Genomic DNA, 48,894 nt, shown 5'->3' on the forward strand with positions numbered 1-48,894 from the left:
CTACCGCATTGCAGGCATATTCCACGATCTGCCGCCCGACACCGAAATGAATTATGCGATGCTTGCCAAAATGCCAAATCCGCATCCGGATCGAAATTGGTTTCACTGGGGGAGCGAACGCGCCTGGACGATACTTCATTTTAATACGCCGCACGATGCCGCACGCTTGCAGCAGGGAATGCGAGCCTTTGTCGATCGCCGCGCAAGTAAAGACCAGGGGCTTTCCGCCAAGACACTGAGTCTGGTCATTACGCCACTGGCGGACATCCATTTGCAGACAACGCCAGCGCGCAAGATGACAGTCGCGACCTTGGGTATCGTGGGCATGCTGACGTTGATTATTGCGATCGTCAATTACGTGAACCTGGCGACAGCAAGAGCGGGTCTGCGCGCCCGCGAGGTGGCGATGCGCAAAGTTCTGGGTGCAGACCGTTATGCCCTCATCCGACAATTTCTGGGTGAAGCCGTATTGGTCACGGTCTTGGCCGCTCTGATTGGACTCATGCTGGCCGAAGTGGGGCTGCCGCTCATCAACGCCGCGGGCGGACTGACCCTAGCCATTAATTATGCCGTCGTGGTGCCGGCATTGATCCTACTGTCCCTGGTGGTCGGGATCGCCGCAGGGCTCTATCCCGCAGTGCTGTTATCCCGCTTTCCGAGTGCGGCCGTACTGGCCTCTGCCCGTTCGCCCGGCGGCGGCCGGAGTGGCGCGCGCGTACGCGAACTGTTGGTCATCTTTCAGTTTGCCCTTGCCATTGCCTTCATGATCGGGACGATCATACTGGTTGCGCAGACCCGTCATGTGCGTGAGACCGATATCGGCTTTCGACGGGATGGCTTGGTCATTGTGGGTTCGACCAGCAACGACGCACTCGACGAGACACAACTGACTGCCTTTTTGACGCGGGCTGCCATACTGCCGGGGGTACGATCCGTTACCACATCGGATTCAACGCCGGGCGCGAGCAGCGGAAACAGCGACAGTTATTTCGTCCCTGGCAAACCCGAGCCGGGTCCAAGCCTGCAAGCCATCATCATCGGACCAAATTTCTTTCCGACCTTCGGAATAAAGATGATCGCGGGACGTCTTCCAGACAATGCCCATCGTGCCGACGATACGCGCTACACGGATCAAACGGGGTCGGACGGTCGGCCTATCCAAATCCCGAACGTCATCATCAATCGGCGTGGAGTCGAGGATCTCGGATTCCGTAGTCCGCAGGAAGCGATCGGCAAGATTGTCGGAAAGCCGAACGTCAATGCCCGGATGATTGTGGGCGTGGTGGAGAATGCGAGGTTCTTTTCTCCCCGCGAGGCCGTGAACGGGACCATGTATTATTACAGGTCGGAATATTCCAGAAACCCGCGAACGACTTTTCAGATCGACGGTGATCCACAAGCGATAATCGCGACCCTTCGCTCTCTTTGGGCCCAGATTGCGCCACAAGTACCATTCGAGGCCTACACCGTCGGCCAGAGTCTGGAAGACTATTACAAGGCCGACGACCGGGCGACCCGTCTGTTCGGTATCGGTGCAGGGCTGGCCGTGCTGATCGGGTGCGTCGGGCTGTGGGGTCTTGCGTCGTTCAACACCCAGCGGCGCGTGAAGGAGATCGGTATCCGCAAGACGCTGGGCGCGTCGGCCACGGATATCGTCAAACTGCTGGTCGGGCAGTTCCTGCGCCCGGTACTAATCGCCAATCTCGTCGCTTGGCCGCTGGCGTTTATTGCGATGCGGACCTGGCTGGCCGGGTTCGACGATCGGATCAGTCTGTCGCCGCTCTATTTCGCGGCGGCGACCGCGCTGGCGCTGACCATCGCGGTGCTGACCGTGCTGGGTCAGTCGCTCAAGGCCAGCCGGGCCGCCCCCGCTTGGGCGCTGCGCCATGACTAAGCGAATGCGGTGGTGGTTGATAGGGGTGGCGATGATCGCGGCCACCCCCGCCTCGGCGGAAACGCTGCGACAGGCGATCGCGGCGGCGTGGGACGGCAATCCCGAACTCGCCGCCGCGCGTGCCCGGCAGAATGCGCTGGCGGAGACCCCGAACCAGGCGCGGGCCGCCGGGCGGCTGACTGCCGCGGCGACCGGCAATGCGGGCTATGACCGGCTGGGCTATGACGCGACCGGGGTTCGCACCGGTTCGACCTCGGCGCTGGGGGGCGTGACGGCGACGCTGCCGATCTGGACGGGAGGACGGGTCACTTCGGCGGTGCGCGCGGCGCAAGGTGATGTCGCGGCTGGGGGCGAGACGTTGCGCGATGTCGAGGCGGATGTGCTGGAGCGTGTGGTCGCCGCCTATGCCGACCTGCTCTACACCCAGCAGGCGGTCGAGGTGGCGCGGGTCGGTATTCAGCGGCTCGACAGCCAGGTGGCGGAGGCGCGCTCGCGCTATGGCCTGGGACAGGCGACCCGAACCGACGTCGCGCAGCTGGAGGCGCAGCGGGCCAGCGTCGTCTCCAATCTGGTCGATGCGGAAGGTGCCGTGGCCAGCGCCGCGGCGGCCTATCGTGCGATTGTCGGCCGCGATGCGGGGACGCTGGAGGCGGTCATCGCGACGCCCGCCGCCTTGCCGCGAACCTTGGCCGATGCGCGTGACGCGGCGGAAGCGAGCAACCCGCTGCTCCTCGCCCAGAAGCGGCGCGTCGAGGCGGCGACGGCGCGGATCGGCCAAGCGCGGGCGGACGGTGCGCCCGCCGTCGATCTGGGCGGCGGCTATGGGCGCGGCGTGCAATGGGCGGGCGGCACCGCCACCGGCTTCGACAGTGCAGCCAATGCGGGACTGTCGCTGCGCGTGCCGCTGCTGACCGGCGGGCTCATCGCATCGCGGGTGCGCCAGGCCGAGGCCAATGCCCGCGCGGAACGGTTCGACGCGGATGCGGCGGCGCGCGGCGCGGTGCGGGCGGCGGACACGGCCTGGGCGTCACTCACCGCTGCCGAGGGACGGCTGAAGGCCAGTGCCGAGGGGTTGCAGGCGGCCGACCTGGCGTTGAAGGGCGTGCGCGCCGAATATGGCTTCGGCCTGCGCACGACGGTCGACATATTGGTGGCCGACCAGAGTTACCGCTCGGCGCAGCTGGCTGTGGCGCGGGCGCAGGTCGATGTGCTGACCGCCCAAGCTGCGTTGTTGCGTGCGACGGGGCGCATGGGGCGGGGGGCGTTTGGATGATGGAGTAGGATGGTCTCTGCGAGGCTCTTTTCCCTCCCCCGGCCCCTCCCGCTTGCGGGAGGGGTGAAGAAGGTTGGAGGGGTAGGGCTCTTCTAACACTCCCCTCCCGCAGGCGGGAGGGGCTGGGGGAGGGCAGGATGTCTCACCGAGCCCCGGCCGACATCATTCCGCCGCCCGGTCGGTTTCCGCTGGCCCCGACACCGCCATCGATAGGGTACGGCGGAGCAGCGACGGCGAGCAGGGCTTGCCGCATACTGCCGCACCCGGGTAGCGCGACTGCAGCGCCTGTTCGTCGGCATGGCCCGAATGGAAGATCAACGGCACGCCCGCTTCGCGCAGTCGCTCTGCCGCCGGGAACACTTCTCCGTCACGCAGCCGCACGTCGAGGATCGCGCAGGCCAGTTCGGGCTTGTCGCCGTCCAGATGCGCCAGCACATCCTCGACGCTGACATAGGGGCCATCGACCTGATAGCCGCCATCCTCGATGATGGACTGGAGATCCAGCGCCACGAAGAACTCGTCCTCGACCAGCAAAATCGTCTTAGTCATGCGACAAAATGCTCTCCGGCAAAGCTAGGCTGAGTAGGAAACGTCCGTCGACGCATTTCCGCTCCAGCTGCGCGCCCAATTGACGGGACGAGGTCTGGACGAGCAGCGTGCCGAAGCCTTTGCCCGTCTCTTCGTCGGGAAGCGTCCCGCCGGTTTCCGCCCATGTCAGGTGCAACTGCCCGTCGCTCAGCGTCCAGCTGACCGCCAGTTCGCCCGAGGGCTTCGCCAGCGCGCCATATTTGACCGAGTTCGTCGCCCATTCGTGCAGGATCAGCGCCAGCGGCGACAGGCACCGCCGGTCGACCAGCAGCTTCGGGCCGTCGATATGGATGGTCGACTGTCCCTGATAGGGGGCGATCGTCGCCTGCACCAAGGAGCCCAGGTCGATCGCCTGCTGTTCGCCCGCAGGCGAAGCGAGCGAATGGGCGCGGCCCAGCGTCGCGATCCGCTCGCGCACGTCGTCGGCCATCTCGGTCACGTCGTCATGCGAGCGCGCCGCGGCCGAGACGATGCCGGAGATGATCGCGAACAGGTTCTTCACCCGGTGGTTCATCTCGCGCAGCATCAGCTCGCGCGTCTCGGCGATGGCATATTCGGCGGTCACGTCGATCGACACACCGACCATCCGGTGCGGTGCCGACGCGGTGACGACCCGGCCAAAGCCTTTGATCCAGCGTTCCTTGCCATCCAGGTCCAGACGGAAGGTCATCTCGAAATCGCCGCGCCCGGCCATCGCTTCTGCGAGCGCCAGCTCGACGCCCGGCCGGTCCTCGGGCACGATCCGGTCGAACACCTGCGCGACGCGGTCGGCATCCTCCTGCTCGCCGAAGCCGAACAGGTGGCGGCCGGTTTCGTCCAGGATCATCTCGCCCGTGCCGCTGCGATACTCCCACACGCCGATGCCGCCCGCCTTGATGGCGAGATCCAGTCGCTCGCGCTCGGCGGCGAGTTCGCGCTCCATGCTCAGTGCATCGGTGATGTCGGTCAGGACCAGCGTCGCGCCGTCGATGCCGTCGCCCTGCGTACGATAGGGCAGGATGCGCAGCGATAGCGTCCGCTCGCCGTCACGCGTCGTCACCCGCTGCTGCGTCGTCGGGCCGCCCGCCGCGACATCGGCCGCACCGTCGAGATAATCGGTGTTGGACAGCCGGGTGGAGACATCCGCCAGCAATCGCCCCCGGTCGCTGAGCTGCAACGGGAAGATCGACCGCGCCGCCTCGGTATAGCTGCGGATGCGCAGGTTCCGGTCGAGCACCACCACCGCGAGGTCGGTCGACTCAAAGAAGTTGCGCAGGTCGGAATTGGCGATGGTCAGCTGATCGACCTTGGTCTTCAGCTCGTCGTTGACGGTCGACAATTCCTCGTTGGTCGATTGAAGCTCCTCGTTCATCGACATCATTTCTTCGTTGGAGCTCTTCAGCTCCTCATTCGCCGTCTCCAGCTCCTCGACGGTCGAGCGCAGCCGGTGGCGGGTCAGGCGCAACTCGTCCTCCAGCGCCTCGATATGGTCGTCGCCGGGCTCCAGATCGGCCAGGTCGCTCGCCTCGATCGGGCTGAACGGTGCGCTGTCACGGAACAGGAACAGCAGCGATCCGTCGGTCATGGGATCGCAGACGACCTCGACCTTCTGGACGCCGAACTCGGTCGTGACCGCCACGTCGCGCGCCGCGATCCGCTTGCGCGCGTCGCGGGCCTGGCGGAGCATCGGGCCGATCACCTCGCGCAGGCCGGGGCGCGCCAGCGTCACCGCACTCGATCCGCCCGCACGAGTCACGGGGAAATTGAAATAACGGCTGAGCTTGCCGAATGCCGCCAGGATGGCGCCATCCTGGTCTACCACCATGCTGGGCGGGGCATAACGATCGACGATGCGGCGCATCATCATGCTCTCGTCATTACTTCCCGCGGTGCCGTCGCGCTCGCCCCGTTCGCCGCGCCGACGCGGGCTGCGGTTCATGCCGCCGGGCAGGTCGATGGGATAGGAGGGCGAACCCGGCGACCGCTCGAACAGTCGCGCATGGCCGTCGATCGCGGGGAAGAGATGGTCGAACCGCCCGACGCTTTCCGACGGTCCGAGGAACAGATAGCCGCCGGGTCGCAGCGCATAATGGAGCAGCGGCAGCACCGATTGCTGCTACCGGTCGTCGAAATAGATCAGCAGGTTGCGGCACGACACCAGGTCGATCCGCGAAAAGGGCGGGTCCTTGACCAGGCTGTGGTTGGAAAAGCGGATCATGTCGCGGATCGACGCGGCGATGGTGAACCGCTCGGCATGCGGCATGGTGTAACGTTCGCGCAAAGGCGCGGGGATGTCGGCCAACGCCGAGGCCGGATAGCTGCCCTCGCGCGCGATCTGCAGCATCTGTTCGTCGATATCGGTCGCGAAGATCTGCACCGCCAGCGGCTGGCCGGTCTCGCGCGCGGCTTCGGCGAACAGCATCGCGATGCTATAGGCTTCTTCGCCGCTGGAGCAGCCGGGTACCCAGATGCGGATATCCTCGTCCGGGTCGCGATGGCGGGTCAGCGGCTCGATCGCCTTGGTGCGCAACGTCTCGAACAATTCGGCATCACGGAAGAAGCGCGTGACGTTGATCAGCAGGTCGCGGAACAGCGCCTCGCATTCGTCGGCGTCGCTCTTCACCCGCGCCAGATAGGCCGATCCGGTACCGATCCCGAGCACGTGCATCCGCCGCTCGACGCGGCGGACCAGCGTCGTGCGCTTATAGCCCGAAAAGTCGTGGCCGACCGCATTGCGCAGCACCCGGCACAGATCGTCGATATGGTCGGCGACGACCTCCGCCTCATGCTCCTTGGCTTCGCCCGAGCGGCGCGAGAAGAAAGCGTGGAGGCAGTCGAGGATCTCGCTGGGCGGCTTGACGAAATCGACCAGGCCGGTGCCGACCGCCGACAGGGGCATCCCGTCATAGCGAGCGGTCTCGGGCTTCTGGACGACGCCGACGCCGCCATGTTCCTTGATCGCGCGCAGACCCGTTGTGCCATCCGCGCCGGTGCCCGACAGGATAACGCAGGCGGCGTTGGCCTGCTGGTCGCTGGCCAGCGACAGGAAGAAATCATCGATCGGGCGGCGAAGCCCGCGCGGCTGGACGAAATCGGTCAGTTCCAGCACGCCGCCGCGAATGGCGAGGCCCCGGCCCGGCGGGATGATATAGACCCGGTCGGCCTCGATCCGCTCCAGCCCCTCGCACTGGCGCACTTCCAGATTGGTGTGGCGGTCGAGCAGCTGGGCGAGCATGGACTCGTGATTGGGGTCGAGATGCTGGACCACGACGAACGCCATGCCGGTCGGCGCGCGTGCGGGCGTCAGCATTTCGCGCAGCGCCTCCAGCCCGCCGGCCGATGCACCGATGCCGACGACCGGAACCGGCGCGCCGCCGCGATCCTGTGTCACCTCCGGTGGCGATGTGGATGCGTGGTCGCTCACGGAAAAGCCGCTCTGTCGAGGTCCGACAGGGTCAGCTTGGCCTGGGCGATGGTCGCGGCGGTGTTGGCGATGGCGGTCAGCGATCCTTCGAGCACCATGCCGCTTTCAGCCAGGATCGGCGTCAGCTTGCCCAGAGTGCGGCCGAGTTCGGCGTCATAGGCCGTCAGCCGCTCGGGCTGCGACCGGCTGACATCGAATTGCGAGGCGAAGATATAGGGCATGTCGCCGCCCAGCAGCCGCAGCTTGGACATGTAGAGCAGGTTGACGAAGGGCGAGCCGTCCTTGCGGAAGTTGATCAACATGGTCCGCACATTGAGCTGCCGGTCATTGGCCAGGAACTCCCGAATTCGCTCGCGCGCTTCGACATTGTCGGCGTCGCGTTGCAGCATTCGACAGTTGTGCCCGATCATGTCCTCACTGGTGTAACCGGTCAGCTGACGGAAACCATGATTGATGAAGATGAGGGGATTGTCTCCCCTTGCGTCGGCCAGAGCCAAGGCGATCGGAGACTGGTCCAGATAGGCGGCCAGATGGCCCGGGATCTCGATTTGGTTCACAAAATATCTGGCTCCTCGCCGCGCATTCGCATGGCGTCCGTCCCTCCGCAAGGGCCGAGATGACCGGCTGTCCCCGAAATGATCACGCGGCGCTCAACCCGCCAGCCCGCTTTCGCGTTCCCGGACGGGTGCCCTCAGCGCAGCCCCGTGACGATGGGCGAGGGGGCGGGCACCGGGCGCGAGCCCAGCCAGGCTTGGCGGAAGCGCGCCTGCTCGGGCGTCAGCGCCTGGCCGAGCCCCTCATTGCGTACGATCTCCATCATCGGATCGGCGGCCAGGGTCAGCGTCCCGCTCCGCTCGCCGCCGCGCTGGCGGTAGACGATCGCCAGTCTGTCCCCCGGGGCATGACGGTCGAGCAGCGCGGCCCAGTCCTCTGGCGTGGTCACGGGCGCGCCGTCGACGCTGACGATCTGGTCGCCCTTGTCGAGCCCGGCCTCGTAAAAGGGCGTGCCCGGCGCGGTCGGCGTGGCCAGCGACAGGCCCGCATCGCCCTTGATCGGGCTGGGTCCCGCCCAGGCCTTGGCCGGTCGCGCGGCGCGCAGGGTCAGCCCCGCCTGTGCGAGCAGCGGCGCGAAGTCGGGCAGGCCGCTGGCGGTCACGCTGCGCGCAAAGAAGCGGTCGGCAAAGGCCTGGTCCCCGGTCACCTGCGCCAGCGCGACACGCAGGTCGTCTGGGCGATAGCTGCGCTCCGGGTTGCCGTGGTTGCGCCACAGCTGGCGCATATAGTCGTCGAGCGACAGCTGCGGGAAATGCTGGCGCAACTCCAGGTCCAGCGCCAGCGCGATGACCGCGCCGTATGGATAATAGGAAACGAAGATATTGGGATTGGTCGGGTCGATCGACTGGGCCGCATCGACGAAGGGGGCGCGCAGGCTCATCTCCTGCGGCCCGCCATAGCGCCGGGCCGGCGTGTTGATCAGGCCGTTCAGCGTCCCCGACAATTGCTTGATGTAATCGTCCAGTGGCATCACGCCCGCACGCACCACCGCCAGCGGCCCGTAATATTGGGTGAAGCCCTCGGCCAGCCACAGCGACGGCGTGGCGTTCGCGCGGGTGAAGTCGAACGGCTCCAGCTCGGCGGGGCGGATGCGCTCGACATTCCAGGCGTGGAAGAATTCGTGGCTGAGCGTCTGGATCTGCGAAAAATCGGCGGCGGCCAGCGATCGCGCTTGGCTGATCACTGTGGAGTTGCGATGCTCCATGCCGTCGCCGCTGATCTGCGGCATGTAATCGGCCAGGAAGGTGTAGGTGCCATAATCGAAGGGCGGCGGCGCACTGAAGACGGCGATATGCTGCGCGACGACCTTTTGCGCCATGGCGGCGAACCGGTCGAGATCGGCGGGCGTCCCGTTATGATGCACGGTCAGGCGAATGCTGTAGCGTTTCGCGCCGTCCGCCACCGTCCAACTGCGCGCGTCCCAGGCGGACAGCTCGACGGGGCTGTCGATGAAATATTGCAGGTCGCGTGCGGTGAAGACATTGGCATCGTCGGTCGGCACCATCTGCGTCGCGATCTTCCAGCCCGGCGCGGGGTGGAAGCGGACGCGCACCGGCCGCGCGTCCTGACCCACCGCCCACAGGAAGGTGGCGGGGATATTCAGCCGCGCATGGGTCGGATCGATCTGCGCATAGGTGCCGTCGCCCCGGTCGCCGAACAGCGTGTAGCGGACGGTCACCGTGCCATCATGCGCGAGCACGGTCCAGCCATAAGGATCGGTGCGCTGGACGGTCAGCGGACGGCCCGCCCCATCGACGGCGGAGACCGAATAGACGTTCTTGGCGAACTCGTGCAGCGCATAGCGTCCAGGCGAGGAGCGCGCCATCTGAAAGCGCACCGGACCGGCGGGAAGGTCGCGATAGGTGACGCTGACCTGCGCCTCGTGATGCTGCGCGCGCGGAAAGGCGATGTCGTAGTCAACCGCGGTCGGCGCGGTCTTGGTGGGAGCCTGGGTGGCGGGAGCGGAAGGGACGGTCTGGGCCAGAACAGGCTGCATCGCCGTGCTGGTCAGAGCCAAAGCCGCCATCATCGCCAGTCGCCGCATTCCCATATCCCTCAAGCCCGTCGAAGCGGCGACTTAGGCATGGAGCCTAGGCACGGTCCACCGCTTTTCGCGGACAGGCGGGACATGATTGCGAATCACGAGGATGCCCCGGCTCTCGCCAAGCCATTGGCCAACACGGCCATAGGGTCCGGTAATGTCAGGAAAAACCTGGAGGCGCGACCGGGAATCGAACCCGGGTGCAAGGATTTGCAGTCCTCTGCGTCACCACTCCGCCATCGCGCCGTGGCCGCGCAAATGCTGGGGTTTTCGCCTCCCGTCAACACCCGAGTTCGCACTTTTCTGTGGGTGGTTCGCACTTTTGCCATTTCAAGCACCTCGTGCGCCCTCCATTTTTTCGACGGCCGAACGCGCGGCAATGCGCTGGGAGGCGTATTTCATGGCCATCTTGAATGTCGAATGCCCCAGCACCGATTCTATTTCGGCAACCGTGCAGCCAGCTTCCTCCATGCGCGATCCAGCCGCGTAGCGGAGGCCATGGATCGATCGACCGTTGGGCATCTCCTTCATGCCGTAGAGCGCTTGCCTGATCGCCTGGGAGAGGCTGTTGGCGGTGAATGCCTTGCCGGTCACCGTCGTGCACACGACAACGCCTCGCGCACTCCGTCGCAGCTGCTCCAGATGATTGCGCAATGCCGTATGGCAGGCGATGTCGAGCATCGCGCCAGTCTTGCTTTGCCTGACCCGCACGACACCGCCCTGAAACTGCTGCCAGGTCATTCGCACGATATCTTCCCGACGCTGACCGGTATAAAGCGCGATCATCACAGGCGTGACCAAGTGGGGCGGGCAAAGCGATAGAAACAGCTCCACCTCCGCATCCGACCAGACGACGTATTGCTTCTTGCCACCCTTGGGCTTCAATTCCTTGATACCCTTGGCGGGGTTCAGGCCTTCCGGCACCAAGCTGTTTTCATCAGCCCAGCTGTAGAGGCGGCTGACCATTTGCTTGATCTTATGGGCCTTGCGGGTGTTCGCGGCGTGATCATCGCGGACGGCTTTAATCATAGCCCGCGTGGTGAAGCGATATTGTTGGTCGCCTAGCTCCTCGTCGATAAGTCGGAGGGTGCTGGAATAGTCCTTCTGCGTCGCGTCCGCGAGGCTCTTGAACTCGACACTTCGTTCGTACTTGCGGATCAGCCAGGCAAAGCTGCCCCGATCGACAGACCCTGCTGGCTTGCCGATCAGCTCGACCAGCTCCGCGTATTTGCGCAGGAACGGTCCCTCGCCAGGCGCGCCGGGCAGGGGGACCCGCCCGACGACGGGATGCCGAAAGTACCAGTATTTGCCCTTCTTGGGGCCATCCAGGTACTTCAGCTTCTTATCCCGGCCAGCCGCCGGCTTTTTAGCTCCGACCATTCCTGCGCCGCGCGAGGAACGCGCGCTCCTGGTCGACGGCTGCACGCTCTGCGTCGACGCCATCGATCGGCTGTCCGCCCATGCGATCAGCGAAGATGTCCAGCGACCGCCGGTCGTACAGAACCTTGCGACCGCGTTCGATCGGCACGATCCCCAGGAGGCGAAACGTGTTTTCGCTCATGCTGTAATATGCGGCTGCCATGGCGATGGGCATCAGCCTGGGCCAGTCGGGCAGGTTTTTGCGGTTGTCGTCCGTCATACCCCTTACCCCTCGTCCTTGGCGTCGCTCTCTTGCACTTCCACTTTGGAAGGATCGGTTGCGCGGTCTGTATCGAGACCGAGGCGTGCGCAGAGGCGGCGCTGAAGCGCTGTGACGTTATAGATATATGCGGAATCGGGCTTCAGCAGCTTGCCTGCGCTATCGACCCAATGCCCGTTGAAAATCCGGGCCAGGCGATCAGGGTCGACCACCTCCACCTTCTCTATGGTCAGGTCCATGAAGATGAGGTGGTCTTGCGGGTGCTCGCGGAGATCGAAATCGAGCAGCATTTCCATGTCGTCCGACCGGATCACGCGCAGCGCCTTCTCCCCGCCACCCAAGTGGCCAAGGGCCGCATCGAAGATGGCGAGACGCTGGACCCCGGCCCAGTTCCACCGACGTCGACCACCTTCCGGCTTGATCGATTCTCGATAATCGAAATAGCGCATGCCGATGAGGCGTTGTCGATCTTGGGATACGCCCGTCAGCATCGTGACCTCACGCGCCTCGAACCGGCGGAAAAGAAGGGATTCAGGCCACTCTGACACGGTCAGCACTCCTTGCGTTGCGACTGATACGTATCGCATGAAACGCAGATCGTCAAATGGTGCGTAGCGCTTGATACGATAGCAGGCGCTTGGCGTCCGCCAGCAGCTTTGCCGCCTGGTCCTCGGTCATGGCACAATCGCCATCCTCACAGGCGAATTCGAGCTTCTTCACGAACTCCGACCAGTTCGCAGGCTCCGCGTCGAAGACCGCCTCCCAGGTCGCGATGTAGCGATCCTGTTCGAGGTCATAGGCCTTCGGGCTGGCCAGTTCCATTTCACCGGGCAGGTTGTTGAACCGAGCCTCGGCTGCACGATTGATGGCGAGGGCGCGTTGGAAGGGACTGGAGGGCTGGATGGGCTGTCCCGCCAAGAGGACGGCCGGGATCGCGGACAGCCCGGCGAGCAGGCCGCGACGGGTGGCGGAAAAAGAGGACGAATTTTCCAGTGACGCGCACGCCACGGTGGCGCTATGGGCGCAAATAGCCTGTTGCATGGGTAGACTCCGTGCGATGTGGTCAGAGCCGAAGCGAGGTTGCCTCCTTGCTTCGGCTCGTATTTTTCAATATCGTCAATTTGTGGACGATGCAATAGACAATATTGAAAAACCCCGCCGGGGTAGGCCGCGCACCGATGCGACGCCGGTTATGGTTCGTCTGCAGCCGTCTCAACTCGCTGCGCTCGACGCGTGGCGGGCACGACAGGACCCTGAGCCGTCGCGGCCGGAGGCGATCCGGGCATTGTTGGCGGAACGCCTGGCGGATTGACCATCCGCTCAAAAGTGAGCGCATGGTCACTATCGACGAACTTTCTCGTTCATGGTCTTGCGCTCACTTTCGGGCGCAAGTTCCAGTCGATATGCCCCTATGTGTCGTCATGGGGCAAAAAGTGAGGGCAGCATGTTCGAGATCGGCAGGGACTATAAAATCACCACCGGCCTTGGGGATTACGAAGGATCGTCCGTATCGACGGTTGTCGCGTTCGAGGCGCCGCTGCTCAAGGTGGTGGCGCATGGAATGGAGACGATCTTCAACACGGCCTCCCCCAGCTTCGTCAGCGCGGAAAAGCAACTGACCAGCGAAGAAGAGATGGAACGGTGGAAGGACCTTCCCGATTACCTCCGGCCTGAGACGCCACCCGCTGGCTGACGCACTCCGGATCGGGATGCCATTGCGCTCAAAAGTGAGCGCAATGGTGGGGTGTCCGACCATGCGTCCAAAAGTGGACGCAAGATACTCGGCCGGAAGGCCCTTATGGCCATTGCATCCAAAAGTGGACGCAATGGCATGCCCTCAAAAGTGAGGGCATGAGCTTGCATCCACTTTTGGATGCAAGCTCATGCCGCTTCGCCCCGTGCCTTGGCCGCGCGTTTAGCCGCTCGCGCGGCCGTCTTGGCGATGTCCTCCCACATCTCATCCGCGAACGATTTTAGCACCTTTTCCCGCGTCTCGATCCAGGCGGGGCGGGCATGTGGCTGCGCTGACTGATATCGCGTGCCGAATTCCTGCAACTTGCCCGCCGGGTTTGACGTACCCGCGTAAGCAACCGCATCGACCTTGCCCATTTCGTTTCTGGCGCGCCCCTTCTCCCGGCCGGTGAGCTTGGATGGACCGCCGATGACATAGCTGTCGCGCAGCGCGCCGCCCTCGACCTCCGCAACGGGCGCCATACGTTTCACGGCGTCTAGGAAAGGCACCAGCGCCTTTTGCGCCGATCGCCGCATGACGGGCTTGCGGAGCGATGGCTTCAGTTCTTCCAGCGCTTCCATCAGCTCCTTGCCGCCCGAGAATCCGATCGTGAAGCTCATGATACCGTCTGCCTGCTACGGATGGCATTGGAACGCCCGGCCGATCGCACCGTCTGCACCGATACCGGCCCGGCGATCGATTGAACGCGCGGCACGAACATCTGGCCTTCCCCGACCACCAGTTGAACGACGGTGGGCTTGCCCGTCCCGCCACGCGAAAGGCCGCCGTTGGGAATGATCGTGCCACTCATACCAGGTGCGAAAAGCTCCGGCCCCTCTTCACCGACCATATACCATTCGGACGCGTTGATAGGGCCGCCACGAGCGCGGCCGCCGCCCTATTTCGACAGGATGCTGGACGCGGGGGTCAACCCATCGCTCGGGTTGAGGGCGGCCGTGCCTGCATCTCCCGTGCCGAATGCAGCCTCTACGGCTGCGTTGGGTTGCGTCGCGGTGGCGATACCCAGAATGCGCCCGATCGTGCCCACAAGCGCCCTGCGCAGGGCGATCCGTGCAAGGTCGGCAATGATGCCGTTCGTGACGTTGGTGAACGTCTTGCCGAGAAACTCGAAATCGTTGGTGGCGCTGGCGATGCCGTCGATCAACGAATCGAGACCGCGCACGGACACGTCTTCCATCGCCTCGTTCATCTCGTCGCGGGTGCGGGTGATCGAAGCGATATAGGCTCTCGACGGTCCGCGTCGCTACGCTTCGACCGCTCGATTACGAAGATCCTGCGCACTCGTTCGGTTTCGCGCGCCACCAGCTCCTGCGGGGTCTGTATGGCCAATTCCTGCTCCAAGGCGACCGGTGCGAGGCTCCTAAGCCTTGCACCGGTTCGCCGTTGTGGCATCAATAACCCATGCCGCGGTCAACAGCTGATATCAAAAACCTAGGCCGTCGTCCGCGAACCGGAATCGACACCCGCAAGATGGCTCGTTTCCCTTCTGAGCAGTTGACGGCGCTGAATGCGTGGATCGCATCACAGTTGCCCCCGCCCGGCCGCCCCGAGGCGATTTTCTCAATCGTCGAGGATAGGCTTGCTGCCGATGCTTGAGTGCCTGCGCCGGCGCTGGCTGCGATTTCGTCGCGGCCGGCGCAACGACATTCGAGTGATGATGTATGAACTTGAAACGACAAAGGTGATCGATCCTATCGATACCGACGTCGTGCGGCATCTGTCGAACGATGCGCTCCACCGCTGGATAGGCAAGGCAACAAACAGGCAGAGCCTCTCGCTGCTGGACAGGGAGTTGCGGCGCAGAGAAGCGTGGGCTGCGCCAGCAGGGCGTGCTTACTGGATCAGCGTCGCGTCCTTGGTGATCGCGATCGGCGCGCTGATCGTATCTATCGCGAAAATGTAACTTGCAGAACGCCAGCCTATCACAAACCGAGGAAATCTGCGGAATTTAGGAGAATCGCATTGGCTTCTGAACCTCCTCCTTCAGTCGGTGACGTGCAGGATGCGGATGCCATTTGGCGAATGCTCCCTAAGGCAATCAAGAACCTTCCTGGGCCAATTCGGTATCGCGCTGAGAACGCACTCGATGGGTTCGCTCGTGCAAAAGAATTGTTCCCACTGGATAGAGAAATATCCTCGTTTCGCGCCATTACAGCGGCAGAGGAAGCTGCCTCGGCACTTATACGCAGCCTACAAGTTCGCAAATACCCCGATGCCGAAAAGATAAATCTATGGATGCACCCGCATAAGGCTGCGGTATACTTTTTCTTAGGGGCGGTACGGCATGAGGTGTTTCACCATAAGCCAATAACCATGAACGTCACGCTTTCCGCTGATCCGCCAAAGTTGACTATTGCTTTGCCAATTCGTCAGTTTGTCGAACTGCCACCAAATATGCAGGATTATGAGATCGTACTGGCCGATCCGCTAGGGATGGTTGGGTCACGACCAGGCGTAGCGGAGGGTGATTACTTCGATGCAGCCGTACAAAAAGTCGCTGGATCTCGGAAGGTCGACAGGTTGATCGCAAGCGAGGCAAACGGCCGGAACCGGATCCTATATGCACATGATGGCGGCCTACCGCGAAGCCAAGCTACTATCGAAGGGATCGAAATTCGCGAGAGAGGAGCGAAGTTGTGCATCATGCTCGCTATCGCATTCATGCAGGTCGACCATCATCAGGGGATGGCCCTCCAGTGTCTAAGGGGGTTTTTAAAGGTAATCGGCCGCACTGATGAGCAGCGGTTGCGATCAGGACGCGGTGAGGCTGGAGGGGCCAATCAGCGTCAAGGCTAGGGTCAGCGCTGTATCCCGCTGCGTCGAAGGAAACGACATCGCCAGCAGCATGAAGCCCTCGCGATCAATCAGTGCATGCCGCACGTACCGCGTCCCACCCAAACCAGCGGTTACGGGGTGATACTCAAATCGGTAGTGCGGCACCGCTGCGGGACACTGGCGCAGTACCAAGTCGATCGCTGCCAGCACGTTGTGATGACGCCGGCCGAACGCTCGGGCGATCTCCCGGCTATCGACCGCGATACAGGCCGTCATGTCCATGAATGCCTTCCTCATGGCTGCTGGCGAGATCTCAGAGGTTGAGCCTCGCCAGCTTTCGGCTGCCTTTCAAGCCGCCGCGTCAGGATGTTGATCCGGTGTTCCCTTCCGGAGCGTGGTCCTGATTGATCGCGGCTATCCACGCTTCGCTTTCGTTAACCGGTCGCGCCGGTGTTCTTGAAACCGCCGCGCCAGTCGACCGCACCGGCACCGAAATCCATGTAGACCCGGAACTCCGTGCCGAGGACGTCCCAGCCGTCGCGCGTTTCGATATGCGGACCTGGCAAGTCGTCGAGATATGCGTATTCGAGGACCGGTGAGAGGGACGGGTCCGCGAATAGATACCAAGAAGGCCCATCGAAGCGGGGTTCGACTAGGGGTGTCAATTTGCCAGCAAAGGGGTTGGCATCATCGGCCCGGGCGGGGCTGATCGTTTCGCTGAGCAACTGCTCCACCCACGTTTCGAGATCGGGCCCCGTCACGATGAATTTCGGTGCTGTGGCCAGCGGCGTCACACCATCGAGGTCCTTTTGCCGACGCATCGCAATGCGGCCGTTGGAAATGTTGGTGCCAACCGGTTTTCCCGTATCAGCCGCCGGAGCGAGATTGCCGTGCACAGCGTCGAAAAGCGGACTGCCGTCAGCCATGGTCGGGTTGGACGTCACCAGCTTGGCGAACAGTGCCGCCTCCGTTTCCGCTGCCGACCGCGCCATGCTGCGTATCGGGTCGCCAAACGCCCCCAGGTCATCGTTGATAATGGCCTGGCGGCTCAATCCGAACTGCTTCGCATAGGTCTTCAGCGCATAGCTTTCCTTGCGCGATTTGAAGCTGCCATGCTTGATCTCTCCGGCTTCCTGCACCTCCTGCAAAGTCCCGAACCCCGACAGCTCGATGCCACTGATCGCCCGGAAATCGCGCGCCGATCGACGGCGCGCGACCTGTTTCAGGGGCGACCCTGCAGCTGCGAAGACGTCCATGAGAAAGCGCTGGCCCGCGCCGGTCAGCAATTCGGGGAAATCACTGGTGGTCATCATCCCTGCCGCGCGCGCCATGTACCCATGCGACCCGGCGCGGGTGCCATTGCCGTTCCACGCGGCCGCCGACAGAATGTCCGTGGGGCTGAGGTTACGCGCATGGCCTCGACCGGATCGCTCAAGCATGGCACCGGCGATCTGCACCATCGACATGCCCATGAATTCGCGCGCGGCGCTCGACGGCGCCGCGCCGCTCATACGGGCATACAACGCATCCTCGATCGCGCGGGCATGAAACTGCGGATTGTCGAAAGTCTGGTCGCCCCCGGAGTGAAAGGCCAGCGGACCTGTCTGTTGCCGCTGACGATCCCCCATCATGCGGACGGTCATGCTCCGGACCTCCGTCATGGATAGGCCGCGCTCCGCTGCCTCCAGAATGAGCGAGGCGCGTTGCGTCTCCCCCAACTCGCCCGTTTCCCCCAGCATGTCGAAATAGCGGCGGAGTTCGGTAATCGACGCGGCGGAGCCGGATGGGGTATTGGTATCACCACGCTGATGAGTGTTGACGTTGTCGTCGGTGGTGGTGGAGATGGTCGCGGGCGTCGTCATGGCTTTGCCTTTCTGGCGGATGATGCATGGATGAAGGTCGGTGGTCGCGCGGACCTGTGCAGCAGGGTCGAAGGGGACCGGGACGAAGCTGATCTCGGTGGGCTCCCAGTCGATCGCGCGCCAGACCGGCGTTGTGCCGTTGCGCTCCTCGACCTCCCACACGTGGACGACGTAACCGACCGAGATGTTTCGGATGATGCCAGCCGCGATATCGTCGACGATCGAGGCGATCTCCGGCCGGTTCGACAAGCGGAGGAGCGCCACACCCTGGCCACTGACCATCTTGGCGCTGCCGGGCACGACGACGCCGATCTGAGAGGAAAGGTCGCCCCGGCCGTGGGCGTTGAGAACGGGCGCTCCGCTATTCAGACGCTGGAGGCGAACGCTGGTCGCCTCAGTCGACAGCTCTTCTTCGATGACACGGAGATTGTCCCAGTCGAACCGCGCACCCCGCGCGCCGGTCGTCCATACGACCTCGATCGTCCTGTTGGTCGCGTCCCAGGTCGCCGGATTGAGCGATGCGGAGCGCGAGATCGCGGGTGCATCGGCGCGCCGTTCTACGGTGATTTCGCTCGCGTTCGTCATGCGAGCATCTGGCCGATCTTGGTTAGACCGGTCGATTACCGTTGAGCGGCGGAATGCGGCAACGTGCGGCCATTTGCGGCGGGAACGCACCCCGCGCGCTGTACATCGATCAGTTGCTCGACGCTATACCGCACCCGGCCCCCTGGGGTGCGGTAATAGCCGATCTTTCCACCCTTCCGCCACGCTCTCAACGTACGTGCGGACACGCCCAGAATTCGGGCCGCGCTCTTCTCGTCATGATCGTACATGCAGCCCTGGGACATAGTTCATGCTTCCTGTTCAAAAGTTCATACAGTTCAAAATTCAGGATTGGGTGTAGGTGGCGTAAGTTAGCGCTCAGCCACACCGCGACTAGGCCATGCGCCTAGGAAGGACCCGCGATGGTCAGTGCTTCGTGGCAACTATCCCGCTCCCACCGACGATCTGCGCCTCAGCGTCCAGTGCGATCTCTCGTATGAGGCGGGATGCCTCGACCGATCCAAAGCGACGATCGAGAATTGCCGCAGCAGCGTGCATCAACGCTGAGACGGCCTGCGGCTCGTCGCCACTTGCGACAATGGCAGCGTTGGCGAGGGTGACCCACAACGGGGTCGCGTTGCTGTCCTGCGCCATCAGTCGAACAGGCCCAGGGTACGCTGCGCAGCCGCAACCGGGTTGCCGCGATCCGCCGCACTGCTGACGATCTGCCGAAGTTCGAGCATCTCTTTCAGCATCCCGTCGATACGCGAGATGACCTCACGAGCGACAGCCGCGTCCATCGGCTCGCCCGCTGCCACCATTCCCCAGAATGGATTGGGCAGAGTGTCAGGCAGCGACGGATGATCACCCGCGAACCCAAGGTCGAGATACTGAACACCGTTCGAGGCCTTGCGACCATGGCCAATGAAAGCCATCAACCGCTTGATCTCTGCGAACTCAAGCCCCGGCGCGTTACGCTCGTTTGCCCAGGCGAGATATGCGTCCCGGAGATCGGAGGCGTTGATCCGCGATCCTGCCACACGACGCAGGCTGGCTCGATAGAACTCCTCGAATTTTGGTGGCAGGCCCACCGGAAGGAGTTGTGGTTCCAAGTGGAGGTTACGGTTCACCGGGGGTCCTTCCAACTTTCAATTTGAAAAACGGCTGATTTCTGCGGTTTTTGGTGGTGCAGAATTGATGGAAATAGGAAATGGAATAGGTGGAAGGACAAATTCACCCGTTCTCGTGTGCGCACATACGCGCGCACACGCACATGAGGGGGACCTGAAAAGTCCTTACAGCCCTTCCAAAGCCGCGAAAAACCGTGGGTTTGTGCTTCCAAACGCGTGCTTCCAGTGGAAGCAGTGCTCCTTCCGAGTAAGCCACTCGGGCAAACCGGCCGGGGTACGGGGCTTGTCACGGCGCAAAAATGCGCTGCGAATGACCAGGGGTACGGGGATCGCACTGACGGGCCCGGCGAAGCTGAAAAGGGATGACCCGATGCTCTGTCGGGCGCAAGCTCGAAAGCTCGGCTCAGTTGCGCATCGCGCCTTTTCTTGAGCGCAAAGCAGCAAATTGCGAGTTCGCAGTCACCGGCTAACTCGTTGATTTTCAGTGATGTGAAATACGGCGCTAAACTGCGAACTATCGGCAGTTTTGCGTGAGTCGCGGTGAATTTGCAGTCCTCTGCGTCACCACTCCGCCATCGCGCCTCGATGCGTGGGAGGCGGGCATGTGTGCGGTTTTTCGCGCGGCGTCAACAGGGGAGTGGACAGTCGATTTTAAAAAGTGTGCAGCGTTCCCGGTTTGAGCCGAGGCGGCGCGGGACGATTTAGCGGCGGCCCTGCTTGCTCAACAGTCGAGCGGGAACGACAGTTTTCTGGGGTGCTTTCCGACATTTTCTCGCTCTATCTACGGTAAAGTGTCTGCGGCCTTTGGCGCTTTGCTATAGTAACTTGGGCGAAGCGCATCGCCAGCTGATGACGCTTGCGGGCCCGGCCAGTCCAACCTGCGGGGTAATTCGCGATCTAATGGCCGTGATTTGATCGCATCACCAAAAACCAGATCTGGCTAGTCTTGCTCCTCCCAAGGGATTTGATAAATTACGAAAACCTGATTCGGATTAGGAGAGAAAAAATGGGCATATTAAGATCATTTTCATCTTGTACCGGCCTCGCTTTTGCGGTCGTTTTGGCGTATTTTCCTGCTACGGCGAATGCGCAGGAAGATAAATATTACACATGCGTTCAAGGGTGTGGTCAATCTTGGGGGGCTAATTCACCCTACGCAAATCCTCTCAAGGCGGCTCAATGTATATCAATCTGCGAGCAAAGGTACTTGGGTGGCCCAGGTAACCAGCCGCCGAAGCTACCTCCTCCCCCGTCTGGGCTGCCAATTACAGTCTGGCAATAAATTGGAGATGGGGTAACTGGCGTTACCCCATTTTCTCAGGTCAAATTGCCCTGTTGTATGAGCATTGCGTTCCGTTCAGTTGAGCCATTCCGGAAGCTTTGTGCCATCCGCCATCACTGCAATTGAGGCGGCATTGTTAAGATCAATTAGAATCGTCTGAAGGCGATACTGAAATATTTTTCGCGTTTCACGATGAAATAGTCGTGTCAACGCTCCGCGAAAAATATTTCAGGGTCTATTGTTGGACATTTGTCGAGCTGAATCCTCAATTTTTAACGGGTGCGCTCATGGCGTAATCATGCTGCGACGTGAGCTGATCCGCAAGTGATGGTGTCTGCGACCCTTTTGTTCTCGCCATACAGTAGCGCCGACCCGTCTTGCTGTGAAATCTCCTGCTTCTTCATCTTCTGAATTGCGATCGTCAGCCTGCCGAAGCGCTCCGCAAGCACGCTTGGCGGAAAAGCCCCCGCGCGATAGAAGCGGCGGGAACCAATTTAGTGTATTGCGCAGCTAAAACGGTTGTGCGACAGGGATGGGCCATGATGACGACCAGCAATGACTCCTCGAATTTCGACGCGATGCGCCACGCCATGGTGGTGAGCCAGTTGCGGACGACCGCGGTCAGCGACCAGCGTGTCGTCGCCGCGATGGCGCGGGTTCCGCGCGAAGTCTTCACGCCCGAGGGCTTGCGTCCCGTCGCCTATCGCGATGGCACGCTGGACCTGGGGCGGGGGCGTGCGATCAACCTGCCGATGGCAACCGGCCGTCTGCTGACCGAGGCGTATCTGGAGGCGGGCGACCGTGTCCTGCTGATCGGTGCCGCCACCGGCTACACCGCTGCGCTGCTAACCGAGATCGTTGCGGGCGTCGTCGCGGTCGAGGAACAGGCCGAGCTGGCCGCCGCCGCGCGCACCGCGCTGTCGGGCGACGCCAAGGTCGAGATCGTCGAAGCGCCGCTGAACGCGGGCCACCCCGCCGGTGCGCCCTATGACGTGCTGATCATCGACGGCGCGGTCGAGGAACTGCCCGCCGCGCTGGTCGAGCAGATCAAAATCAGCGGTCGCATCGTCACCGGCCTGGTCGAAAACGGCGTGACCCGCCTGGCCAGCGGCCGCCGGACCGAGGGCGGCCACGGCGTGCGCGCCTTTGCCGATGCCGAATGCACCATCCTGCCGGGCTTTGCCCGTCCTCGCGCCTTCCAATTCTGAGGGACCATGCGCCTGCACCTGACTTCTGCCCTGTCTTCCGGCGTCGCGATCGGCGCGGCCCTGCTGCTCACCGGCGCGGCTTCGGCGGAGACGTTGCGCGAGGCTATGGTGCGGGCGTACCAGACCAACCCGACGATCACCGGCCAGCGCGCCGCCCAGCGCGCGACCGATGAGAATGTGCCGATCGCGCGCGCCAGCGGCCTGCCGTCGCTGCAGGGCTCGGGGCAGTTTACCGATAATATCGTCGTTGCGAACAACAACTTCCTGAACCCTGAGCGGGTCGGCACCGGGTCGTTGCAGCTGTCGGTGCCCCTTTATCAGGGCGGGGCGGTCAAGAACGCGGTGCGCGCCGCCGAGACGCGGGTCGATGCGGGCCGGGCGCAGCTGCGCGGGGTGGAGGCGAACCTCTTCACCAATGTCGTGGCGGCGTACATGAACGTCATCCGCGACGAGGCGATCGTCAATCTCAACACCCGCAACGTCAATGTGCTGGACACGAACCTGCGCGCCTCGCGCGATCGGTTCCAGGTCGGCGATCTGACCCGGACCGACGTAGCTCAGTCCGAGGCGCGTCTGGCCCAGGCGCGTGCACAGCTTCAGTCGGCGCAGGCCAACCTGATTTCCAGCCGCGAAAATTATGTCGCGGTGGTCGGTGTCGCGCCGGTCGGGCTGGAACAGCCGCCCGCGCTTCCCACGCTGCCGGCCTCGCCCAACCAGGCGGTGGCCGTTGCGCTTGAGCAGAATCCGCAGCTGATCGCGGCTCGCCGGGCTGCGGATGCCACACGCTATGACATCAATGTCGCGCGGGCCAACCGGCTGCCGCGCGTCGCGGCTGTGTCGAGCGGCAATTACTTCAACTATCTCGGCTCGATCAACGCCCCGCCGGGGGCTGGCAACGTGCCCGGCTCGGGCGTCAACGCGACCGTGGGCGCGCAGCTGACTATGCCACTGTTCCAGGGCGGTCGCCCGGCGGCGCAGGTTCGCCAGGCCGAGGCGCTGCGGGGACAGGCGCTGGAGAATGCGACCGGCACCGAACGGCAGGTGGTGGCGCAGGTCCGCTCCGCCTACGCCGTCTGGCAATCCTCGCAGGAGGTGATCCTGTCCGCCGAATCGGCGGTGCGCGCCAACTCGCTGTCGCTGGAGGGCGTCCGCGCCGAAAACAGCGTCGGCACCCGCACCGTGCTCGACATCCTGAACGCCGAGCAGGAATTGCTGAACAGCCAGGTGACGCTCGTGACCGCGCGGCGCGATGCCTATGTCGCGGGCTTCGCGCTGATCGCCGCCATGGGCAATGCCGAGGCGCGCGACCTGGGGCTCGACGGCGGTCCGCTCTACGATCCGGTCACCAACTACAAGCGCGTGCGCAATCGCATCAACGACTGGGACGGCGATGGCGAGCCCGCTCCGATCGCCAGCACCACCGCCGCGACCCCGGCGCAGACGGCGGCGGTGACCCGTCCGCTCGACGCCGATGTCAACGCCCCTGTTGACAGAAGCCCCGCATTAACCACAGGTGCATCGGCACCAAGTCGGCAATAAGGCCGGACGCGGGGCCTTGGGGGGCTTCAATGGGGATTGCGGTCATGGGTGAAGTCAGCGCCGAACCGTCGATGGAGGAGATCCTCTCCTCGATCAAACGAATCATCGCCGAAGAGGGCGAGGTGCCTGCGCGCCAGCGTCGCCAGCCGCGCCCCGTGCCGTCGCCGGTCGCGGACGACGATTCACCCGAGGTTCTCGAACTGAGCGATCCCATGCCGCTGCGCATGAAGGTCGAGGCCGCCGCCGCCCGTGCCGCCGAATCGGCGATGCGCGGCGTGGTCGAGCCCGCGCCTGCGCCCGCTCCGGCTCCCGCTCCCGAACCGGTGGCGCAGGTCGCACCGCCCGCTCCCGTCGCCGCGCCGGCTCCCGTCGCGCTGGACGACGAGGATGATGCCGAGGAGGCGATCGTATCCCCGCGCGCGGCTCAGGCCAGTCGCGGTTCCCTGGAGGCGCTCAGCCGTATGATGGTCAAGCCCGAACCGAGCAGCGACGGCACCCTGGAGGGGATGGTCCGCGAGATGCTACGCCCGATGCTGCGCGACTGGCTCGACGCGCATCTGCCTGAGATGGTCGAGGCGATGGTCGCGCGCGAAATTGCCCGGATCACCCGCGAAGGCCGCTGATCCCACCCGCCGTCTTTTCCACCCGTATCGCTAGGCGGGTGGAACCGGCGGCACCTGACCGGGTTCGAAGGGCATGGACCCGGCCGATGAGACGCACGATATGACGAAGTCGACGCGCTCCCACGTGTCGTCCCCACCGATCGCCGATGCGCGTCAGCCGCATTCGGGCCAGTCGGACATCTTCTTCGCGGCGGTGAAGACCACGCGGATGCCGATGATCGTCACCGATCCGCGCCAGCCGGACAACCCCATCGTCTTCTGCAACGAAGCCTTCAGCTTCATGACCGGCTATTCCGAACAGGAGATTCTCGGCACCAATTGCCGGTTTCTGCAGGGGCCGGAAACCGATCGCGATGTGGTGGCGCAGGTTCGCGCAGCGGTGGAGCGCCGTGACGAGATCGCGGTCGAGCTGCTCAATTATCGCAAGAACGGCTCGACCTTCTGGAATGCGCTGTTCGTGTCGCCCGTCTATGACGATGCGGGCGAACTGGTCTATTTCTTCAGCAGCCAGCTCGACATCTCGCGCCGTCGCGAGGCCGAGGATGCTTTGCACGAGGCGCAGAAGATGGAGGCGGTCGGCAAGCTGACCGGCGGTATCGCGCACGACTTCAACAACCTGCTCCAGGTCATCATCGGTTATGCCGACATCTTAGAGGCAAGGGTCGACGAGAATGACCGCAGCGGACGGCGCGCGGTCGAGGCGATCGGCGCGGCGGCGGCGCGTGGCGCGACGCTGACCCAGCAGTTGCTCGCCTTTGCTCGCAAGCAGGAGCTACGCGACCGGCTGCTCAACTTCAATCAGTTGATCGAGGATTTCCGCCCGATCCTCAATCGCACGGCGGGCGACGGGGTGGTGGTGCGCCAGCGGCTGGAGGAGAATCTCTGGAACTGCCGGATCGACCCGGTTCAGGCCGAGATGGCGCTGCTCAACATCGTCACCAACGCGCGCGAGGCGCTGGCTCGCGACGGCGGGCAGGGCGAGATCACCATTTCCACCCGCAACATGATCCAGTCGCCGGATAATCCCGAGGGCCCGGCCGATCTGGAGCCCGGCGAATATGTCGTCGTCCGTATCGCCGATGATGGGCCGGGTATCGATCCGCAGATCGCCGACAAGATTTTCGATCCCTTTTTCACGACCAAGGAGATGGGGAATGGCGCTGGCCTGGGCCTTGCCATGGTCTATGGTTTCATGCGCCAGTCGGGCGGCCTCGCCACCGCCGAGCCCGATGCGGAGGGCGCGGCGATCACGCTCTACTTCCCGCGTGCGGCGGGCGTAACCGAGCGGCGCGCGACGCCGGTCCAACCTGCGCGCAGCGGCGGGGTCGAACGGGTGCTGATGGTCGAGGACCAGGACGATGTTGGTGACCTCGGCAAGTCGATGCTCGAGGACCTCGGCTATGATGTCGTTCTGACCCGTAGCGCGCGCGAGGCGCTCGACCATCTGGCCAAGGACAGCGATTTCCAGCTGCTGTTCACCGATATCCTGATGCCCGGCGGCATGAACGGCGTGGCGCTGGCGCAGGCGGTGCGGCGGGACTATCCGCGGCTGTCGGTGTTGCTGACCACCGGTTTTGCCGATGAAGCGATTGATGAGGGCGCGCGCTCCTATGAACTGATCCGCAAACCCTATCGCCGGGCCGAACTGAACGAGCGTATTCGCGCGGTGCTCGACCGGCCGGGCGCGCGGACCTGATACAATATCTGGCGGATCGCCGCGCGGGTGATTAAGGCAGCGTCATGACTGAGCTGCCCAAGACGTTCGACCCCGCCGCAATCGAAGCCCGCTGGTATGGCCATTGGGAGGAGAAGGGCCTGTTCCGCCCCGACCGCCCGAATGCCGAGCCCTGGACGATCGTCAACCCGCCGCCCAACGTCACCGGCAACCTGCATATCGGCCATGCGCTCGACAACACGTTGCAGGACATCCTCGTCCGCCATGCCCGGTTGAAGGGCAAGGATGCGCTATGGGTGGTCGGGACCGACCATGCGGGCATCGCGACCCAGATGGTGGTCGAGCGCCAGATGAACGCACGCGGCGAGAAGCGCACCGACTTCACCCGCGACCAGTTTCTGGAAAAGGTCTGGACGTGGAAGGCGGAAAGCGGCGGCCAGATCACCGGCCAGCTGCGCCGTCTGGGTTGCTCGATGGACTGGGCCAATGAGCGCTTCACCATGGACGAGGGCTTCAGCAAGGCGGTGCTGAAGGTCTTTGTCGAATTGCATCGCCAGAAGCTGCTCTACCGCGACAAGCGGCTGGTCAACTGGGATGCCGGGCTCGGCACCGCGATCAGCGACCTGGAGGTCGAGACGCGCGAAGTGAAGGGCAGCTTCTGGCGCCTGCGCTATCCGCTGGCCGATGGTTCGGGCTTTATCGAGGTTGCGACGACGCGGCCGGAGACGATGCTCGCCGACATGGCGGTCGCGGTCCACCCCGACGACGCGCGCTACACCGCGATGATCGGCAAGCAGGTGCGCCTGCCCATCACCGGCCGCCTGATCCCGATCGTCGCCGACGAACATGCCGACCCTGAACTGGGATCGGGTGCGGTCAAGATCACGCCCGGCCACGACTTCAACGATTTCGAGGTCGGCCGCCGTGCGGGCATCGAGGCACGCGACATGCTCAACATGCTCGATGGTAAGGCGCGTATCTGCCAGACCTCGGACGGCCTGATCCCCGACGCGTTCCTCGGCCTGTCGACCGCCGAGGCGCGCAAGGCCGTCGTCGCGCGGTTGAAGGACGAGGGCGTCCTGATCCCGCATATCGACAAGGACGGCGAAGAGCATGACGCCGAGCCGCGCACGATCCAGACGCCGTTCGGCGACCGTTCGGGCGTGGTGATCGAGCCTTGGCTGACCGACCAGTGGTATGTCGATGCCAAGACGCTGGCCCAGCCCGCGATCGAAGCGGTGCGCTCGGGTAAGATCAAGATCGTGCCGCAGGCGTGGGAGAAGACCTTCTTCAACTGGATGGAGAATATCCAGCCTTGGTGCGTCAGCCGCCAGCTCTGGTGGGGGCATCAGATCCCGGCCTGGTTCGCCAAGGACGGCCGCGTGTTCGTCGCCGAGAGCGAAGAGGAAGCACAGGCAGAAGCAGGGGAGGGCGTCACCCTGACCCGCGACCCGGACGTGCTGGATACGTGGTTCTCTTCCGCGCTCTGGCCATTCGCGACGCTCGGCTGGCCCGACAATGGCGACAAGACGCTGGCGGGGCGCTACCCGAACGACGTGCTCATCTCCGGCTTCGACATCCTGTTCTTCTGGGATGCGCGGATGATGATGCAGGGCATGCACTTCATGGAAGATGTGCCCTTCAAGACGCTGTATCTCCACGGTCTTGTCCGCGCTGCCGACGGCTCGAAAATGTCAAAGTCGAAGGGCAATACGGTCGATCCGCTGGGCCTGATCGACCAGTATGGTGCCGACGCGTTACGCTTCTTCATGGCGGCGATGGAGAGCCAGGGCCGCGACATCAAGATGGATGAGCGCCGCGTCGAGGGCTATCGCAACTTCGCGACTAAGCTGTGGAACGCGGCGCGCTTCGCCCAGGCCAACGGCATCGGCGCATCGACCACGCTGGAAGCCCCGAACGCCACGCTGGCGGTCAACAAGTGGATTATCGCCGAGACGGTGAAGACCGTGCAGGCGGTCGATCTGGCGCTGGCCGATTATCGGTTCGACGGTGCGGCCAACGCCATCTACCAGTTCGTCTGGAGCCGCTTCTGCGACTGGTATCTCGAACTCATCAAGCCGGTCCTGCAGGGCGGCGAAGAGGGCGGTGAGGAAACCCGTGCGGTGGCGGGCTGGGTGCTCGACCAGATCCTGGTCCTGCTCCACCCGTTCATGCCCTTCATCACCGAGGAACTTTGGCACGCCATGGGCGCGCGCGATCACGACCTGATCGTGGCCCAGTGGCCGATGGCGGACGCCCGCGCGCTCGATCCCGAGGCGGAGCGTGAGATCGACTGGCTGATCCGCTTGGTCAGCGAAATCCGTGCCGCGCGGACCGAACTCAACGTGCCGCCGGGCGCGCGCCTGCCGATGCATGTGCGTGACGCGAATGAGGGTACGACGGTGCGGTTGACCCGTCAGGCTTCGGCACTGGCGCGTCTGGCGCGTGTCGACTCTGCCGAGGGCGAGGTCACCGGCGGGGCCGCTCAAGTCGTGGTGGACGAAGCGACCTTCGTGCTGCCGCTGGAAGGCGTCATCGACCTCGACGCCGAGCGTCAGCGCCTGACCAAGGCGATTGCGGCGGTCGAGAAGGAACGCGACGCGCTGGGCGGGCGGTTGAGCAATGCCAGCTTCGTCGAGCGCGCCAAGCCCGAAGCGGTCGAGAAGGCCCGCGCCGACCACGCCGACAAGATGGCCGAAGCGGCTCGGCTGCACGCGGCGCTTGGTCGCCTGGGCTGATCCGTTTGATCCCTCCCCGTCGCCGTACGGGGAGGGACTTACCCTTGCTCGCCCAGTCGCCGCAGCCGCCGGATACGCGGCTCGCGCTGGAGTTGCGCCTCGCGCCGGATGACCTGGCGCAATTCGTCGCGCTTCTCGTGGATCGAGGCGATGACCGGCCCCATCGCGACGCCTAGGTCGACCAGCACCGCCTCCGACAATTGCAGAGAGCTTTCCAGCGTCTCGGGCACCGCCTCGCTGACGCCTGCGCGGTACAGTTCGGTCGCATGCGCCATGTCGCGCGCGCGGGCGATGATCGGCAGGTTCGGGGCGGCTTCGCGGATACGCCTCGCCAGCCGGACGGTCAGCACCGGATCGTCCATCGTCAGGATCAGCGCGAGGGCCGCGGGCAGGTCCAGCCGGTCGACCAGTTCCGCCCGCGCCACATCGCCGAACAACACCGGATAGCCCGCGCGCCGTGCATCGTTGACTGAATCGATATCGGCTTCGACCGCGACATAGGGCTGGCCATGCACGGTCAGCATGTCGGCGATCATCTTGCCGACGCGCCCAAAGCCGATGATGACGGTCCGCCCGCCGTCCGCTTCCGGCTGCGGCGCAGGCGGGCCGTCCGTGCTGCGCGCCTCGATCCGGCGGGATATGACCCGGCCCGCCTTGGCGAGCAGGGGCGTGATGGTCAGACCGATCGCGGTCACCGTCTGCCAGAAACTGGCGGTCGAGGGCAGGATCAGCTGCGCCTGTGCGGCCGTACCTAGTACGATCAGCGTGGTCTCGGACGGACTACCCATCAGCAGCCCGGTCTCCGCCGCGACGCCGCGCCGGGCGTGGGCGATCCGCAGCAGCAGATAGGTGACGATAGCCTTCACCGCGACGATCCCGACCACCGCGAGCAGCAGCGAATCCCAGTTCCGCGCGATCAGCCGCAGGTCCAGGCTCATGCCAACGGTGATCAGGAACACACCCAGCGCCAGGCCCTTGAACGGCGCGGTCATCACCTCGACCTCCGAATGATATTCGGTCTCGGCGATCAGCAGGCCTGCCAGCAGCGCGCCGACGATCGGCGACAGCCCGGCGGCGGTCGTCGCGACGCTGGCGACGATGACGACCAGCAGCGAGGCGGCGAGGAACAGCTCCGGGCTCTTGGTCCGCGCGGCCTGGGCGAACAGGCGGGGCAGGACCAGCTTGCCGCCCAGATACATGGCGACGACCGTCAGGCCGCCACGCAGCGCAACGCCGGCAATCCCGACCCAGCCCTCATCGCTGGCGGTCGGCGCCATCGCGCCCAGCGCGAAGATGATCGGGACCAGCGCCAGATCCTCGAACAGCAGCATCGCGAACGCGCCCCGGCCCACGGGGCTCGTCGTGCCGACCAGTGGCAGCACCAGCGCGGTCGAGGACAGGGTGAGGGCGAGGCCCAGCCCGATGGCCCCCGCCCAGCCTTGGCCCAGCAAATGGAGCGCGATGCCGATCAGCGTGGCCGATCCGATCAGTTCGGCAGCACCGGTGCCGAACACCAGTCGCCGCATTGCCCATAGCCTCCGAAAAGAAAGCTCCAACCCTATGGAAAACAACAATAAGATGATGCCGAACTCGGCAAAGGGCTCGATCGACTCCGGGTTGGAGATGGTCAGGTAATAGAGCCATGGCGCATGGGGTACGAGTGAGCCCAGCCCGGCTGGGCCGACCAGCAGCCCGACCAGAATGAACCCGATCACCGGGCTGACCCGGAAGCGCGCAAAGGCCGGAATGACGATCCCCGCCGACCCGAGGATCACGAGGGCGTCGGAAAAGCCCTGATTGTCTAACCGAAGTGCCATGGCGACAGACTAACCCGGTAATGTCGCGCTTGTCAGGTCGTTAATCGGGTGAAACGACGATGGGGCGATTCGTCCAATGCGAGGGAGGGCCGGGCGGGGCTAGGGCGCGATAATGATCCGCTATTCTGTGCCCCTCGCTCTCCTGTCCTGTCTGGCGCTCGGTGCCTGTGGCGATGACGGGCGGGCGGAACGGTTGAAGGCGGCGGGGCCCAACCCGTCGCTCGACGCGCTGATGCGGGTCGCGGATGCCGATGCGGGCGCGCGGACCTTCGGCCAGTGTCTGGCCTGTCACACGATCGGCAAGGGCGAACTCGACCGGGCGGGGTCCAATCTGCACGGCATCATGGGCAAGCCGGTGGCGGGCGGCAGTGTGCGGTTCGGCTATACCGCCGCGCTGATGAAGGTCGGCGGGCGTTGGGATCGGGCGACGATGAACCGCTGGCTGACTTCGCCGCAACGCTTTGCGCCGGGCACGAAGATGACCTTTCCAGGCCTGCCCGATCCGCTCGCCCGAACGGATGTCATTGCCTATCTTGAACGGGAAGGCCGGCAATAATCGTCGCCGCCATTCGGTAGCAACATAAAAAAGGGCCCGGAAACAATGCTTCCGGGCCCCTTTCTAACCATGTCTGGCAGATATTACTGCCAGTTGGCCATCGCGGTTTCGAGGTTGACGCGGATCGCCTCGAAGAACTGCTCGGTGGTCATCCAGGGCTGATCCGGGCCGATCAGGATCGCGAGATCCTTGGTCATCTGGCCGTTCTCGACGGTCTGGACGCAGACCTTTTCCAGTGTCTCGGCGAAGCGCACGACGTCGGGCGTGTTGTCGAACTTGCCGCGATACTTCAGGCCGCCGGTCCAGGCGAAGATCGACGCGATCGGGTTGGTCGAGGTCGCCTTGCCCTGCTGGTGCTGGCGATAGTGACGGGTCACGGTGCCGTGCGCCGCTTCCGCCTCGATCGTCTTGCCGTCCGGGGTCATCAGGACCGAGGTCATCAGGCCCAGCGAGCCGAAGCCCTGTGCCACGGTGTCCGACTGCACGTCGCCGTCATAGTTCTTGCAGGCCCAGACGAATTCGCCGTGCCACTTCAGCGCCGAGGCGACCATGTCGTCGATCAGGCGGTGCTGATACTCGATGCCCGCCGCCTTGAACTGCTCGGCGAACTCGGCGTCGAACACTTCCTGGAAAATGTCCTTGAAGCGGCCGTCATAGGCCTTCAGGATGGTGTTCTTGGTCGACAGATAGACCGGCCAACCACGGTTCAGGCCATAGTTCATCGAGGCGCGCGCGAAGTCGCGGATCGACTCGTCGAGATTGTACATGCCCATGGCGACGCCGGCGGCGGGGAAATTGAACACCTCCTCTTCGATCGATTCGCCATTCTCGCCTTCCCACTTCAGGGTCAGCTTGCCCTTGCCGGGGACCTTGAAATCGGTCGCCTTATACTGGTCGCCGAAGGCGTGACGGCCGACGACGATCGGGTGGGTCCAGCCGGGGACGAGGCGGGGAACGTTCTTGATGACGATCGGCTCGCGGAACACCACGCCGCCCAGGATGTTGCGGATCGTGCCGTTGGGCGACTTCCACATCTTCTTCAGGCCGAACTCCTCGACGCGCTGCTCGTCGGGGGTGATGGTCGCGCACTTGATCGCGACGCCGTACTTCTGCGTGGCGTGGGCGCTGTCGATCGTCACCTGGTCGGCGGTCGCGTCGCGATTCTGGACCGACAGGTCGAAATAGGCCAGTTCGATGTCGAGATACGGCTTGATCAGGCGTTCGCGAATCCATTCCCAGATGATCCGGGTCATTTCGTCGCCGTCGATCTCCACGACGGGGGTGTTTACCTTGATCTTCGCCATATGCGCATCCTTCAGATTAGGCAGGTTTGGTGACGCGTCTAGGGGAGGGGGCGCGGCGGATCAACTGCCCTGAACATCACGCGAAAGGGCCGGGGCGAACCGAAAAGATTGTGCGATGGCCGGTGGACAGGTAGACAGGCCCGATGCCTTCGCTTGAAAAGCCCCCCGTCGCGACCACCACCGTCAAGTGGCGCTTTCCCGCCGTCCATCCCGAAGGGCGCAAATATGTGCTGATCGGGGCGGGCCTGACCCTGCTCGCGACATTGATCACCAAGGTGCTGTTCTGGCCGTTCGTCGGCCTGTGCATCTGGATCGCCGCCTTCTTCCGCGACCCCATTCGCACCACGCCGCAGGGCGACGACTTGATCGTCGCGCCCGCCGATGGTTTGGTGACGATGATCCAGCGCGTTCCCATCCCGCGCGAGCTGATCGGTGAACTGGGCGAGGCGCCGCTGGTTCGCGTGTCGATCTTCATGTCGGTGTTCGACGTGCATATCAACCGCACGCCCGTCGCAGGCGTCATCCGTCAGGTTGTCTATATCTCGGGCAAGTTCCTCAACGCCGATCTCGACAAGGCGTCGGACGAGAATGAGCGCCAGCATTTCGTCGTCGAGGGGCGTGATGGCCGCAAATATGGCTTCACCCAGATCGCCGGTCTGGTCGCCCGTCGTATCGTCGGTTTCGTGAAGCCTGGCGATATGGTCGCCGCCGGTCAGCGCGTCGGTCTGATCCGCTTCGGCAGCCGTGTCGACGTCTATCTGCCCGATGACGTCACGCCGCAGGTTTGCCTGGGTCAGCGTTCGGTGGCGGGCGAGACGGTGATTGGCCGCGTCGGCGGCAAGCCGATGACCGGCATCGCCCAGTAAGCCGCGATCAAATGGCGCTTTCCCCCCGTTTCGCACGTCGCCGGGCCCTTGGCGAACCGCCTCGTGGCCTTCCCCTGCGGGCGATCATTCCCAATGCGGTGACCGCGCTCGCGCTGGTGTCGGGGCTGACGGGGGTGAAGTTCGCCATTGCCGGATCGTGGGAAGCCGCCGTCACCATGATCATGGTCGCGGCCGTACTGGACGGGCTGGACGGGCGGATCGCCCGGCTGTTGCGCGGAGAAAGTCGGTTCGGGGCGGAGCTGGATTCGCTTTCCGACGCCATTTCCTTTGGGGTGGCGCCCGCACTCATCCTTTATCTCTGGTCCCTCGAAAATCTGCCGCGTATCGGTTGGATCTGCGCTGTGTTGCAGGCCGTGTTCTGCGCGCTACGCCTGGCTCGGTTTAATTCGCAGCTCGATGTGACGGACCAGCCGCGCAAGACCGCCGGGTTCTTCACCGGTGTTCCCGCCCCGGCCGGAGCCGGGCTGGCAATGTTGCCGCTCTATCTGTGGTTCTGGACAGGCGAGCCCCTATTTGCTTCGCCCTATATCGTCGCGCCTTGGGTGGCTTTTGTCGCGCTGTTGATGGTGTCGAGCGTAGCCACGCTATCCTGGACTTCATTCCGCCTCCGTCGCAATGTACGGTTCGAGGCGCTAGCAATTATCGTCCTAGTTGGTGTGGCGCTAATCTCTGCGCCTTGGCATGCGCTGACCGCTTTATGCCTGGCCTATCTGGCGAGCATCCCGTTCACGATGTTCGCCTATGCCCGGCTCAAGCGGCCACGCGGCGGCGGGCCAGCGAAGATACAGGCGAACTTGCCGCCCAGCGCCTGACGGCGATTCGACGCTCGGCCACAACCAGCGTTGCCAGCGGCGTGAAGGCGGGTTCGACATGGCCGGTGGCCAGATGCAGGATGCGACGCCATTGCGGCGCGATCATCAGCGCAATGGTCGCGATCGCCGCGACCAGCGCGCCCGTGAAAACCAGAACACTCACCACGATCATCATGATGTTCGCCTCCTGCCTGACTTTGTGATCCGGCATATTAACCGAACCGTAACCATCCAGATTTTCGTCGGGTTCCGTCATCGCTTTCGTGACAGCACGATGAGTCGTGCCAATTCCACGTCGTTGCGATGCCGTCATGCGACGATCAACCTGCATTCCCTGTTGTGATCCCTCTATGTTCCGATCATGTTCCAACGTCAAGAGCGCGTGGAACAAAAGTGAACGTCATTGTTCGCTTGCATGGAGGTCGAGCATCGGCTAAGGGCGCGCCCCTCAACACCGCATGGGAAGCATCATATTTCGGTGCGCATGGGCTTTGCCCGCCGCGTCATCCGCTTCCCAGAGGACTAACCGGAAGGAATTATCTTATGGCGGCACCCGTCGTCACCATGCAGCAGCTGGTCGAGACTGGCGCGCACTTCGGCCACCAGACCCACCGCTGGAACCCGAAGATGAAGCCCTACATCTTTGGCGACCGCAACGGCGTCCACATCCTCGACCTGTCGCAGACCGTGCCGCTCTTCGCGCGCGCTCTGGAGTTCATCAGCTCGACCGTCGCGGGCGGTGGCAAGGTCCTGTTCGTCGGCACCAAGCGCCAGGCGCAGGAGCCGGTCGCCGAGGCCGCTCGTCGCGCTGGCCAGCACTTCGTCAACCATCGCTGGCTGGGCGGCATGCTCACCAACTGGAAGACGATCTCGAACTCGATCAAGCGCCTCAAGACCCTGGAAGAGCAGCTGTCGGGCGACACGCACGGCCTGACCAAGAAGGAAGTGCTGAACCTGACCCGCGAGCGCGACAAGCTCGAGCTGTCGCTGGGCGGCATCCGCGACATGGGCGGCATCCCGGACGTGATGTTCGTGATCGACGCCAACAAGGAAGAGCTGGCGATCAAGGAAGCCAACACGCTGGGTATCCCCGTCGTGGCGATCCTCGACTCGAACGTCTCGCCCGACGGCATCGCGTTCCCGGTTCCCGCGAACGACGACGCCAGCCGTGCGATCCGTCTGTACTGCGAGGCCGTGGCCATTGCCGCGACCCGTGGCAACAACGAGCAGCAGCGCCGCAGCGGCACCGACTTCGGTGCGATGGCCGAGCCGCCCGTCGAGGAAGCGCTGACCGTCGCCCCGACCGAAGCCGCCGAGCAGGCGGTCGAGGCCGAGCGCCAGATCGACGCGTAATCGCGTGAAAATGCCCCGCGATGCGGGCGGGGCGATCATCGGCCGGACGGGGCAACCCTTCGGTCGGTGACATCGGCTTGACATGCAAGCCGTGCTAAGGGCCGCCTCCGATGGGGCGGCCCTACCCGCATCCCCCTTTTCAGACAGAGGATTGAGACAATGGCCGATATCACCGCAGCGATGGTCAAGGACCTGCGCGAAAAGAGCGGCGCGGGCATGATGGACTGCAAGAAGGCGCTCAACGAGGCCGCTGGCGACATGGACGCCGCGCTGGATTGGCTGCGCACGAAGGGCCTGGCGGCCGCGCAGAAGAAGTCGAGCCGTACCGCCGCCGAAGGTCTGGTCGGCGTCGCCACCAGCGGCACCGTCGGTGCTGCCGTCGAAGTGAACTCGGAAACCGACTTCGTCGCCAAGAACGACCAGTTCCAGGCGTTCGTGAAGGACGTGACCGAGATCGCGCTGAAGACCAGCGACGACGTCGAAGCGCTGAAGAACGAAGCGATGCCGCAGGGCGGCACCGTCGCCGAAGTGCTGACCAACAACGTCGCCACCATCGGTGAGAACCAGTCGCTGCGTCGCGCCAAGCGCCTTGAAGTGTCGAAGGGCGCGGTTGTGTCTTACGTGCACAACCAGCAGGCACCGGGCCTGGGCAAGATCGGCGTGCTGGTCGCGCTGGAATCGGATGCCTCGGACGAGGTTCTGCAGAAGCTGGGCAAGGACCTGGCCATGCACGTCGCGGCCGCCTTCCCGAAGGCGCTGAACGAGGAAGATCTGGACGAGGCCGAGATCGAGCGTGAGCGCGCGATCGCGACCGAAAAGGCCGCCGAGTCGGGCAAGCCCGCCGACATCATCGCCAAGATGGTCGAGGGCGGCATCGCCAAGTACCGCAAGGAGCACGCGCTGGTCAGCCAGCTGTTCGTGATGGACGGCAAGACCAAGATCAGCGACGTGGTGGCCAAGGCCGCCAAGGACGCCGGTGCCGAGATCAAGCTGGTGGACTATGTCCGCTTCCAGCTGGGCGAGGGCATCGAGAAGGAAGCGTCGGACTTCGCCGCCGAAGTCGCCGCCGCTTCGGGCGTGCCGCAGAAGGCGTAATTCCGGCATCGTCCCTTGATGGGACGATGATGGATCGAGGAGCGGCCGCCGCAGGGTGGTCGCTCCCTTTGCGTTTATGGCCCTGCTTATTCCGCCCCATCGTCGGACAAGGAGGAATGGTGGGCACAAAAACCCCTGCAACCCGCCGCTCCATGGTTGCCCGCCGCCCGGTCGCCGCCTAAGGTCCGCGCCACTTTCATGGCCAAGACACGAGAAACAATGACGACCCCGCCCTTCAAACGTATCCTTCTGAAACTGTCGGGCGAAGTCCTTATGGGCGAGGGTGGTCTGGCCATCTCGCCCGACATCACCGCGCGCGTGGCGCAGGAGATCGCCGATGTCCGCGCACAGGGCTATGAACTGTGCATCGTCGTCGGTGGCGGGAACATCTTCCGCGGTCTGTCGGCGGCGGCCAAGGGCATCGAGCGGGCGACCGCCGATTATATGGGCATGCTGGCGACCGTCATGAATGCGCTGGCGGTCCAGAACGCGCTGGAGCAGATCGGCGTCGATACCCGCGTCCAGTCCGCGATCCCGATGTCGAGTGTGTGCGAGCCCTTCATCCGTCGCCGCGCGATGCGGCATCTGGAAAAGGGTCGCGTGGTGATCTTCGCCGCCGGTGTCGGCTCGCCCTTCTTCACCACCGACAGCGGGGCCGCGCTGCGTGCCGCCGAGATGAAGTGTGACGCCCTTTTCAAGGGGACCAGCGTCGACGGTGTGTATGATGCCGACCCGAAAAAGGTCGCGTCCGCCACCCGCTACGACACGGTCAGCTATTCCAAGGTCCTGTCCGACGACCTGAAGGTCATGGACGCCTCGGCCATCGCGCTGTGCCGCGACAACAACATCCCGATCGTCGTCTTCAACATCCGCGAACATGGCAATTTCGGTGCCGTGCTGTCGGGCCAGGGTGTGTCGACGATCGTCCAGAACGCAGGAGCTTAAATCATGGCAGCCTATGACAAGTCCGACCTCGAGCGCCGTATGCAGGGCGCGGTCGAATCGCTGAAGCACGACCTGAACGGCCTGCGCACGGGCCGCGCCTCGACGGCGCTGCTCGATCCGGTGACCGTCGAGGTCTATGGCAGCCACATGCCGTTGAACCAGGTCGCGACCGTCTCCGCGCCCGAGCCGCGCATGTTGTCGGTGCAGGTGTGGGACAAGTCGAACGTGTCGTCGGTCGAAAAGGCGATCCGCTCGGCAGGTCTGGGCCTGAACCCGATCAATGACGGCCAGACGCTGCGCCTGCCGATCCCCGACCTGACCGAGGAGCGCCGCAAGGAGCTCGCCAAGCTGGCCGGCAAGTATGCCGAGGGCGCGCGCATCGCGGTGCGCAACGTGCGTCGCGACGGCATGGACAGCCTGAAGGTCGACGAGAAGAAGGGCGTCTTCGGCGAGGACGAGCGCAAGCGCCACGAGACCGAGGTGCAGAAGCTGACCGACGCCACCATCGCCGAGCTGGATGCAGCCGCGGCGGCCAAGGAAAAGGAAATCCTGGGCAAGTGAGTCCTCCGGCCGCCTCGGCCCAGACGGCTCTGGGGTCGCTGGTGGCCGTGCCCGATACGGGTGCGGTCCCGCGTCACGTCGCGATCATCATGGACGGCAATGGCCGCTGGGCCAAACGCCGTCTGCTGCCCCGCTTCGCCGGTCACAAGGCCGGGGTCGATGCCGTGCGCCGGATCGCGCGCGCGGCGCGGGCGCAGGGGATCGAGGCGCTGACGCTCTATGCCTTCTCGTCCGAGAATTGGCGGCGGCCCGAGACCGAGATCAGCGACCTGATGGGTCTGTTGCGTATCTTCCTGCGCAAGGACTTGGCCGAGCTGGTGTCGGACAATGTGCGGCTGCGGGTGATCGGCGACTATCGCCGTTTCCCGGCCGATCTGGTCGCGATGATCGACGATGCTGTTGAGAGGACGTCGACCAATACCGGCCCGATCCTGGCCATCGCCCTGAACTATGGCGCGCAGGCCGAACTGGTCGAGGCGACCCGGCGACTGGCGCTCAAGGTCGCGGCCGGTGAGATGGCGGCCGAGGCGATCACGCCCGAGGCGATCGAGGGCGAGTTGCAGACCAACGGCCTACCGCCGCTCGACCTGGTAATCCGCACTTCGGGCGAGCAGCGCCTGTCCAACTTCCTGCTGTGGCAGGCGGCGTATGCCGAGCTGTTGTTCGTCGACACGCTCTGGCCCGATTTCGACGAAGCGGCGCTGGCCGATGCGGTTGCCGAGTTCGGGCGACGACACCGGCGCTTCGGCGGCCTGTGACCGATCCCGATATCCCGCCGACCGGCACGCCCGATGCGGCCCCGGTCAAGAGCATGTCCAACCTGACCAAGCGGGTGCTGGCCAGCATCGTGATGATCGCGGTGGCAAGCGTCTGTCTGGCGCTGGGCGGGCTGGCCTTTTGGCTGCTGGCGGTCGTGGTCGGCCTGTTCATGATGGCCGAATGGTCGGACCTGTTGAAGGTCGATGCCAAGCAGAAGAGACTGGCACAGTTCGCGCTGTCGGTGCCGCTCGCCATCATGGCACCGGGGCTGGCGGCCGGGCCGGGCTTTTTCGCGCTGGGGCTGATCGCGGCCACCTTCTTCTTCCTGACCATCGTGTCGCGCCGTCCCGAGTTCGGAGCGGGCGCGCTCTATGTCGGATTGCCGGTGTTCTCGCTGCTGGCGATCCGCCTGCATGTCGACGGATATGGGCATGAGGATGGGTTGGTGCTGTCGCTCTGGACGATGGCGCTGGTCTGGGCGTGCGACAGCGGCGCCTTCTTCGTCGGGCGGCAGTTCGGCGGGCCCAAGCTGGCCCCGTCGATCAGCCCGGCCAAGACCTGGTCGGGCCTGATCGGCGGCGTGACGGCGGCGATCCTGCTCGCGCTCGTCATGCGCTGGGCACATGGCTTGCCGCTGCACCTCGTCATCGCGACGCCGGTCTTGGCGGTGCTGGCGCAGGGCGGCGACCTGTTCGAGAGCGCGCTGAAGCGGCGGGCAGGGGTCAAGGACAGCGGCAACGTCCTGCCCGGCCATGGCGGCGTGATGGACCGGCTGGACGGCATCGTACCGGTCGCGCCGATCGCCGCGCTCCTGATCTTTCTGCCGGACCTTTTCTGATGCGTAGCGTGACGATTCTGGGGGCGACCGGTTCGGTCGGCACCTCCACGCTGGACCTGATCGAGCGCGAGCCGGACCGTTATCGCGTCCGCGCGCTGACCGCCAATTGCGATGTCGCCAAGCTGGCGGCGGCGGCGAAGCGGACCAACGCCGAACTCGCCGTGGTCGCCGACGAACGCTGCCTGCCCGATCTGCGCGACGCACTGGCGGGGACCGAGACGCGGGTCGCTGGCGGCCGTGCGGCGGTGATCGAGGCAGCGGCGCTTCATGCCGACTGGACGATGGGTGCGATCGTCGGCTGTGCCGGGCTGGAGCCTGCCATGGCGGCGATCGCCAATGGCGGCACGGTGGTGCTCGCCAACAAGGAACCGCTGGTTTCGGCGGGGGAAGTGGTGCTGGCGGCGGCGGCCAAGGCGGGGGCGACGATCCTGCCCGCCGACAGCGAGCATAACGCCATCTACCAATGTTTCGACTTTGCCCGGCCCGAGCGGGTTCGCCGCATCGTCCTGACCGCCAGTGGCGGTCCGTTCCGTGAATGGACCACCGAAGAGATGCGCCGCGTCACGCCCGAACAGGCGGTGGCGCATCCCAACTGGTCGATGGGTGCGAAGATTTCGGTCGATTCGGCGACGATGATGAACAAGGGGCTGGAACTGATCGAGGCCGCGCGGCTGTTCCCCGTGCCGTCCGATCGGATCGAGATCGTGCTCCACCCGCAATCGGTCATCCATTCGGCGGTCGATTATGTCGACGGGTCGATGCTGGCCCAGTTGGGGCCGTCGGACATGCGGGTGCCGATCGCGCATTGCCTGGCCTGGCCGGACCGGATGCCGACGCCGATGGCACCACTCGATCTCGTTGCGCTGGGGCGGATGGACTTTGCCGCGCCCGATCCGGTGCGCTTCCCCGCGCTGCGCCTTGCCCGGGCCGCATTGGAGGCGGGGGGTGCCGCGCCTGCCATCCTGAATGCCGCCAACGAGGTCGCCGTCGCGGCTTTTCTGGCCCGGCGTATCGGCTTCCTCGAAATTGCCGCAATCGTCGAGGATGTTCTCCATCGCTACGACCCGGCCCCGCCGGAAACGCTAGACGCGGTGATCGCCGTCGATGCGGAAGCGAGGGGACTGGCGGCCGAGCGCGTTGAGGATTGTATCGTTTGAGCGAAACCCCCGGCCTGTTGTTGACCATCCTGGCCTTTGTCCTTGCCATCGGCCCGCTCGTGTTCGTGCACGAGATGGGGCATTATCTCGCCGGGCGACTGTTCGGCGTGAAGGCCGAGACCTTCTCGATCGGTTTCGGGCGCGAGATTCTTGGCTTTACCGACAAGCGTGACACGCGGTGGAAGGTCGGCTGGCTGCCGCTGGGCGGCTATGTCAAATTCGCTGGTGACATGAACCCGGCAAGCCAGGCGGATGCGGCCTGGCTGTCCCTGCCGCCCGAAGAACGCGCGCGAACGTTCCAGGCCAAGCCTGTGTGGCAGCGTGCGATCATCGTCGCGGCCGGCCCGGCGATCAATTTCGTGGCGGCGATCCTGATCCTGGCAGGCTTTGCCTATGCTTATGGCGAGATGGTGGTGCCGCCGGTCGTCGGTCAGGTCATGCCGGGCAGTGCGGCGGCGACCACGACGTTGCGTCCCGGCGACCGCGTGACCGCGATCGATGGCCGGGCAGTCTCCGACTTTTCCGACATCGCCCGCTATGTGCAGATTCGCGCTGGCGAGCGGGTGACGATCGCCGCGACGCGCGGCGGTACGCCCTTCACCACGGACGCCACGATCGGCACCGACGTTCAGCACGACCGCTTCGGCAACGAATATCGCGTCGGCCGTCTGGGTCTGCGTGGGGCGGGGACGGTTGATGTCCGCCCGGTCAGCCTGCTCCGCGCGCCCGTAGTCGCGGTCGAGCGGACCGGCGAGATCGTCCATATGATGGTCGAAACGCTGGGCCAGGTGATTTCCGGTCGCCGCTCCGCCAAGGAACTGGGCGGGCCACTCTCTATCGCCAAGGTGTCGGGCGAGCAGATCTCGCTCGGGCTCGACGCCTTTGTTTTCTTCATCGCGCTGGTCTCCATCAATCTGGGGTTCATCAACTTGTTGCCAGTGCCGATGCTGGATGGCGGTCATCTTTTCTTCTATGCGATCGAAGCGGTGCGGCGACGCCCCCTGGAGCCGGCAGCCCAGGAATGGGCATTTCGTGGCGGTTTGATCGCGATCCTGGCCCTGATGCTGTTCGTGACGTTCAACGATCTCGGCAATTTCGGGCTATGGAAAAATATCGCTGGCTTGATCGGGTGACGCCGATGGGGCAGGGCGCGACGACGACAGGGGTCGGTTCGACTTTTCTGGGGTGGGTTTGGTGACAGCAATGACGGGTATGAAGACTGTGCGCGCGGGCGCCATATTGCTGGCGGGCACGATGCTGTCCGGTGTTCCCGTCTGGGCGCAGACCGCGCCGACCGTGCCGGGGGCGGGTGCCGCCCCCACGCCGGTGGTGGCCCCAGCGCCGGTGCGGACGATCAAGACACTGCGCGTCGAGGGCGCACAGCGTATCGAGCCGGAGACGGTGCTCTCCTACACCAAGCTGCGCGTCGGCATGCCCTATACGCCCGAGACGCTCGACCAGGCGCTGAAGGACCTTCAGGCGTCGGAGCTGTTCGCCGACTTCTCGATCACCGGCGTCGAGAGCGGCGATATCGTGCTGCGCGTGCGCGAGAACCCGATCATCAACCGGGTCATTCTGGAGGGCAACAAGCGCCTGAAGGAAGACAAGATCAAGAAGGAGATCAAGCTCGCGCCGCGGCAGATCTTCACCCGGACCGCGGTTCGCCAGGACGTGGCGCGCATCGTCGAGCTGTATCGTCGCCAAGGCCGTTTCGGCGCGGTGGTCGATCCGAAGATGGTCAATCTCGACCAGAATCGCGTCGACGTGGTGTTCGAAATCAGCGAAGGGCCCAAGTCCAAGGTCCGCCAGATCAACATCATCGGCAACGAGAAATTCTCCGACGACGAACTGCGTGGTGCGATGTACACCAAGCAGTCGCGTTGGTTCCGCTTCCTGTCCTCGGCCACCAGCTATGATCAGGATCGCCTGGCCGCCGACCAGCAGAAGCTGCGCCTGTTCTATCTGACCAACGGCTATGCCGATTTCCGCGTGACCAGCGCGGTGGCCGAGCTGACGCCGGACAAGAAGGACTTCATCATCACTTACGTGGTGGAGGAAGGTCCGCGCTACAAGTTCGGCGACGTGAAGGTCGACAGCCAGATTCGCGACTTCGACAATGGCAAGCTGGCCGCCTCGCTGCCGATGAAGAAGGGCGAGTGGTACAACGCCAAGCTGGTCGAGGATTCGATCGACAGCCTCAGCCAGACGGCGGGCCTGTTCGGTTATGCCTTCACCAATGTCGAGCCGGACATCCAGCGCGACAAGGACGCGCTGACCATGTCGGTGACGTTCAACATCGCCGAAGCGAAGCGCACCTATGTCGAGCGGATCGACATCAACGGCAACACGCAGACGCAGGACAAGGTCGTCCGCCGCGAAATCCGCGTGGCCGAGGGTGACGCCTTCAACAGCTTCCAGGTTCGCCGCAGCCAGGATCGCATCAACTCGCTGGGCTATTTCCAGGAAAAGCTGGAGATCAAGCAGAACCCGGGCTCGGCCCCCGACCGGATCGTGCTGGAAACCAATGTCGAGGAACAGTCGACCGGCTCGTTGCAGCTGTCGGCGGGTTATTCGTCGCTGGAACGCTTCATCATCCAGGCGAACATCACCCAGCGAAACTTCCGCGGCAAGGGCCAGGAACTGCGCGCAGGCGTCAACTATTCGGCCTATTCCAAGTCGATCGAACTGGGCTTCACCGAGCCTTATGTCTTCGACAAGAATATCGCGCTGGGCGTCGACGTGTTCCGCCGCGACTTCAACTCGTTCAACTATCTGGGCACCACCCGCCAGACGACCTACAGCCAGGTGTCGACCGGATTCCAGGTGCGCGCGGGTGTGCCGCTGACCGAATATTGGTCGCTGTCGGGCCGCTATGGCCTGACCTATGATCAGGTCGGGCTGGCTTCGTCCTTCTTCAACGCCGACGGCACCTGTAACTATCAGTCGGCGGGTCGCTATCTCTGCGACTCGATCGGCAATCGCTGGACCTCGTCGATCGGCTACTCGCTGATTTATGACAGCCTGAACAGCCGCCTGCGCCCGACCGCCGGTCAGCAATTCTCGTTCAGCCAGGACTTTGCGGGTCTAGGCGGCGACGTGAAATATATCCGTACCCGCGCGCAGGGTGCCAAGTTCAAGGGGCTCGGCAAGGGCTTCGTGTTCTCGGTGCAAGGCGAGGGTGGTTATATCCATTCGCTGGAAAGCAGCCGCGGCCCGGGCATCGATCCGGTCCGCATCGTCGACCGCTTCTATCTGGGCGAGCCGCAGTTCCGTGGCTTCGACATTCGCGGTGTCGGCCCGCGCGTGCTGCGTATTCCCTATGTCATCGGTGCCGATGGCAGCCAGACCAAGCAGACCGATCGCAACCAGATCGTCGACGACTCGCTGGGCGGTCGCGCTTATTATCTGGCCCGTGCCGAGCTGGAAGTGCCGTTGGGCTCGGGCGCGCGGGAAATGGGCCTGCGTCCCAGCATCTACGTCCAGGCGGGTAGTTTGTGGGGCGTCACGCGCCCGTTGCCCTCGCTCAATTTCCCGCAGGCGCGCGATGCCAGCGGCAAGCTGCTGTTCAACAAGGACGGTTCGCCCACGCTGGCGGCAGCGCCGCTGGTCGATAGCCAGGGACGGCAGGTGTATCAGGTGCCCAGCACCGCCGATGCCAGCATCGCCAACCAGCAGACCAACTGCGCGACGGGCTATGCGCCGCTGGGCAGCACGGCCTGCACCGGGACCACGGCCAATGTCGCGCTGCAGAACACCGCCTTCGCCGTCGAGGAATTCTATGGCGGCACGTGGAAGCCGCGCGTGTCGATCGGCGTCGGCGTGAACTGGAATTCACCATTCGGACCGCTGCGCATCGACTTGGCCAAGGCATTGGTCACGCAGCCGGGCGACGACCCCAAGCTCATCACTTTCAACGTAGGGACGCAGTTCTGATGAAGACGATTTCCAAGCTTCTCCTCGCGGCGGCGCTCGTCGCGCCGGCGGCGACCGTCGCGACCACCGCCAGCGCGCAGGTGAACGGCGTCGCCGTCGCCGACCCGCAGGGTGCGATCGCCGGTTCGCGCGCCTGGACCGCTGCCCGCCAGCAGATCGAGACGACCTACAAGGCCCAGCTCGACCAGGCCGAGACCCGCCGCGCCGCGATCGGCCGCGAACTCGAGCCGCTGGTCCAGGCGTTCCAGACCGCCCGTTCGGCGCCCAACGCCAACCAGGCCGCGCTGCGCACCCAGGCCGAATCGATCCAGGCCAAGCAGCAGGCCGGTGAGCAGGAACTCGCTCGCCTGACCCAGCCCGCCGCCCGTGCGCAGAGCTATGCGATCGAACAGATCCAGGCGCGTCTGGGCGAAGCGGTGCAGAACGCCGTGCGCGCCAAGAATGTCAGCCTGCTGGTCAGCCCGCAGGCGGTGCTATTCATGCAGCCGACCGCCGACATCACGTCGGCCGTGACCGCCGAGCTGGACAAGCTGGTCCCGACCGTCAGCATCACGCCGCCCGCCAACTGGCAGCCGGGCCAACAGGGTCAGCAGCAGGGTGCCGCTCCCGCCGCGACCGCTCCGGCCGCCGCCCCGGCGCCTGCCCGTCGCCAGAACAGCGGCCGGTAATACGTCCGTGAGCGAGACGGAAAAGACCACCATGGGCCCGCTCGACATCGGGCGGGTCATGGCGGCCCTGCCGCACCGCTATCCGATGCTGCTGGTCGATCGTGTCGAGGAAATCGTCCTCGACACGTCGATCCGCGCGGTGAAGGCGGTGACGATCAACGAGGGCTTTTTCCAGGGGCACTTCCCCGGCCGTCCGATCATGCCTGGCGTGCTGATCGTCGAGGCGCTGGCGCAGGCCGCTGGCGTGCTGGCGGTGGAAAGCCTGGGCCTCGCGGGGTCGGGCAAGCTCGTCTACTTCATGGCGATCGACGGCGCCAAGTTCCGCAAGCCTGTGGAACCCGGCGTCCTCCTCCATCTGGAGGTCGAATTCGTCCAGAAGCGGTCGAGCGTCTGCAAGTTCGCAGGGGTCGCCAAGATCGACGGCGTGACCGTCGCCGAGGCGAATTTCACCGCGATGATCGCCGATCCGCCCAAGGCCGCCTGATCGAACGCTTCGCCTATGGGCGGGGCGTTCCCGCACTTTGACTAAGGACGCGCGGTCCGCTATGGGCCGCGCTTCCCGTTTCCAGGCTGGTCGGAACCAGCCATTTTCGGAGCATTATCATGAAGACCGATACGCACCCCGACTATCACATGATCAAGGTCCAGATGACCGACGGCACCGTGTTCGAAACCCGCTCCACCTGGGGCAAGGAAGGCGACACGATGCAGCTCGACATCGATCCGCTGGCGCATCCGGCCTGGACCGGTGGTCGTGGCTCGCTGCTGGATACCGGCGGCCAGGTCGCGCGCTTCAACAAGCGTTTCGGTGGCGGTCTCACGCTCCGCAAGTAATCGCCTCACCCCCTGGGGTGAACGACAAAGGGCCCGGTGCTTCCCTCGCGAAGCGCCGGGCCTCTTTGCGTCGAGTGCGAGAGGATGACGAAAATTTTCAAAATGCGGTTTGCGGTCCATTAACCAGCGCTGTGCAACATAGCCTCATGTTTGCCGCCGAATTTGAACCCGCCGAATATACCAACCGCCGCCGCGCCCTGCGGAAGGCTGCGGCGCTCGATACCGAAATGGATCGAGGCGGGCTGTCCCGGGCTTTGTGCCGGGTGCTCGACATCTCGGTTCATGGTGCGCGGCTTCAGACCTATACCTCGCTTCGGCGCGGCTCGGACATCTGGTTGCGCCTGCCCCAGGTGGGCGAAGTCGCCGCGCATGTCGTCTGGGCCACCGACTTCGCCGCCGGCTGCCAGTTCGAAAAACCGCTGGCACCGGAGGCGTTCGAGATCCTCGCACCGCTCACCTGATCGGGGCGGCGGGCTGGTCAGCCCGGTACGGTTGCGCTACGCAGTGGCAAAGCCGTAACAAATGGAACCATCTTGACCTTGCCCGTCACCCCCGCGACTGCGCCCGCAACCGTGTTGCCGCGCAGTGAAGACAGCGTTGCGGCCGTCAGCGTGACCGAGCTGTTCACGATCGGCATCGGCCCGTCCAGCTCGCATACGGTCGGCCCGATGCGCGCGGCCAAGGCCTTTGCCACCGAAATGCTCGACACGGGCCTGGTCCCCGACCGGGTGCAGGCCGAATTGTTCGGCTCGCTTTCGCTTACGGGGCGCGGCCACCATAGCGACCGGGCGGTCCTGCTCGGTCTGGCGGGTGAGACGCCCGAGACGGTCGATCCAGACGCGATCGAGGCGATGCTGGCGGCCATTGCCGAAACGGGGCGAATCACGCTCGACGGGCGGCATGTGATGCCGTTTGACTATGAAGCCGACCTGCTGTTCCGCCCCGGTTTCCTGCCCGCTCATCCCAATGGCATGGTCTTCACCGCTTTCCTGCCCGACGGCAGCGCGGTCGTCCGCCGCTTCTATTCGATCGGCGGCGGCGCGATCCGGATGGAAGGGGCGGAGGCCATGCGCACCAACCGGCGGCTGGCGCATCCCTTTGCCTCGGGCGCGGAATTGCTGGCGCGGACGGCCGAGACCGGGCTGTCGATCGCCCAAATCGTGCGCGCCAACGAAGCCGCATGGCGCGAGGATGCCGAGATCGACGCATTTCTGGACCGCGTGCGCGACGCCATGTGCGGCGCGATCGAGCGGGGCTGTGCCGCCTCGGGTATTCTGCCCGGCGGCCTGAAGGTTCAGCGGCGCGCACAGGCGATTCGGCAGAAGCTGCTCGACCGCGGCCCGCGCACCGACCCCAGCCTGGTGTTCGAGTGGGTCAGCCTGTGGGCGCTGGCGGTGAACGAGGAAAATGCGGCAGGCGGCCGGGTCGTCACCGCGCCGACCAACGGCGCGGCGGGGGTGATCCCGGCGGTGCTGCGCTATTACGAAACGTTCGTCCACGGCGCGACGCGCGACGGCGTGCGCACCCTGCTGCTGACGGCGGCGGCGGTCGGGATGCTCTACAAGAAGCGCGCCTCGATCTCGGCGGCGGAGATGGGCTGTCAGGGCGAGGTCGGCGTCGCCTGCTCGATGGCGGCGGCGGGGCTGGCGGCGGCGCTGGGCGGCTCACCAGCGCAGGTCGAGAATGCCGCCGAGATCGGCATGGAGCATAATCTCGGCTTGACCTGCGATCCGATCGGCGGGCTGGTCCAGATCCCGTGTATCGAGCGCAACACGATGGGCGCGATCAAGGCGATCAACGCCGCCTATCTGGCGCTGCACGGCGACGGCAATCACATCGTCAGCCTGGACCAGGTGATCGAAACGATGCGCCAGACCGGCGAGGACATGAAATCCCAATATAAGGAAACCAGCCTCGGCGGTCTCGCGGTCAACGTCGTCGAGTGCTGATCACGTCCCCGCCGCCCAGCGGATCGCGTTGGTCAGGATGCGGTGATAGTCGGGATCGTCATAGAGTTCGGGCTCATGCCCCAGCGCCGAATAGAAGACCCGGCCCTTGGTGCGCGGGTTGATCCACATGATCGGGTGCGTGCCCATGCGTAAGGTGTCGCCGGGGCGGTAGCTCGTTTCGTCGAGCTGGGCGAGGATGGTCATTCCCTTGGCCGCCGGGTTGCGATCGAAGCTGTACCACTCGTCGCGTGGTGTCCAGGGCGTCTTCACCCCGGCCATGATCGGGTGGCGGGGCTGGACGATCTCGACCCGGGCGGGTTGGATATGATCCGCGCCGTTCGGATGGCCGGTGAAGGTCGTGCCGATGATCGTGTCGACATACCAGGGCGAAGTGTGGCTGTTATCGCCCGCCGCGTGCAGCGCGACCACGCCGCCACCACGCGCGACGAAGCGGGCGAGGGCCGCCTGTTGCTCCGGCGTCATGAACTCGCCGCTCGCGCTGTTTAGGACGATGACCGAGAAATGGGAAAGCTGGTCGTCGTTGAAGACGGCGGCATTCTCGGTCGTGAAGCTGGGACGGCCGAGCCGTTTGGCGATGTCGGCCAGGATGGCATTGGAATGCGGGATATGCTCGAAATGCCGCCAGCCATTGGTCTTGGAGACGATCAGCACGCCGTGCTTCAATCCGGCGGGCAGGGTAGGGGCCACGGTGTCGACCACCTTGGGCGGCAGATGCGGATCGGACGGCGCTTGCGCCACCGCGACCAGCGCAATCATCACCAGTGTTTTCAGCATCATCCGTCTCCCTTTTTGGGGACGATATCAAATCCTCCCCGGCACGGGGAGGGGGACCATGCGGAGCATGGTGGAGGGGGCTTTCCACCAAGGACACTTCTTGCGGAAGT

The 48,894-nt window shown here is 64.4% G+C and carries 48 protein-coding genes and 1 tRNA gene (1 of these 49 cut by a window edge); 27 read left to right on the forward strand and 22 right to left on the reverse strand.

Annotated elements, in window-relative coordinates:
- Both SSA01S_RS05655 and SSA01S_RS05660 read left to right on the forward strand, forming a co-directional pair.
- Window positions 1-1,894: the 3' portion of an ABC transporter permease gene (locus SSA01S_RS05655; protein WP_061779583.1), read on the forward strand. The gene continues 530 nt to the left of window position 1, outside the view; only the last 1,894 of its 2,424 coding nucleotides appear in the window; its start codon lies off the left edge, out of view; the stop codon is at window positions 1,892-1,894.
- Window positions 1,887-3,167, forward strand: a complete 1,281-nt coding sequence (locus SSA01S_RS05660; RefSeq protein WP_061779584.1) for a TolC family outer membrane protein — start codon at window positions 1,887-1,889, stop codon at window positions 3,165-3,167. Before SSA01S_RS05655 ends, SSA01S_RS05660 begins: the two co-directional genes overlap by 8 nt.
- Window positions 3,168-3,329: 162 nt before the next feature.
- Here the strand turns inward: SSA01S_RS05660 and SSA01S_RS05665 are convergent, their stop codons facing one another.
- The 10 genes from SSA01S_RS05665 to SSA01S_RS05705 form a co-directional block, all read right to left on the reverse strand.
- Window positions 3,330-3,716: a response regulator gene (locus tag SSA01S_RS05665; RefSeq protein ID WP_061779585.1), complete on the reverse strand. Its 387-nt coding sequence runs from the start codon at window positions 3,714-3,716 to the stop codon at window positions 3,330-3,332.
- Window positions 3,709-5,841 (reverse strand): sensor histidine kinase, encoded by a 2,133-nt coding sequence (locus SSA01S_RS20035; RefSeq protein ID WP_244885578.1) that lies wholly within the window; start codon window positions 5,839-5,841, stop codon window positions 3,709-3,711. The genes SSA01S_RS05665 and SSA01S_RS20035 overlap by 8 nt, the downstream gene beginning before the upstream one ends.
- Before the next feature lie 9 nt (window positions 5,842-5,850).
- Entirely contained in the window at window positions 5,851-7,125 is a 1,275-nt protein-coding gene (locus SSA01S_RS20040; RefSeq protein WP_244885579.1) for a chemotaxis protein CheB, read from the reverse strand.
- A 29-nt stretch (window positions 7,126-7,154) separates the two neighbouring features.
- On the reverse strand, window positions 7,155-7,715 hold the full coding sequence (locus SSA01S_RS05675) for a PAS domain-containing protein (RefSeq protein WP_061779586.1): 561 nt from the start codon (window positions 7,713-7,715) through the stop codon (window positions 7,155-7,157).
- Window positions 7,716-7,849: 134 nt separating this feature from the next.
- The gene (locus SSA01S_RS05680; protein ID WP_061779587.1) at window positions 7,850-9,757 is read right to left on the reverse strand and encodes a M61 family metallopeptidase; all 1,908 of its coding nucleotides are present in this window, start codon (window positions 9,755-9,757) and stop codon (window positions 7,850-7,852) included.
- Window positions 9,758-9,926: 169 nt separating this feature from the next.
- Window positions 9,927-10,000 (reverse strand) — tRNA-Cys (locus tag SSA01S_RS05685).
- Window positions 10,001-10,084: 84 nt separating this feature from the next.
- On the reverse strand, window positions 10,085-11,134 hold the full coding sequence (locus SSA01S_RS05690) for a tyrosine-type recombinase/integrase (RefSeq protein ID WP_061779588.1): 1,050 nt from the start codon (window positions 11,132-11,134) through the stop codon (window positions 10,085-10,087).
- Entirely contained in the window at window positions 11,121-11,393 is a 273-nt protein-coding gene (locus tag SSA01S_RS05695) for a hypothetical protein (RefSeq protein ID WP_061779589.1), read from the reverse strand. The genes SSA01S_RS05690 and SSA01S_RS05695 overlap by 14 nt, the downstream gene beginning before the upstream one ends.
- Window positions 11,394-11,398: 5 nt before the next feature.
- A complete protein-coding gene (locus SSA01S_RS05700; protein ID WP_156477674.1) occupies window positions 11,399-11,941 on the reverse strand; it encodes a hypothetical protein in 543 nt (180 codons plus the stop codon).
- 52 nt (window positions 11,942-11,993) lie between these two features.
- Complete coding sequence (locus SSA01S_RS05705) at window positions 11,994-12,434, reverse strand: hypothetical protein (protein WP_156477675.1); 441 nt, start codon at window positions 12,432-12,434, stop codon at window positions 11,994-11,996.
- A 403-nt stretch (window positions 12,435-12,837) separates the two neighbouring features.
- On the opposite strand from SSA01S_RS05705, the gene SSA01S_RS05710 reads away from it, so the two are divergent.
- Window positions 12,838-13,086 carry a hypothetical protein gene (locus tag SSA01S_RS05710; protein WP_061779592.1) on the forward strand — a complete coding sequence of 83 codons (249 nt, stop codon included), beginning with the start codon at window positions 12,838-12,840 and terminating at the stop codon, window positions 13,084-13,086.
- Between the two features lie 188 nt (window positions 13,087-13,274).
- On the opposite strand, the gene SSA01S_RS05715 is transcribed toward SSA01S_RS05710, so the two are convergent.
- The 3 genes from SSA01S_RS05715 to SSA01S_RS05725 form a co-directional block, all read right to left on the reverse strand.
- Window positions 13,275-13,745, reverse strand: coding sequence for an HK97-gp10 family putative phage morphogenesis protein (locus SSA01S_RS05715; protein WP_061779593.1), 471 nt, complete (start codon window positions 13,743-13,745; stop codon window positions 13,275-13,277).
- The gene (locus SSA01S_RS05720; protein WP_061779594.1) at window positions 13,742-13,936 is read right to left on the reverse strand and encodes a hypothetical protein; all 195 of its coding nucleotides are present in this window, start codon (window positions 13,934-13,936) and stop codon (window positions 13,742-13,744) included. Before SSA01S_RS05720 ends, SSA01S_RS05715 begins: the two co-directional genes overlap by 4 nt.
- Window positions 13,937-14,023: 87 nt before the next feature.
- Window positions 14,024-14,335, reverse strand: coding sequence for a hypothetical protein (locus SSA01S_RS05725; protein WP_061779595.1), 312 nt, complete (start codon window positions 14,333-14,335; stop codon window positions 14,024-14,026).
- A gap of 390 nt (window positions 14,336-14,725) precedes the next feature.
- On the opposite strand from SSA01S_RS05725, the gene SSA01S_RS05730 reads away from it, so the two are divergent.
- Together SSA01S_RS05730 and SSA01S_RS19435 are read left to right on the forward strand one after the other, a co-directional pair.
- Complete coding sequence (locus SSA01S_RS05730; RefSeq protein WP_156477676.1) at window positions 14,726-15,049, forward strand: hypothetical protein; 324 nt, start codon at window positions 14,726-14,728, stop codon at window positions 15,047-15,049.
- A gap of 59 nt (window positions 15,050-15,108) precedes the next feature.
- Entirely contained in the window at window positions 15,109-15,942 is an 834-nt protein-coding gene (locus SSA01S_RS19435; protein WP_156477677.1) for a hypothetical protein, read from the forward strand.
- On the opposite strand, the gene SSA01S_RS05735 is transcribed toward SSA01S_RS19435, so the two are convergent.
- From SSA01S_RS05735 to SSA01S_RS05750, 5 genes are all read right to left on the reverse strand, one after another.
- Window positions 15,898-16,203: a Rha family transcriptional regulator gene (locus SSA01S_RS05735; RefSeq protein WP_167348892.1), complete on the reverse strand. Its 306-nt coding sequence runs from the start codon at window positions 16,201-16,203 to the stop codon at window positions 15,898-15,900. The two genes, SSA01S_RS19435 and SSA01S_RS05735, sit on opposite strands and share 45 nt — an antisense overlap.
- A gap of 152 nt (window positions 16,204-16,355) precedes the next feature.
- Complete coding sequence (locus tag SSA01S_RS05740) at window positions 16,356-18,458, reverse strand: prohead protease/major capsid protein fusion protein (protein ID WP_156477678.1); 2,103 nt, start codon at window positions 18,456-18,458, stop codon at window positions 16,356-16,358.
- On the reverse strand, window positions 18,404-18,631 hold the full coding sequence (locus SSA01S_RS20215; protein WP_082794950.1) for a helix-turn-helix domain-containing protein: 228 nt from the start codon (window positions 18,629-18,631) through the stop codon (window positions 18,404-18,406). Before SSA01S_RS20215 ends, SSA01S_RS05740 begins: the two co-directional genes overlap by 55 nt.
- Window positions 18,632-18,752: 121 nt before the next feature.
- Complete coding sequence (locus SSA01S_RS05745; RefSeq protein WP_061779599.1) at window positions 18,753-18,980, reverse strand: hypothetical protein; 228 nt, start codon at window positions 18,978-18,980, stop codon at window positions 18,753-18,755.
- Window positions 18,980-19,456, reverse strand: a complete 477-nt coding sequence (locus SSA01S_RS05750; RefSeq protein ID WP_156477679.1) for a hypothetical protein — start codon at window positions 19,454-19,456, stop codon at window positions 18,980-18,982. Before SSA01S_RS05750 ends, SSA01S_RS05745 begins: the two co-directional genes overlap by 1 nt.
- 1,821 nt (window positions 19,457-21,277) lie before the next feature.
- Between SSA01S_RS05750 and SSA01S_RS05755 the strand changes: the two genes are divergently transcribed.
- From SSA01S_RS05755 to SSA01S_RS05775, 5 genes are all read left to right on the forward strand, one after another.
- The gene (locus SSA01S_RS05755) at window positions 21,278-21,946 is read left to right on the forward strand and encodes a protein-L-isoaspartate O-methyltransferase family protein (protein WP_156477680.1); all 669 of its coding nucleotides are present in this window, start codon (window positions 21,278-21,280) and stop codon (window positions 21,944-21,946) included.
- Between the two features lie 6 nt (window positions 21,947-21,952).
- A complete protein-coding gene (locus SSA01S_RS05760) occupies window positions 21,953-23,485 on the forward strand; it encodes a TolC family outer membrane protein (RefSeq protein WP_058751799.1) in 1,533 nt (510 codons plus the stop codon).
- 44 nt (window positions 23,486-23,529) lie between these two features.
- Window positions 23,530-24,108: a DUF2497 domain-containing protein gene (locus SSA01S_RS05765; protein ID WP_156477681.1), complete on the forward strand. Its 579-nt coding sequence runs from the start codon at window positions 23,530-23,532 to the stop codon at window positions 24,106-24,108.
- A 100-nt stretch (window positions 24,109-24,208) separates the two neighbouring features.
- Entirely contained in the window at window positions 24,209-25,804 is a 1,596-nt protein-coding gene (locus SSA01S_RS05770) for a histidine kinase famiy protein (RefSeq protein WP_061779620.1), read from the forward strand.
- Between the two features lie 44 nt (window positions 25,805-25,848).
- Window positions 25,849-28,521, forward strand: a complete 2,673-nt coding sequence (locus SSA01S_RS05775; RefSeq protein ID WP_061779601.1) for a valine--tRNA ligase — start codon at window positions 25,849-25,851, stop codon at window positions 28,519-28,521.
- A gap of 38 nt (window positions 28,522-28,559) precedes the next feature.
- On the opposite strand, the gene SSA01S_RS05780 is transcribed toward SSA01S_RS05775, so the two are convergent.
- Window positions 28,560-30,338, reverse strand: a complete 1,779-nt coding sequence (locus SSA01S_RS05780) for a cation:proton antiporter domain-containing protein (RefSeq protein ID WP_061779602.1) — start codon at window positions 30,336-30,338, stop codon at window positions 28,560-28,562.
- Window positions 30,339-30,450: 112 nt separating this feature from the next.
- Here SSA01S_RS05780 and SSA01S_RS05785 point away from each other — a divergent pair, with 112 nt between their 5' ends.
- On the forward strand, window positions 30,451-30,894 hold the full coding sequence (locus SSA01S_RS05785) for a c-type cytochrome (RefSeq protein WP_061779603.1): 444 nt from the start codon (window positions 30,451-30,453) through the stop codon (window positions 30,892-30,894).
- 83 nt (window positions 30,895-30,977) lie between these two features.
- On the opposite strand, the gene SSA01S_RS05790 is transcribed toward SSA01S_RS05785, so the two are convergent.
- Window positions 30,978-32,198, reverse strand: a complete 1,221-nt coding sequence (locus SSA01S_RS05790; RefSeq protein WP_058751803.1) for an NADP-dependent isocitrate dehydrogenase — start codon at window positions 32,196-32,198, stop codon at window positions 30,978-30,980.
- Between the two features lie 143 nt (window positions 32,199-32,341).
- On the opposite strand from SSA01S_RS05790, the gene SSA01S_RS05795 reads away from it, so the two are divergent.
- Window positions 32,342-33,064 (forward strand): phosphatidylserine decarboxylase, encoded by a 723-nt coding sequence (locus tag SSA01S_RS05795; RefSeq protein WP_061779604.1) that lies wholly within the window; start codon window positions 32,342-32,344, stop codon window positions 33,062-33,064.
- Between the two features lie 11 nt (window positions 33,065-33,075).
- Complete coding sequence (pssA, locus tag SSA01S_RS05800; RefSeq protein ID WP_061779605.1) at window positions 33,076-33,897, forward strand: CDP-diacylglycerol--serine O-phosphatidyltransferase; 822 nt, start codon at window positions 33,076-33,078, stop codon at window positions 33,895-33,897.
- Here the strand turns inward: pssA and SSA01S_RS19035 are convergent.
- Entirely contained in the window at window positions 33,836-34,153 is a 318-nt protein-coding gene (locus SSA01S_RS19035; protein ID WP_240955024.1) for a hypothetical protein, read from the reverse strand. The two genes, pssA and SSA01S_RS19035, sit on opposite strands and share 62 nt — an antisense overlap.
- Window positions 34,154-34,440: 287 nt before the next feature.
- On the opposite strand from SSA01S_RS19035, the gene rpsB reads away from it, so the two are divergent.
- The 14 genes from rpsB (at window position 34,441) to SSA01S_RS05875 (ending at window position 47,989) form a co-directional block, all read left to right on the forward strand.
- Window positions 34,441-35,250 carry a 30S ribosomal protein S2 gene (rpsB, locus tag SSA01S_RS05810; RefSeq protein ID WP_061779607.1) on the forward strand — a complete coding sequence of 270 codons (810 nt, stop codon included), beginning with the start codon at window positions 34,441-34,443 and terminating at the stop codon, window positions 35,248-35,250.
- A gap of 159 nt (window positions 35,251-35,409) precedes the next feature.
- Window positions 35,410-36,345 (forward strand): translation elongation factor Ts, encoded by a 936-nt coding sequence (gene tsf, locus SSA01S_RS05815; protein WP_061779608.1) that lies wholly within the window; start codon window positions 35,410-35,412, stop codon window positions 36,343-36,345.
- Between the two features lie 219 nt (window positions 36,346-36,564).
- On the forward strand, window positions 36,565-37,290 hold the full coding sequence (gene pyrH, locus SSA01S_RS05820) for a UMP kinase (RefSeq protein WP_058717889.1): 726 nt from the start codon (window positions 36,565-36,567) through the stop codon (window positions 37,288-37,290).
- Between the two features lie 3 nt (window positions 37,291-37,293).
- On the forward strand, window positions 37,294-37,851 hold the full coding sequence (gene frr / locus SSA01S_RS05825; protein ID WP_042487694.1) for a ribosome recycling factor: 558 nt from the start codon (window positions 37,294-37,296) through the stop codon (window positions 37,849-37,851).
- A 41-nt stretch (window positions 37,852-37,892) separates the two neighbouring features.
- The gene (locus SSA01S_RS05830) at window positions 37,893-38,609 is read left to right on the forward strand and encodes an isoprenyl transferase (protein ID WP_082670011.1); all 717 of its coding nucleotides are present in this window, start codon (window positions 37,893-37,895) and stop codon (window positions 38,607-38,609) included.
- 53 nt (window positions 38,610-38,662) lie between these two features.
- Entirely contained in the window at window positions 38,663-39,448 is a 786-nt protein-coding gene (locus tag SSA01S_RS05835) for a phosphatidate cytidylyltransferase (RefSeq protein ID WP_061779621.1), read from the forward strand.
- On the forward strand, window positions 39,448-40,605 hold the full coding sequence (gene dxr / locus SSA01S_RS05840) for a 1-deoxy-D-xylulose-5-phosphate reductoisomerase (RefSeq protein WP_061779609.1): 1,158 nt from the start codon (window positions 39,448-39,450) through the stop codon (window positions 40,603-40,605). The genes SSA01S_RS05835 and dxr overlap by 1 nt, the downstream gene beginning before the upstream one ends.
- A complete protein-coding gene (gene rseP, locus SSA01S_RS05845; protein WP_061779610.1) occupies window positions 40,602-41,738 on the forward strand; it encodes an RIP metalloprotease RseP in 1,137 nt (378 codons plus the stop codon). The genes dxr and rseP overlap by 4 nt, the downstream gene beginning before the upstream one ends.
- A gap of 79 nt (window positions 41,739-41,817) precedes the next feature.
- Window positions 41,818-44,538, forward strand: coding sequence for an outer membrane protein assembly factor BamA (gene bamA / locus SSA01S_RS05850; protein ID WP_156477682.1), 2,721 nt, complete (start codon window positions 41,818-41,820; stop codon window positions 44,536-44,538).
- Entirely contained in the window at window positions 44,538-45,206 is a 669-nt protein-coding gene (locus SSA01S_RS05855; RefSeq protein ID WP_061779612.1) for an OmpH family outer membrane protein, read from the forward strand. Before bamA ends, SSA01S_RS05855 begins: the two co-directional genes overlap by 1 nt.
- Before the next feature lie 31 nt (window positions 45,207-45,237).
- Window positions 45,238-45,690 carry a 3-hydroxyacyl-ACP dehydratase FabZ gene (fabZ, locus tag SSA01S_RS05860; RefSeq protein WP_058717901.1) on the forward strand — a complete coding sequence of 151 codons (453 nt, stop codon included), beginning with the start codon at window positions 45,238-45,240 and terminating at the stop codon, window positions 45,688-45,690.
- Window positions 45,691-45,809: 119 nt separating this feature from the next.
- Window positions 45,810-46,040: a 50S ribosomal protein L31 gene (gene rpmE / locus SSA01S_RS05865; protein WP_058717894.1), complete on the forward strand. Its 231-nt coding sequence runs from the start codon at window positions 45,810-45,812 to the stop codon at window positions 46,038-46,040.
- Window positions 46,041-46,186: 146 nt separating this feature from the next.
- A complete protein-coding gene (locus SSA01S_RS05870) occupies window positions 46,187-46,501 on the forward strand; it encodes a PilZ domain-containing protein (protein ID WP_058717895.1) in 315 nt (104 codons plus the stop codon).
- Between the two features lie 114 nt (window positions 46,502-46,615).
- Window positions 46,616-47,989 (forward strand): L-serine ammonia-lyase, encoded by a 1,374-nt coding sequence (locus SSA01S_RS05875; protein WP_061779613.1) that lies wholly within the window; start codon window positions 46,616-46,618, stop codon window positions 47,987-47,989.
- On the opposite strand, the gene SSA01S_RS05880 is transcribed toward SSA01S_RS05875, so the two are convergent.
- Complete coding sequence (locus SSA01S_RS05880; protein WP_061779614.1) at window positions 47,990-48,787, reverse strand: ThuA domain-containing protein; 798 nt, start codon at window positions 48,785-48,787, stop codon at window positions 47,990-47,992.
- Between the last annotated feature and the right edge of the window lie 107 nt (window positions 48,788-48,894).

Source organism: Sphingomonas sanguinis NBRC 13937 (genome assembly GCF_001591005.1).
Classification (GTDB): domain Bacteria; phylum Pseudomonadota; class Alphaproteobacteria; order Sphingomonadales; family Sphingomonadaceae; genus Sphingomonas; species Sphingomonas sanguinis.

Coding starts and splice junctions, on each gene's coding strand:
- SSA01S_RS05660 (WP_061779584.1), top strand. CDS start 1,887: ATGACTAAGCGAATGCGGTGGTGGTTGATAGGGGTGGCGATGATCGCG.
- SSA01S_RS05665 (WP_061779585.1), bottom strand. CDS start 3,716: ATGACTAAGACGATTTTGCTGGTCGAGGACGAGTTCTTCGTGGCGCTG.
- SSA01S_RS05680 (WP_061779587.1), bottom strand. CDS start 9,757: ATGCGGCGACTGGCGATGATGGCGGCTTTGGCTCTGACCAGCACGGCG.
- SSA01S_RS05690 (WP_061779588.1), bottom strand. CDS start 11,134: ATGGTCGGAGCTAAAAAGCCGGCGGCTGGCCGGGATAAGAAGCTGAAG.
- SSA01S_RS05695 (WP_061779589.1), bottom strand. CDS start 11,393: ATGACGGACGACAACCGCAAAAACCTGCCCGACTGGCCCAGGCTGATG.
- SSA01S_RS05705 (WP_156477675.1), bottom strand. CDS start 12,434: ATGCAACAGGCTATTTGCGCCCATAGCGCCACCGTGGCGTGCGCGTCA.
- SSA01S_RS05710 (WP_061779592.1), top strand. CDS start 12,838: ATGTTCGAGATCGGCAGGGACTATAAAATCACCACCGGCCTTGGGGAT.
- SSA01S_RS05715 (WP_061779593.1), bottom strand. CDS start 13,745: ATGAGCTTCACGATCGGATTCTCGGGCGGCAAGGAGCTGATGGAAGCG.
- SSA01S_RS05720 (WP_061779594.1), bottom strand. CDS start 13,936: ATGAGTGGCACGATCATTCCCAACGGCGGCCTTTCGCGTGGCGGGACG.
- SSA01S_RS05725 (WP_061779595.1), bottom strand. CDS start 14,335: ATGAACGAGGCGATGGAAGACGTGTCCGTGCGCGGTCTCGATTCGTTG.
- SSA01S_RS05735 (WP_167348892.1), bottom strand. CDS start 16,203: ATGGACATGACGGCCTGTATCGCGGTCGATAGCCGGGAGATCGCCCGA.
- SSA01S_RS20215 (WP_082794950.1), bottom strand. CDS start 18,631: ATGTCCCAGGGCTGCATGTACGATCATGACGAGAAGAGCGCGGCCCGA.
- SSA01S_RS05745 (WP_061779599.1), bottom strand. CDS start 18,980: ATGGCGCAGGACAGCAACGCGACCCCGTTGTGGGTCACCCTCGCCAAC.
- SSA01S_RS05755 (WP_156477680.1), top strand. CDS start 21,278: ATGATGACGACCAGCAATGACTCCTCGAATTTCGACGCGATGCGCCAC.
- SSA01S_RS05760 (WP_058751799.1), top strand. CDS start 21,953: ATGCGCCTGCACCTGACTTCTGCCCTGTCTTCCGGCGTCGCGATCGGC.
- SSA01S_RS05765 (WP_156477681.1), top strand. CDS start 23,530: ATGGGTGAAGTCAGCGCCGAACCGTCGATGGAGGAGATCCTCTCCTCG.
- SSA01S_RS05770 (WP_061779620.1), top strand. CDS start 24,209: ATGACGAAGTCGACGCGCTCCCACGTGTCGTCCCCACCGATCGCCGAT.
- SSA01S_RS05775 (WP_061779601.1), top strand. CDS start 25,849: ATGACTGAGCTGCCCAAGACGTTCGACCCCGCCGCAATCGAAGCCCGC.
- SSA01S_RS05780 (WP_061779602.1), bottom strand. CDS start 30,338: ATGGCACTTCGGTTAGACAATCAGGGCTTTTCCGACGCCCTCGTGATC.
- SSA01S_RS05785 (WP_061779603.1), top strand. CDS start 30,451: ATGATCCGCTATTCTGTGCCCCTCGCTCTCCTGTCCTGTCTGGCGCTC.
- SSA01S_RS05790 (WP_058751803.1), bottom strand. CDS start 32,198: ATGGCGAAGATCAAGGTAAACACCCCCGTCGTGGAGATCGACGGCGAC.
- SSA01S_RS05795 (WP_061779604.1), top strand. CDS start 32,342: ATGCCTTCGCTTGAAAAGCCCCCCGTCGCGACCACCACCGTCAAGTGG.
- pssA (WP_061779605.1), top strand. CDS start 33,076: ATGGCGCTTTCCCCCCGTTTCGCACGTCGCCGGGCCCTTGGCGAACCG.
- SSA01S_RS19035 (WP_240955024.1), bottom strand. CDS start 34,153: ATGACGGAACCCGACGAAAATCTGGATGGTTACGGTTCGGTTAATATG.
- rpsB (WP_061779607.1), top strand. CDS start 34,441: ATGGCGGCACCCGTCGTCACCATGCAGCAGCTGGTCGAGACTGGCGCG.
- tsf (WP_061779608.1), top strand. CDS start 35,410: ATGGCCGATATCACCGCAGCGATGGTCAAGGACCTGCGCGAAAAGAGC.
- pyrH (WP_058717889.1), top strand. CDS start 36,565: ATGACGACCCCGCCCTTCAAACGTATCCTTCTGAAACTGTCGGGCGAA.
- frr (WP_042487694.1), top strand. CDS start 37,294: ATGGCAGCCTATGACAAGTCCGACCTCGAGCGCCGTATGCAGGGCGCG.
- SSA01S_RS05835 (WP_061779621.1), top strand. CDS start 38,663: ATGTCCAACCTGACCAAGCGGGTGCTGGCCAGCATCGTGATGATCGCG.
- dxr (WP_061779609.1), top strand. CDS start 39,448: ATGCGTAGCGTGACGATTCTGGGGGCGACCGGTTCGGTCGGCACCTCC.
- bamA (WP_156477682.1), top strand. CDS start 41,818: ATGAAGACTGTGCGCGCGGGCGCCATATTGCTGGCGGGCACGATGCTG.
- SSA01S_RS05855 (WP_061779612.1), top strand. CDS start 44,538: ATGAAGACGATTTCCAAGCTTCTCCTCGCGGCGGCGCTCGTCGCGCCG.
- fabZ (WP_058717901.1), top strand. CDS start 45,238: ATGGGCCCGCTCGACATCGGGCGGGTCATGGCGGCCCTGCCGCACCGC.
- rpmE (WP_058717894.1), top strand. CDS start 45,810: ATGAAGACCGATACGCACCCCGACTATCACATGATCAAGGTCCAGATG.
- SSA01S_RS05870 (WP_058717895.1), top strand. CDS start 46,187: ATGTTTGCCGCCGAATTTGAACCCGCCGAATATACCAACCGCCGCCGC.
- SSA01S_RS05880 (WP_061779614.1), bottom strand. CDS start 48,787: ATGATGCTGAAAACACTGGTGATGATTGCGCTGGTCGCGGTGGCGCAA.